This window comes from Dactylosporangium sp. NPDC000555, assembly GCF_040300025.1.
Taxonomy (GTDB): Bacteria; Actinomycetota; Actinomycetes; order Mycobacteriales; family Micromonosporaceae; genus Dactylosporangium.
This window is the reverse complement of sequence record NZ_JBEPDB010000005.1, coordinates 1-55,317: the sequence shown is the minus strand read 5'-3', so window position 1 is coordinate 55,317 and position 55,317 is coordinate 1. Positions and strand designations below refer to the sequence as shown.

General features: G+C 71.4%; 55 protein-coding genes, 2 tRNA genes, 2 pseudogenes and 2 riboswitches (1 of these 61 only partly in view). Of the genes and pseudogenes, 38 read left to right on the top strand and 21 right to left on the bottom strand.

Annotated elements, in window-relative coordinates; genetic code table 11:
• Positions 1-221: the beginning of an ECF transporter S component gene (locus tag ABT297_RS05690; RefSeq protein WP_350545070.1), read on the bottom strand. Its footprint begins 352 nt before the window's first position; 221 of the gene's 573 nt are visible here — the first part of the coding sequence; it begins with the start codon at positions 219-221; its stop codon lies beyond the left edge, outside the window.
• An 81-nt stretch (positions 222-302) separates the two neighbouring features.
• A riboswitch (TPP riboswitch) is annotated at positions 303-413 on the bottom strand.
• A gap of 52 nt (positions 414-465) precedes the next feature.
• Between ABT297_RS05690 and ABT297_RS05685 the strand changes: the two genes are divergently transcribed.
• Both ABT297_RS05685 and ABT297_RS05680 read left to right on the top strand, forming a co-directional pair.
• Positions 466-1,293, top strand: coding sequence for an alpha/beta fold hydrolase (locus tag ABT297_RS05685; RefSeq protein WP_350545069.1), 828 nt, complete (start codon positions 466-468; stop codon positions 1,291-1,293).
• Between the two features lie 84 nt (positions 1,294-1,377).
• The gene (locus tag ABT297_RS05680; RefSeq protein WP_350545068.1) at positions 1,378-3,282 is read left to right on the top strand and encodes an acyl-CoA dehydrogenase family protein; all 1,905 of its coding nucleotides are present in this window, start codon (positions 1,378-1,380) and stop codon (positions 3,280-3,282) included.
• 28 nt (positions 3,283-3,310) lie between these two features.
• On the opposite strand, the gene ABT297_RS05675 is transcribed toward ABT297_RS05680, so the two are convergent.
• The 4 genes from ABT297_RS05675 to ABT297_RS05660 are packed head-to-tail and all read right to left on the bottom strand — an operon-like array spanning position 3,311 to position 5,589.
• Positions 3,311-3,601: an ArsR/SmtB family transcription factor gene (locus ABT297_RS05675; RefSeq protein ID WP_350545066.1), complete on the bottom strand. Its 291-nt coding sequence runs from the start codon at positions 3,599-3,601 to the stop codon at positions 3,311-3,313.
• Positions 3,588-4,499 carry a metal ABC transporter permease gene (locus ABT297_RS05670; protein ID WP_350545065.1) on the bottom strand — a complete coding sequence of 304 codons (912 nt, stop codon included), beginning with the start codon at positions 4,497-4,499 and terminating at the stop codon, positions 3,588-3,590. The genes ABT297_RS05675 and ABT297_RS05670 overlap by 14 nt, the downstream gene beginning before the upstream one ends.
• A gap of 8 nt (positions 4,500-4,507) precedes the next feature.
• Positions 4,508-5,218 carry a metal ABC transporter ATP-binding protein gene (locus tag ABT297_RS05665; protein ID WP_350545063.1) on the bottom strand — a complete coding sequence of 237 codons (711 nt, stop codon included), beginning with the start codon at positions 5,216-5,218 and terminating at the stop codon, positions 4,508-4,510.
• A 32-nt stretch (positions 5,219-5,250) separates the two neighbouring features.
• Complete coding sequence (locus ABT297_RS05660; RefSeq protein ID WP_350545061.1) at positions 5,251-5,589, bottom strand: DUF6703 family protein; 339 nt, start codon at positions 5,587-5,589, stop codon at positions 5,251-5,253.
• Between ABT297_RS05660 and ABT297_RS05655 the strand changes: the two genes are divergently transcribed.
• The 3 genes from ABT297_RS05655 to ABT297_RS05645 all read left to right on the top strand — a co-directional run bounded on the left by ABT297_RS05655 (position 5,532) and on the right by ABT297_RS05645 (position 7,982).
• Complete coding sequence (locus ABT297_RS05655) at positions 5,532-5,852, top strand: antibiotic biosynthesis monooxygenase family protein (RefSeq protein ID WP_350545060.1); 321 nt, start codon at positions 5,532-5,534, stop codon at positions 5,850-5,852. The genes ABT297_RS05660 and ABT297_RS05655 overlap by 58 nt on opposite strands.
• 19 nt (positions 5,853-5,871) lie before the next feature.
• Positions 5,872-6,396 (top strand): hypothetical protein, encoded by a 525-nt coding sequence (locus ABT297_RS05650; RefSeq protein ID WP_350545058.1) that lies wholly within the window; start codon positions 5,872-5,874, stop codon positions 6,394-6,396.
• Between the two features lie 212 nt (positions 6,397-6,608).
• The gene (locus tag ABT297_RS05645) at positions 6,609-7,982 is read left to right on the top strand and encodes a glycine--tRNA ligase (protein WP_350545057.1); all 1,374 of its coding nucleotides are present in this window, start codon (positions 6,609-6,611) and stop codon (positions 7,980-7,982) included.
• Between the two features lie 839 nt (positions 7,983-8,821).
• Here ABT297_RS05645 and ABT297_RS05640 read toward each other — a convergent pair.
• On the bottom strand, positions 8,822-9,313 hold the full coding sequence (locus ABT297_RS05640) for an XdhC family protein (RefSeq protein ID WP_350545055.1): 492 nt from the start codon (positions 9,311-9,313) through the stop codon (positions 8,822-8,824).
• Between the two features lie 70 nt (positions 9,314-9,383).
• Here ABT297_RS05640 and ABT297_RS05635 point away from each other — a divergent pair, with 70 nt between their 5' ends.
• The 4 genes from ABT297_RS05635 to ABT297_RS05620 all read left to right on the top strand — a co-directional run bounded on the left by ABT297_RS05635 (position 9,384) and on the right by ABT297_RS05620 (position 12,445).
• The gene (locus tag ABT297_RS05635; protein ID WP_502885498.1) at positions 9,384-10,388 is read left to right on the top strand and encodes a permease; all 1,005 of its coding nucleotides are present in this window, start codon (positions 9,384-9,386) and stop codon (positions 10,386-10,388) included.
• Positions 10,385-11,110, top strand: a complete 726-nt coding sequence (locus ABT297_RS05630) for a TIGR03943 family putative permease subunit (protein WP_350545053.1) — start codon at positions 10,385-10,387, stop codon at positions 11,108-11,110. The genes ABT297_RS05635 and ABT297_RS05630 overlap by 4 nt, the downstream gene beginning before the upstream one ends.
• The gene (locus ABT297_RS05625; RefSeq protein WP_350545052.1) at positions 11,111-11,836 is read left to right on the top strand and encodes a histidine phosphatase family protein; all 726 of its coding nucleotides are present in this window, start codon (positions 11,111-11,113) and stop codon (positions 11,834-11,836) included.
• A gap of 132 nt (positions 11,837-11,968) precedes the next feature.
• Positions 11,969-12,445, top strand: coding sequence for a YcxB family protein (locus ABT297_RS05620; RefSeq protein WP_350545050.1), 477 nt, complete (start codon positions 11,969-11,971; stop codon positions 12,443-12,445).
• 15 nt (positions 12,446-12,460) lie between these two features.
• Here the strand turns inward: ABT297_RS05620 and ABT297_RS05615 are convergent, their stop codons facing one another.
• A complete protein-coding gene (locus ABT297_RS05615; RefSeq protein ID WP_350545049.1) occupies positions 12,461-13,432 on the bottom strand; it encodes a class I SAM-dependent methyltransferase in 972 nt (323 codons plus the stop codon).
• Positions 13,433-13,523: 91 nt separating this feature from the next.
• On the opposite strand from ABT297_RS05615, the gene ABT297_RS05610 reads away from it, so the two are divergent.
• The 8 genes from ABT297_RS05610 (at position 13,524) to ABT297_RS05575 (ending at position 20,808) form a co-directional block, all read left to right on the top strand.
• The gene (locus ABT297_RS05610) at positions 13,524-13,934 is read left to right on the top strand and encodes a TOBE domain-containing protein (RefSeq protein ID WP_350545047.1); all 411 of its coding nucleotides are present in this window, start codon (positions 13,524-13,526) and stop codon (positions 13,932-13,934) included.
• Positions 13,931-14,740 (top strand): molybdate ABC transporter substrate-binding protein, encoded by an 810-nt coding sequence (modA, locus tag ABT297_RS05605; RefSeq protein WP_350545046.1) that lies wholly within the window; start codon positions 13,931-13,933, stop codon positions 14,738-14,740. Before ABT297_RS05610 ends, modA begins: the two co-directional genes overlap by 4 nt.
• The gene (locus tag ABT297_RS05600; RefSeq protein ID WP_350545044.1) at positions 14,718-15,521 is read left to right on the top strand and encodes an ABC transporter permease; all 804 of its coding nucleotides are present in this window, start codon (positions 14,718-14,720) and stop codon (positions 15,519-15,521) included. The genes modA and ABT297_RS05600 overlap by 23 nt, the downstream gene beginning before the upstream one ends.
• A complete protein-coding gene (locus tag ABT297_RS05595) occupies positions 15,518-16,573 on the top strand; it encodes an ABC transporter ATP-binding protein (protein ID WP_350545043.1) in 1,056 nt (351 codons plus the stop codon). Before ABT297_RS05600 ends, ABT297_RS05595 begins: the two co-directional genes overlap by 4 nt.
• Before the next feature lie 21 nt (positions 16,574-16,594).
• Positions 16,595-17,350, top strand: a complete 756-nt coding sequence (cobF, locus tag ABT297_RS05590; RefSeq protein ID WP_350545041.1) for a precorrin-6A synthase (deacetylating) — start codon at positions 16,595-16,597, stop codon at positions 17,348-17,350.
• A 64-nt stretch (positions 17,351-17,414) separates the two neighbouring features.
• Positions 17,415-18,212 (top strand): zf-HC2 domain-containing protein, encoded by a 798-nt coding sequence (locus ABT297_RS05585; RefSeq protein ID WP_350545039.1) that lies wholly within the window; start codon positions 17,415-17,417, stop codon positions 18,210-18,212.
• 222 nt (positions 18,213-18,434) lie between these two features.
• The gene (locus ABT297_RS05580; RefSeq protein ID WP_350545038.1) at positions 18,435-19,910 is read left to right on the top strand and encodes a catalase; all 1,476 of its coding nucleotides are present in this window, start codon (positions 18,435-18,437) and stop codon (positions 19,908-19,910) included.
• Positions 19,911-20,070: 160 nt separating this feature from the next.
• The gene (locus ABT297_RS05575; RefSeq protein WP_350545036.1) at positions 20,071-20,808 is read left to right on the top strand and encodes a hypothetical protein; all 738 of its coding nucleotides are present in this window, start codon (positions 20,071-20,073) and stop codon (positions 20,806-20,808) included.
• Here ABT297_RS05575 and ABT297_RS05570 read toward each other — a convergent pair.
• The 3 genes from ABT297_RS05570 to ABT297_RS05560 all read right to left on the bottom strand — a co-directional run bounded on the left by ABT297_RS05570 (position 20,801) and on the right by ABT297_RS05560 (position 23,750).
• Positions 20,801-22,060 (bottom strand): NAD(P)/FAD-dependent oxidoreductase, encoded by a 1,260-nt coding sequence (locus ABT297_RS05570; protein WP_350545035.1) that lies wholly within the window; start codon positions 22,058-22,060, stop codon positions 20,801-20,803. The genes ABT297_RS05575 and ABT297_RS05570 overlap by 8 nt on opposite strands.
• A 45-nt stretch (positions 22,061-22,105) precedes the next feature.
• Positions 22,106-23,329, bottom strand: a complete 1,224-nt coding sequence (locus ABT297_RS05565; RefSeq protein ID WP_350545033.1) for a deoxyguanosinetriphosphate triphosphohydrolase — start codon at positions 23,327-23,329, stop codon at positions 22,106-22,108.
• A gap of 67 nt (positions 23,330-23,396) precedes the next feature.
• Complete coding sequence (locus ABT297_RS05560) at positions 23,397-23,750, bottom strand: VOC family protein (protein WP_350545032.1); 354 nt, start codon at positions 23,748-23,750, stop codon at positions 23,397-23,399.
• 308 nt (positions 23,751-24,058) lie between these two features.
• On the opposite strand from ABT297_RS05560, the gene ABT297_RS05555 reads away from it, so the two are divergent.
• From ABT297_RS05555 to ABT297_RS05540, 4 genes are all read left to right on the top strand, one after another.
• Complete coding sequence (locus tag ABT297_RS05555; protein ID WP_350545030.1) at positions 24,059-24,412, top strand: hypothetical protein; 354 nt, start codon at positions 24,059-24,061, stop codon at positions 24,410-24,412.
• Positions 24,409-25,353 (top strand): DUF4388 domain-containing protein, encoded by a 945-nt coding sequence (locus ABT297_RS05550; RefSeq protein WP_350545029.1) that lies wholly within the window; start codon positions 24,409-24,411, stop codon positions 25,351-25,353. The genes ABT297_RS05555 and ABT297_RS05550 overlap by 4 nt, the downstream gene beginning before the upstream one ends.
• A 49-nt stretch (positions 25,354-25,402) precedes the next feature.
• Positions 25,403-25,828, top strand: coding sequence for a roadblock/LC7 domain-containing protein (locus ABT297_RS05545; protein ID WP_350545027.1), 426 nt, complete (start codon positions 25,403-25,405; stop codon positions 25,826-25,828).
• Between the two features lie 86 nt (positions 25,829-25,914).
• Positions 25,915-26,286 carry a hypothetical protein gene (locus tag ABT297_RS05540; RefSeq protein WP_350545026.1) on the top strand — a complete coding sequence of 124 codons (372 nt, stop codon included), beginning with the start codon at positions 25,915-25,917 and terminating at the stop codon, positions 26,284-26,286.
• A 143-nt stretch (positions 26,287-26,429) separates the two neighbouring features.
• Here the strand turns inward: ABT297_RS05540 and ppdK are convergent, their stop codons facing one another.
• Positions 26,430-29,081 (bottom strand): pyruvate, phosphate dikinase, encoded by a 2,652-nt coding sequence (gene ppdK, locus ABT297_RS05535; RefSeq protein WP_350545024.1) that lies wholly within the window; start codon positions 29,079-29,081, stop codon positions 26,430-26,432.
• Between the two features lie 319 nt (positions 29,082-29,400).
• Between ppdK and dusB the strand changes: the two genes are divergently transcribed.
• The gene (gene dusB, locus ABT297_RS05530; RefSeq protein ID WP_350545252.1) at positions 29,401-30,555 is read left to right on the top strand and encodes a tRNA dihydrouridine synthase DusB; all 1,155 of its coding nucleotides are present in this window, start codon (positions 29,401-29,403) and stop codon (positions 30,553-30,555) included.
• Between the two features lie 269 nt (positions 30,556-30,824).
• Here dusB and ABT297_RS05520 read toward each other — a convergent pair whose 3' ends face one another.
• Positions 30,825-31,043 (bottom strand): type II toxin-antitoxin system VapB family antitoxin, encoded by a 219-nt coding sequence (locus ABT297_RS05520; RefSeq protein WP_350545023.1) that lies wholly within the window; start codon positions 31,041-31,043, stop codon positions 30,825-30,827.
• A 116-nt stretch (positions 31,044-31,159) separates the two neighbouring features.
• Here ABT297_RS05520 and ABT297_RS05515 point away from each other — a divergent pair.
• Positions 31,160-31,372: pseudogene (locus ABT297_RS05515) on the top strand (tRNA-dihydrouridine synthase); the annotation flags it as partial.
• Positions 31,373-31,447: 75 nt separating this feature from the next.
• Here the strand turns inward: ABT297_RS05515 and ABT297_RS05510 are convergent.
• Positions 31,448-32,278: an aldo/keto reductase gene (locus ABT297_RS05510; RefSeq protein ID WP_350545021.1), complete on the bottom strand. Its 831-nt coding sequence runs from the start codon at positions 32,276-32,278 to the stop codon at positions 31,448-31,450.
• A 194-nt stretch (positions 32,279-32,472) separates the two neighbouring features.
• A riboswitch (cyclic di-AMP (ydaO/yuaA leader) is annotated at positions 32,473-32,624 on the top strand.
• Between the two features lie 373 nt (positions 32,625-32,997).
• Between ABT297_RS05510 and ABT297_RS05505 the strand changes: the two genes are divergently transcribed.
• Complete coding sequence (locus tag ABT297_RS05505; protein ID WP_350545019.1) at positions 32,998-33,771, top strand: hypothetical protein; 774 nt, start codon at positions 32,998-33,000, stop codon at positions 33,769-33,771.
• A gap of 30 nt (positions 33,772-33,801) precedes the next feature.
• Here the strand turns inward: ABT297_RS05505 and ABT297_RS05500 are convergent, their stop codons facing one another.
• A complete protein-coding gene (locus ABT297_RS05500; protein ID WP_350545017.1) occupies positions 33,802-34,905 on the bottom strand; it encodes a polyprenyl synthetase family protein in 1,104 nt (367 codons plus the stop codon).
• A 211-nt stretch (positions 34,906-35,116) separates the two neighbouring features.
• Positions 35,117-35,893: a SanA/YdcF family protein gene (locus tag ABT297_RS05495; RefSeq protein WP_350545016.1), complete on the bottom strand. Its 777-nt coding sequence runs from the start codon at positions 35,891-35,893 to the stop codon at positions 35,117-35,119.
• 104 nt (positions 35,894-35,997) lie between these two features.
• On the opposite strand from ABT297_RS05495, the gene dnaG reads away from it, so the two are divergent.
• Entirely contained in the window at positions 35,998-37,848 is a 1,851-nt protein-coding gene (gene dnaG / locus ABT297_RS05490; RefSeq protein ID WP_350545014.1) for a DNA primase, read from the top strand.
• A 97-nt stretch (positions 37,849-37,945) separates the two neighbouring features.
• Positions 37,946-38,485 (top strand): hypothetical protein, encoded by a 540-nt coding sequence (locus tag ABT297_RS05485; protein ID WP_502885501.1) that lies wholly within the window; start codon positions 37,946-37,948, stop codon positions 38,483-38,485.
• Here the strand turns inward: ABT297_RS05485 and mptB are convergent.
• Positions 38,482-39,846 (bottom strand): polyprenol phosphomannose-dependent alpha 1,6 mannosyltransferase MptB, encoded by a 1,365-nt coding sequence (gene mptB, locus ABT297_RS05480; RefSeq protein WP_350545010.1) that lies wholly within the window; start codon positions 39,844-39,846, stop codon positions 38,482-38,484. The two genes, ABT297_RS05485 and mptB, sit on opposite strands and share 4 nt — an antisense overlap.
• Positions 39,847-39,901: 55 nt before the next feature.
• Here mptB and ABT297_RS05475 point away from each other — a divergent pair.
• Positions 39,902-40,197, top strand: a pseudogene (locus ABT297_RS05475) (ATP-binding cassette domain-containing protein); the annotation flags it as partial.
• A gap of 53 nt (positions 40,198-40,250) precedes the next feature.
• Here the strand turns inward: ABT297_RS05475 and ABT297_RS05470 are convergent.
• The 4 genes from ABT297_RS05470 to ABT297_RS05455 form a co-directional block, all read right to left on the bottom strand.
• A complete protein-coding gene (locus ABT297_RS05470) occupies positions 40,251-40,391 on the bottom strand; it encodes an AraC family transcriptional regulator (RefSeq protein WP_350545008.1) in 141 nt (46 codons plus the stop codon).
• Positions 40,392-40,784: 393 nt separating this feature from the next.
• Positions 40,785-41,606, bottom strand: coding sequence for an NAD-dependent epimerase/dehydratase family protein (locus ABT297_RS05465; protein WP_350545006.1), 822 nt, complete (start codon positions 41,604-41,606; stop codon positions 40,785-40,787).
• On the bottom strand, positions 41,603-42,067 hold the full coding sequence (locus ABT297_RS05460; RefSeq protein WP_350545003.1) for a MarR family winged helix-turn-helix transcriptional regulator: 465 nt from the start codon (positions 42,065-42,067) through the stop codon (positions 41,603-41,605). The genes ABT297_RS05465 and ABT297_RS05460 overlap by 4 nt, the downstream gene beginning before the upstream one ends.
• A gap of 51 nt (positions 42,068-42,118) precedes the next feature.
• Positions 42,119-42,601, bottom strand: coding sequence for a hypothetical protein (locus ABT297_RS05455; RefSeq protein ID WP_350545001.1), 483 nt, complete (start codon positions 42,599-42,601; stop codon positions 42,119-42,121).
• On the opposite strand from ABT297_RS05455, the gene ABT297_RS05450 reads away from it, so the two are divergent.
• The 9 genes from ABT297_RS05450 to ABT297_RS05410 all read left to right on the top strand — a co-directional run bounded on the left by ABT297_RS05450 (position 42,600) and on the right by ABT297_RS05410 (position 53,967).
• Positions 42,600-43,064 (top strand): ABC transporter permease, encoded by a 465-nt coding sequence (locus tag ABT297_RS05450; RefSeq protein WP_350544998.1) that lies wholly within the window; start codon positions 42,600-42,602, stop codon positions 43,062-43,064. The genes ABT297_RS05455 and ABT297_RS05450 overlap by 2 nt on opposite strands.
• Before the next feature lie 281 nt (positions 43,065-43,345).
• Positions 43,346-44,536, top strand: a complete 1,191-nt coding sequence (locus tag ABT297_RS05445; RefSeq protein ID WP_350544996.1) for an ROK family transcriptional regulator — start codon at positions 43,346-43,348, stop codon at positions 44,534-44,536.
• Positions 44,533-46,122 carry a sugar ABC transporter ATP-binding protein gene (locus ABT297_RS05440; RefSeq protein ID WP_350544994.1) on the top strand — a complete coding sequence of 530 codons (1,590 nt, stop codon included), beginning with the start codon at positions 44,533-44,535 and terminating at the stop codon, positions 46,120-46,122. Before ABT297_RS05445 ends, ABT297_RS05440 begins: the two co-directional genes overlap by 4 nt.
• Complete coding sequence (locus ABT297_RS05435) at positions 46,119-47,174, top strand: ABC transporter permease (RefSeq protein WP_350544992.1); 1,056 nt, start codon at positions 46,119-46,121, stop codon at positions 47,172-47,174. The genes ABT297_RS05440 and ABT297_RS05435 overlap by 4 nt, the downstream gene beginning before the upstream one ends.
• A 128-nt stretch (positions 47,175-47,302) precedes the next feature.
• Positions 47,303-48,358: a substrate-binding domain-containing protein gene (locus ABT297_RS05430; RefSeq protein ID WP_350544990.1), complete on the top strand. Its 1,056-nt coding sequence runs from the start codon at positions 47,303-47,305 to the stop codon at positions 48,356-48,358.
• Positions 48,359-48,444: 86 nt separating this feature from the next.
• Entirely contained in the window at positions 48,445-49,581 is a 1,137-nt protein-coding gene (locus tag ABT297_RS05425) for a Gfo/Idh/MocA family protein (protein ID WP_350545251.1), read from the top strand.
• 19 nt (positions 49,582-49,600) lie between these two features.
• Positions 49,601-50,779: a xylose isomerase gene (xylA, locus tag ABT297_RS05420; protein ID WP_502885497.1), complete on the top strand. Its 1,179-nt coding sequence runs from the start codon at positions 49,601-49,603 to the stop codon at positions 50,777-50,779.
• A 221-nt stretch (positions 50,780-51,000) separates the two neighbouring features.
• A complete protein-coding gene (locus ABT297_RS05415) occupies positions 51,001-52,539 on the top strand; it encodes a ThuA domain-containing protein (RefSeq protein WP_350544988.1) in 1,539 nt (512 codons plus the stop codon).
• A gap of 420 nt (positions 52,540-52,959) precedes the next feature.
• Entirely contained in the window at positions 52,960-53,967 is a 1,008-nt protein-coding gene (locus ABT297_RS05410) for a sugar phosphate isomerase/epimerase family protein (protein ID WP_350544986.1), read from the top strand.
• A 374-nt stretch (positions 53,968-54,341) separates the two neighbouring features.
• Here the strand turns inward: ABT297_RS05410 and ABT297_RS05405 are convergent, their stop codons facing one another.
• Positions 54,342-54,674, bottom strand: a complete 333-nt coding sequence (locus tag ABT297_RS05405) for a hypothetical protein (RefSeq protein WP_350545248.1) — start codon at positions 54,672-54,674, stop codon at positions 54,342-54,344.
• Between the two features lie 224 nt (positions 54,675-54,898).
• Here ABT297_RS05405 and ABT297_RS05400 point away from each other — a divergent pair.
• Together ABT297_RS05400 and ABT297_RS05395 are read left to right on the top strand one after the other, a co-directional pair.
• Positions 54,899-54,971 (top strand) — tRNA-Asn (locus tag ABT297_RS05400).
• A 93-nt stretch (positions 54,972-55,064) separates the two neighbouring features.
• Positions 55,065-55,138: transfer RNA gene (locus ABT297_RS05395), tRNA-Ile, on the top strand.
• Positions 55,139-55,317: the final 179 nt, after the last annotated feature.

Genomic DNA, 55,317 nt, shown 5'->3' with positions numbered 1-55,317 from the left:
GCGACGATCTCGGTGTAGAGCCCGGCGCCGGGCTTGCGGATGACCAGCGGGCCGAGCACCGCAGGGACCAGCCACACGCCGTAGATCACGGCGCGCCACGGCAGCGCGAAGCTGCTCTCCAGCGCGGTCCACACGTTGTTCCACGCGTAGAAGACCGCCGCGAAGGCCACGGCGATGATCGACGCGACGACGATGTCGACGGTGCGCCAACGGGTCTGCATGTAGTACCTCCTAGTTCGGGGGTGAACCAGAAGGAGACGCGACGCCACGACCACCCGATGAACGGACGGACGTGGCGGCTTGCGTGAGGTGACCGAGCTCCCTGCGCTGGCATTACCCAGATCAGGTTCGAGGGTCTGCGGCGCCGCGTGGCGGCCGCACTCTCAGCGCTGTGCGCTCCCCTGCCGGATGTGAAGTTGTTTCCCGACGGTAACAGTGAACGTTGTTGACCCCTAGTCTCTGGTCATGAAAATCACGGCGCGCTCGCTGACGTTCGACGTGGTGGACGGTGGGCCGGCGGACGGGGACCCGGTGCTGCTGCTGCATGGCTTCCCCCAGCACAGCGGCGAGTGGGCGGCCGTCACCCCGGCGCTGCACGCCGCCGGCCTGCGCACATATGCCCTCGACCAGCGGGGCGTGTCACCCGGCGCCCGTCCCGAGGGGGCCGAGGCCTACCGGATCGCCGAGTGTGCCCTGGACGCCGTGGCCGTCCTCGACGAGCTGGGCCTGCCCTCGGTACACCTCGTCGGCCACGACTGGGGCGCGATCTGCGCCTGGCATCTGGCGATCCGCCATGCGGAGCGGGTCCGCACGCTGACCGCGGTCTCGGTGCCGCACCCGCACGCCAGCGCCCACGCCTACGCCACCGACCCCGACCAGCGCGAGCGCTCCGCCTACATCAAGGTGTTTCGCGAGGTGGGCCGGGCGGAGGAACTGCTGCTGGAGGACGACGCGCGGCGGCTGCGGCGGATCTTCGACGGGTCCGGGCTGGACGCGGCCGGCGTCGACGCCTACGTGCGGCCCATGCTGGAGCCCGGCGCGCTGACCGGGGCGCTGAACTGGTACCGCGCGATGAGCCCGCTCGACCTCGTCGGGCTGGGCCCGGCGCGGGTGCCCACCACGTACGTGTGGAGCGACGGCGACCGGGCCATCGGCGCCACGGCCGCCCGCACCTGCGCCGAGTACGTGGACGCGGACTACCGGTTCGTCCCGCTTGCGGGGATCAGTCACTGGATCCCCGATCAGGCGCCATCTGAGGTCGCCGCGGCGATCCTCGCCCGCTGCCTCGCCTGAGGCATGGCGAACGCTACCCGTGGGTAATAACCTGGCCGTAGGTTGCTCAACACCTACACCTAGGACGTCTAGCTGGGGGTGGCCATGGTTTCCACGTCGGTGCGCGCGGAGCGGGAAGCGCGCAAGGTCATCGAGGAGACCCGCGAGACCGAGTGGAGGAAGCCCAGCTTCGGCAAGGAGCTCTTCCTCGGCCGGTTGCGCCTCGATCTCATCGACCCGCTGCCGGAGCTCGACCCGGCCGCCGAGGCCCGCGGCGCCGAGTTCCACGCGAAGCTCGCCGCGTACCTGTCCGCCGAGGTCGACGGCCAGCAGATCGAGCGCGACGCGCGCATCCCGGACGAGGTCCTGCGCTCGCTCGGCGAGCTGGGCGCCTTCGGGATGAAGATCGACGAGAAGTACGGCGGGCTCGGCCTGACCAATCTCGACTACTGCCGCGCGCTCATGCTCACCGGCTCGGTCAACCCGTCCGTCGGCGCGCTGCTGTCGGCGCACCAGTCCATCGGCGTGCCGCAGCCGCTCAAGCTGGTCGGCACCGACGAGCAGAAACAGCGCTTCCTGCCCCGGCTGGCCGGCGGCGAGGTGTCGGCGTTCCTGCTCACCGAGCCCGAGGTGGGCTCCTATCCGGCGGATCTGCGCACCTCGGCGGTGCCGACGCCGGAGGGTGACTATCTGCTCAACGGCGTCAAGCTGTGGGCGACCAACGGCACCCTGGCCACGCTGTTCGTGGTCATGGCGCTGGTGCCCAAGAGCGAGGGGCACCGCGGCGGCATCACCGCGCTCGTGGTCGAGGGCGACGCGCCCGGCGTGACGGTCGAGCGGCGCAACGCGTTCATGGGGCTGCGCGGCCTGGAGAACTCCGTCACCCGCTTCCACGACGTGCGGGTGCCGGCCGCGAACGTCATCGGCGGGGAGGGCCACGGCCTGCGCATCGCGCTGAGCACGCTCAACACGGGGCGGCTGTCGCTGCCCGCGATGTGCGTCGGGGCCGGCAAGTGGTGCCTCGGCGTGGCGCGCGAGTGGGCCGCCGAGCGGGTGCAGATGGGCCGGCCGATCGGCGCCTACGAGGCGATCGAGAAGAAGATCGCGTTCATGGCCGGGTCGACGTACGGCATGGAGGCGATGCTGGAGGTCTCCTGCCGCCTGGCCGACGACAACCGCAACGACATCCGCATCGAGGCGGCGCTGGCCAAGCTCTACGCCACCGAGCTGGCCTGGAGGATCGCCGACGACCTGGTGCAGATCCGGGGCGGGCGCGGCTACGAGACCGCCGACTCGCTCGCCGCCCGCGGCGAGCGCGCGATCCCGGCCGAGCAGATGCTGCGCGACCTGCGGATCAACCGCATCTTCGAGGGCTCGACCGAGATCATGCACCTGGCCATCGCCCGCGAGGCCGTCGACGCGCACCTGTCCGTCGCCGGGGACCTCATCGACCCCGAGGCCGGCCTCGGGCGCAAGGCGAAGGCGGCCGGGCGGGCCGGCGGCTTCTACGCGAAGTGGCTGCCGACGCTCGTGGCCGGCAAGGGGCAGCTGCCGGGCGGCTACGGAGAGTTCGGGCCGCTCGCCGGGCACCTGCGCTACGTCGAGCGCGCCTCGCGCCGGCTCGCCCGCGAGACCTTCTACGCGATGGCCCGCTGGCAGGGCAAGCTCGAGCACAAGCAGGGCTTCCTCGGCCGGGTCGTGGACATCGGGGCGGAGCTGTTCGCGATGTCCGCGGCGTGCGTGAAGGCCCGCGCCGAGCGAGCGGAGCGCCCGGAGGGCGTGGAGCTTGCCGACCTGTTCTGCCGGCAGGCGACGCTGCGGGCCGAGGCGTTCTTCCGCGAGCTGTGGGACAACGCCGACGCCGTCGAGGCGTCCGCGGCCAAGCGCGTCCTGCGGGGGCGCTACCGCTCCCTCGAGGACGGCATCGTGCCGCCGCCCCCCGCCGGTGCCTGGACCGCCGACTGGGTCCCGGGCCCGTCGACGGCACAGGACGTGCGCCGCCGGTTCTAAGTCCTGGACCGGCTCCGGACCGGCTCCGCTAACGGTCCTCGCCGACGTGGCTCACCGCGTCCGCGACGATGTGCGCGACGTGCTCATCGATCAAAGTGTATGCGATCTCCCGGCCCCGGCGTGCCCCGCGCACCACGCCGGCGCCGCGCAGGACGCGAAGGTGCTGCGAGACGAGGGGCTGCGGCGCGCCGAGCATCTCGACCAGCTCGTGCACGCAGCGGGGGCCGCCGGCGAGCTCGGTGACGATCCGGATTCGTAGCGGTGCCGACAGCGCCCGCAGCAGCTCGCCGGCCGCCTCGTAGCTGTCAGGCCCCGGCATGCGCGTCGCCGGCGAGGTCGAGAGGGCCCGAGGCGCCGGGTGCGCCCGGCGACCCGGCCGGGGGCCCGCCCGGGCGCCTGCGGGCACCGCGCGTGGCACGCACGGCCGCGGCGCAGACGGTGACGGCGAAGAAGCCGGCGATCGCCAGCAGCACGACGGTGGCCCCGGGCCCGGTGTCGATCGCGGTCGACAGCCACACGCCGAAGCCGGAGACGAGCAGGCCGAGGCCGACGGCGGCCAGCATCGTGGCCCGGAACCCGCGGGTGATCTGCTGTGCGGTCGCCACCGGGACCACCATGAGCGCGCTGACCAGCAGCAGACCGACGGCCCGCATGGCGACGGTGACGGTGACGGCCGTGGTGACGGCGAGGATCAGGTTGAGCGTGCGCACCGGCAGGCCGGACACGCGCGCGTACTCCTCGTCGTGGCACACGGCGAACAGCCACGGGCGCAGCAGGACCGCCACGGCCAGCACCGCGGCGCCGAGGACCAGCATCACGGTCAGGTCCTGCCGGCTGGTCGTCAGCGGCGAGCCGAACAGGTACGTCACCAGGCTTCGGCTGCTCTGCTCGTCGGAGAGGTTGACCAGCACCACGCCGCCGGAGATGCCGCCGTAGAACAGCATCGACAGGGCGATGTCGCCGGAGGTCCGGCCGCGCTCGCGGACCAGCTCGATGATGACGGCGCCGGCCGCCGCGGCGAGCACCGCCATCAGCACGGGGGAGGTGTGCAGCAGCAGCCCCAGCCCGACGCCGGTGAGCGCGACGTGGCCGAGACCGTCGCCGATCAGCGACAGCCGCCGCTGTACCAGGTAGACGCCGATGGCCGGGGCGGCGGCGCCGGTGACGAGCGCCCCGAGCAGGGCACGGATCATGAAGTCGTACGCGAAGATGTTCATGCGTCCGCTCAGGCCGCGGCGGCGTGCGGGTGCACGTGGTCGTTGTCGGTCTCCGGCGGCGCCCCGTCGTGCACGATCTCCCCGCGGTTCACCACGATCGCGCGGGTGATCAGCGGCCGCAGCGGGCCCAGCTCGTGCGCGACGAACACCACCGTGCCGCCCTGGCCGACGAAGCGCCGCAGGCACGCGGCGAACAGCTCCTGGCTGACCGCGTCGACCCCGGCGGTGGGCTCGTCGAGCACCAGCAGCTCCGGCCCGCCGGCCAGGGCGCGGGCGATGAGCACGCGCTGCTGCTGACCGCCGGAGAGCACGGAGACCGGCTCGCGGGAGCGGTCGGCGAGGCCGACCGCGGCCAGCGCCTCGTCGACGGCCTGCCGGTCGGCGGTGGAGGCGGGGCGCAGGAAGCCGCGCCGGGCCAGCCGGCCCTCGGCGACGACCTCGGCGACGGTGGCGGGCACGCCGCTGCCGGCGCCGACGCGCTGCGGCACGTAGCCGATGCGGTGCCAGCCGCGGAAGCGCCGCAGCGGGGTGTCGAAGAGCCGCACCTCGCCGCCGGCGAGCGGGACCAGCCCCATCGAGGCCTTCACGAGCGTGGACTTGCCCGAACCGTTGGCGCCGAGGACGGCGACCACCTCGCCGGCGCGCACCGAGAGCGAGACCCGGTCGAGCACCGGCCGGCCATCGTAGGCGACGACCGCCCGTTCGACCTGGATAACCACCCTCCGAGGGTGCCTGATAATGGGAATCGTTGTCAACTTGCCTTGTATGCGGCCGCGACCAACAGCAGCGTGAGGATGAGCACCCGGATGACGCGCATCGGCATCGGCGTCACCGCCCAGGTCCTGCTCAGCACCCAGATCAGGCCGGCGGCCAGGAGCAGCAGCACCGCCGCGCCGACGATGCCCGGCAGCAGCAGCCCGGCGAACACCGCCACGGCGGCCATCAGGAACACCAGGGTCCGGTTGAGCCGGGCCAGCCGGTTCAGCACCCGCTCGGTCATGTTCCAGCGCTTCCTTCCGTATGCTCGGCCACATGCTCGTGATGACCAGGTTCGTCGTCGAGGACGACGAGGATTTCGCCGGGCGCGCACACACCGCGCTCGCTGCCCTCGCGGCCTGCCCAGGGTACCTTCGCGGCCGCCTCGGACGCGCGTACGACGACCCGGCGCACTGGAGCGTCGTCACGGAGTGGGAGTCCGTCGGCGCGTACCGGCGGGCACTGTCCAACTTCGACGTGAAGGTGCACGCCACCCCGCTGCTGGCCCAGGCGCTCGACGAGCCCTCGGCGTTCGAGGTGCTGGCCGAGAGCGGGCCCGGCGGGGAGCTCAAGGTCACCGCCAGTGACCGTGCCTGAGGTTGGATAGGCTGGCTCCATGATGCCGCCTCAGGTCGGCCCTCACCCCGAGTGGAACGCGCCCGACGAGGTACCCCCGCCGCCGCGCGGACCGGGCGTGCTCGCCCCCTTCGCGGCGCCCCCGCGCGACCGCGACCTGCGGGGGCTGTGGATCACCCTGGGCGTCAGCGGCATCGTTCTGGTGCTGTGCTGCGTCGCCGGCGTCGTCGGCATCGGCTTCCTACTGCCCTACGCCGACTCGCTCGGCAGGACCCAGGTCGCCTCGGTCGTGAAGGACTACCTGACGGCCGTGCGTGACGAGGACTTCGCCACCGCCCGGCGGCACGTGTGCGACCGCGAGCTCAAGACCCGCCCCCTCGGCTGGTTCGAGGACCGCTACGGCCGGGCGCGGGTCACCGACTTCGAGGTCAACGCCGACGACGTCACGATCGCGAACGAGATCACCGTCCCGGCCCGGGTGCTGCAGGACGGCAGCTGGACGCAGCAGCGGTACATCATGGAACAGGCCGGCGCCCGATACCTGATCTGCGGCGGGCTGGACTAGGCCCCGCCCGGAGCGCCGGGCACTGCGGCGCGCCGGTTAATCTGATGCGGCTCGCCCCGGCGTAACCGTACCGTCGATGGTGACGTTGACGGTTTTGCCCGGGTTGGCGCCGGCCCATCCACCGGTGTTCTGCTACACACGACGTCCCTACAGTCTCTACATACGACAACAGCCTTGCCGACAGCCAGTCGCCGTGAGGCCGAGGAGGAACCATGGCCGCAGACCGCATCGATTCCGTCGTCAGCCTCGCGAAGCGCCGCGGCTTTGTCTTCCCGTCGAGCGAGATCTACGGGGGCACGCGTTCGGCCTGGGACTACGGCCCGCTGGGCGTCGAGCTCAAGGACAACGTCCGCCGTCAGTGGTGGCAGAACATGGTCCAGCAGCGCGACGACATCGTCGGCCTCGACTCCGCCGTCATCCTGGCCCGCGACGTCTGGACCGCCTCGGGTCACGTCGACGCGTTCGTCGACCCGCTGACCGAGTGTGCCTCGTGTCACAAGCGGTTCCGCGCCGACCACCTCGAGGAGGCGTGGGTCGAGAAGAACGGCACGGCCAAGCCCTTCGTGCTCGGCGAGATCAACTGCCCGAACTGCGGCAACAAGGGCACCTTCAGCGAGCCGCGCATGTTCAACGGCCTGATGAAGACCTACCTGGGCGCGGTCGAGAACGACGAGGGCCTGCACTACCTGCGGCCGGAGACCGCGCAGGGCATCTTCGTCAACTTCAACAACGTCGCCGGCGCCGCCCGCAAGAAGCCGCCGTTCGGCATCGCGCAGGTCGGCAAGAGCTTCCGCAACGAGATCACGCCCGGCAACTTCATCTTCCGCACCCGCGAGTTCGAGCAGATGGAGATGGAGTTCTTCGTCGAGCCCGGCAGCGACGAGCAGTGGCACGAGTACTGGCTGCAGGAGCGCTGGAACTGGTACATCGACCTCGGCCTCTCCGCGGACAACCTGCGCTATTACGAGCACCCGAAGGAGAAGCTCTCCCACTACTCGAAGCGCACGGTCGACATCGAGTACCGCTTCCGCTTCGGCGGCCAGGAGTTCTCCGAGCTCGAGGGCATCGCCAACCGGACCGACTTCGACCTCACCACCCACTCCAAGCACTCCGGCGTCGACCTGTCGTACTTCGACCAGGAGAAGAAGGAGCGCTGGGTGCCCTATGTCATCGAGCCGGCCGCCGGTCTGACCCGCGCGGTGCTCGCGTTCCTGCTCGAGGCGTACGACGAGGACGAGGCGCCGAACACCAGCGGCAGCGTCGACAAGCGCACGGTCATGCGGTTCGACAAGCGGCTCGCCCCGGTCAAGGCGGCGGTCCTGCCGCTGTCGCGCAACGCGGACCTGTCGCCGAAGGCCCGTGACCTGGCCGCCCAGCTGCGCAAGCGCTGGACGGTCGACTTCGACGACGCGCAGGGCATCGGCCGGCGGTACCGTCGCCAGGACGAGATCGGCACCCCGTTCTGCCTGACGGTCGACTTCGAGACGCTCAACGACGAGGCCGTGACCATCCGCGACCGCGACTCGATGGCCCAGGAGCGCGTGTCCCTGGACCAGGTCGAGCGCTACCTGCTCGAGCGGCTTTAAAGCTGTTTCCAGCCTGGCTCTTGCTTCGCTCGAGCATCGGTGGGGGGTTCCCACCCCACGCCCCCCATGCTCGCTTCGCTCGCACTTTTGCGGGCGCTTGCGCGCAGTGGCTGCGGTTCCGTTTGGGCGCTGTACGTGGTTAGCCACGGTTTTCTGTGGCGCGGCGCAGTGGTCGCGGTTCCGGTTGGGCGCTGTACGCGGTTAGCCACGGTTTTCTGTGGCGCCGCGCAGTGGTTGCGGTTCCGGTTGGGCGCTGTACGCGGTTAGCCACGGTTTTCTGTGGCGCCGCACAGTGGTTGCGGTTCCGGTTGGGTGCTGTGCGCGGTTAGTTGCGGTTCTCTGTGGGTGCTGCGTGCGATGGCTGGTTTGCGGGCGCCGTGCGCAGTGGTTGCGGTTCCGTGAGGGCGCTGCGTGCGGTAGCCGCGGTGCCCTCGTGGGCGCTGTGCGCAGTGGTTGGGGTCCTGTGTGGGCGCTGTGCGTGGTGGCCGCGTTCGCTGTGGGTGCTGTGCGCGGTGGTGGTTGTTGGGGCGTGCTGTGTGCGGTGGCTGGGGTCTTTTGTGGGCGTTGCGCGGTGGGGTGGTGCTTGGGCCGCTGCATGCGGTGGTTGTGGTCCCGTGTCGGCCCTGCGTGCGGTGGTTGTAGTCCGTGCGGGCGCGGCGTGCGGTGCAGGCGGGTCCGCGCCGGCGCTGGGCACGGTGGAGGCGGGTCCGCGCGGGCGCTGGCACGGTGGTTGCGGTATTTGCGACGCTGGACACGGGTGGTGGTTGCGGTTCTTGCCGGCGCTAGGCGCGGTGGGCGTTTGGGCGTGCCTGTGTGTTGGTGGTGACGCCGGTGGGCCGTCAGAAGGCGAAGCCGCCGGGGCGGTTGTTTCTGTCGGCGAGCAGGCCGGCGAGGGTTGCCAGGGCGATCTCGGCGGGCGTCCGCGAGCCGATGTTCAGCCCGATCGGCCGGTGCACCCGGGCGATGTCGTCCTCGGCGACGCCGAGCGCCCGCAGCGCCTCGACGTGCGGCGCGGCGTGCCGCGGGCTGCCCATCACCCCGACCCAGCGGGCCGGCGAGGCCAGCGCGTCGCGCAGTACCGCGCCCAGTTCGGGGCGGTCGTGGTCGGTCACCACCACGTCGGTGTTGGCATCGAAGGTTACGTCCGACAGGCCCGCACCGTCGAGCCGTGGATCGGCGAGCGCGACCCGGTAGCCCAGCGTCGCGGCGAAGTGCAGCAGGTGGGTGGCGACGGGCGAGTCGAACACCGCGACCACGGCGCGGCCGTCCGGCGCTGGCTCGACGGTGCCGTGGGCCTGCGCGCAGGCCTGAGAGTCGAAGTCAGCGACCATAGGTTCACCCTCCGAAGTGTTCGTCGGCGCTTCATGCCGACGGTACCAATCGAACGGGTAGCCTCCTCCCGTGACGCTGACCCAGGAGACGCCCGCGCCGCCCGAGCCGGTGCCCGCGCGGCGACGGTGGCGGGTTGGCTCGGTCGAGGTGCTGGCGGCCGTGCTCGTGCTCGTGGTGCTGCTGCGCGGCCCGATCACGCGATCGCTCGCCACGCCGGCGCTGCAGACCTGGCTGACCGTGTTCGTGTCCGTGCTGACCCAGGCGATGCCGTTCCTCGTCTTCGGCGTGGTGCTGTCCTCGATCATCGCCGTGTTCGTGCCGCCCTCGTTCTTCGCCCGGGCGCTGCCGTCGCATCCGGCGCTCGCGGTGCCGACGGCGAGCGCCGCCGGCGTGGTGCTGCCCGGCTGTGAGTGCGCGTCGGTGCCGGTGGCCGGGGCGCTGGTGCGCCGCGGGGTCACGCCGGCCGCCGCGTTCGCGTTCCTGCTCGCCTCGCCGGCCGTCAACCCGATCGTGCTGATCTCGACCGCGGTCGCGTTCCCGGGCCAGCCGAAGGTGGTGATCGCCCGGGCCGTGACCAGCCTCGTGGTCGCGTGCCTGATGGGCTGGTTGTGGCAGGCGTTCGGCAAGGGCAGCTGGCTGCGCATGCCGTCGCGGGCCCACCTGGAGGGCATGGCCAAGTGGCCGGCGTTCTGGGCTTCGGTACGGCACGATGTCCTGCACGCCGGCGGGTTTCTGGTCATCGGGGCGGCCTCGGCGGCGATCATCGCGGTCGTGGTGCCCCAGTCGTGGCTCGCGCACCTGGCAGCCAACCCGGTGCTGGCGATCGTGGCTCTAGGCCTGCTGTCCGTGCTGCTGTCGATCTGCTCGGAGGCGGACGCGTTCGTCGCCGCGTCGCTGACCCAGTTCTCGCTGACCGCGCGCCTGGCGTTCCTCGTCGTCGGGCCGATGGTCGACCTGAAGCTGTTCGCGATGCAGGCCGGCATCTTCGGCCGCCGTTTCGCGCTGCGCTTCGCCCCCACCACGTTCGTCGTGGCGATCCTCGCCTCCGCCGCGTTGGGACCGGTGCTGTTGTGAACAAGCAGGCCCAGGCCGTCATCCTGCTGCTGGTCGGGGGCGCGGTGCTGCGCGCCAGCCTGACCGGGCAGTACCTCAACTACGTCAAGCCGGGGCTGCAGCCCTACCTCGTGGCCGCCGGCGCCCTGCTGGTGCTCGCCGGGATCTTCACGCTGTGGTACGAGTTGCGGCCCGGACACCGGCACGAGCACGACACGCACGAGGACGACGGGCATGGGCACGCGCACGGCGGGCCGAAGGTGGCCTGGCTGCTGCTCGCGCCCGTGCTCGGGCTGCTGCTGTTCGCCCCGCCGGCACTGGGCTCCTACGCGGCCGGGCGCAGCGGGTCGGCGGTCACCGCGCGCTCCGAGTACGCGCCGCTGCCGGCGGGCGACCCGGTGCGGCTGACGATGCTCGACTACGCCTCCCGGGCGATCTTCGACCGGGGCGCCTCGCTGGGCGAGCGGCGCGTCGAGCTCACCGGCTTCGCGATGCGCGGCCCGGAGGACTCGTGGCTGCTGGCCCGGATGATGGTCAGCTGCTGCGCCGCCGACGCCCGGCCGGTGAAGGTCGCGCTCGGCGGCGAGCTGCCCGAGGGCCTGGCCGACCAGCAGTGGCTGCGGGTCACCGGCAAGTACAGCGGCCGTGAGCTGCGGGACCAGGTCAATGGCGAGGCGATCCCGTTCATCGACGTGTCCGAGGTCACCTTGATACCGGCGCCACAGGAGCAGTACGAGTCATAGGTGACCCACGCACACCCCGCCCTGCTCGTCCTCGTCCGGCACGCCGAGTCCGCTCGCAACATCGCCAAGAAGGGCAGCGTCTACTTCGCCGACGACGCGGCCCGCCAGCTCCTGAGGGGCGTGCCCGACCACCTGATCGAGCTGACCCCGGACGGGCACAAGCAGGCCGCGCAGACCGGTCAGGGCATCCGCGAGCGCTTCGGCGTCTTCGATCACGTGTTCACCAGCGGCTACGCGCGCACCGAGCAGACCGCGCAGGCGATCCTCGAGGCCTACCCGACCGCCGAGCGCAACCGGATGCGGGTCAAGTCCGAGCTGTTCATCCGCGAGCGCGACCCGGGCTTCGCCTACGACATGACGACGGCCGAGGCCGAGGCGGCGTTCCCATGGCTCAACGAGTACTGGCAGACCTTCGGCGGCTTCATGGCCCGCCCGCCCGGCGGGGAGAGCCTCGCCGACGTCACCGGGCGGGTGCACACGTTTCTCAATGTGCTCTCCCGCGACCACGCCGGCCAGAAGATCATGGTCGTCACGCACGGCGGCACGCTGCGCTGCTTCCGCTTCCTGCTGGAGGGCTGGAGCTACTCTCAGGCGCAGCGCCAGCCCGAGGGCGGGCCGCCGGAGAACTGCGGCGTCACCACCTACCGCGACGCCGGCGACGGGCTCGTGCTCGAGGACTACAACCGGGTTTACTGGACGGTCGGCTCCTCCACCGACGGCATCTGAGGCCCGCCGCTTCGGGCCGCCGGCGCGCTGATCGCCGTCGTGGTTCGCGGGGAGGGCATGTGCTCCCGGGCGCCGCGCAGGCAGTGATCGTGGTGGCGTACTGTCGCGGCAGCAGTCGATGAACGGGGAGCGATGCACATCACGCTGACGGTCCAACCGGACCGCGGCCGGACCCGCAGGTCGGTGCGGGCGCGGATGCGCGGCACGCTGCGTTCGTGGAGCCTCGTGGGCGGCGGGCTCTCGGCGGCCGGCCTCGGCGCGCTCCTCCTCGGTATCCCCGTCGGTGCCGGCGTCCTGATCACCCCGGGCATGGTCCTCCTCGTGGGCCCATGGCTGCTCACCCGCGCGGCCGCGAAGGCGCGCACGGGCGTGTTCGTGGAGACGGCGACATACGAGCTGACCGACGAGGCGGTCCGCGTGCACACGCAGAGTCTGCGGGCCGGCTACGAGTGGACGGCGGTCGAGCGTGTCGAGGACACCGGCGAGTTCTGGGTGGTGGTGATCGGCGGCGCGGGCGTCCTGGTGGTGCCGTGGACGCTGTTGCCGACGGGCGAGGCGCGGAAGGCTCGCGACTTCCTGACCGACCTGGGCCTGATGGTCGCCGTCTGACCAGGGGGCGGGCCGTCAGCGGTCCGCGCGACGGATCGCGAGGGCGAAGAAACGCTCGTCGCCGTCGTCGTAGTCCGTCAGGGTCCAGCCCGCCCGCGAGCACGACTCGGTCAGCGGGGAGCGCGACAGCGGTTCGTCCGGGCGCAGGACCCGGCCGTGGCGGGCGGCCAGGGCGGCGCGGCCCGACGGGTGGAAGAGCACCAGATGGCCGCCCGGCACCGTGACCCGGGCGAGCTCCCGCAGGCCTTCGGTGGCGTCCGGCAGGTGCATGACCAGGCCGGCGGCGAAGACGGCGTCCAGCGAGGCGGCGGCGAGGGGCAGGCGGCGGGCGTCGCCGAGGATCAGCCGCTCGCCGCGGGCCCGCGCCACGTGCAGCATCTGCGGGGTCAGGTCCAGGCCCAGGACCACGCCCTCCGGGCCGACCGCGGCGCGCAGGGCGGGCAGCGCCCGGCCGGTGCCGCAGCCGGCGTCGAGGACGGCACCGCCGCGGGGCAGGCCGGCGCGGTGCACGGCGGCGGCGTACGCGGGCAGGTCGTCGCCGAACTTCGCGTCCCACGTCGCGGCGCGCACGCCGAAGAAGGCGCGGGACTCGCGCAGATACCACCGGCCGTGATCGAGCAGCCGCGGATCGATGTGGCGCACGACCGGCCAGGCGGGGTCGTGCAGGTCGACGACGATGTCGGCGGCGTCGCCGCGGTTGGCCTCGTCCGCGTGGCGGCGCCGGGACGTGCGCAGCCACACGACCACACGGGGACCGCCACCGTCGATGGCGATGCTCCCGTCACCTCGGGCGATGTCACCTCGGGCGATGTCACCGCGGGCGATGTCACCGCGGGCCTCGCGCGCGGCGGACACCGTCGATGCCAGCCGTTGCGCGGTGGACGTCACGACCGCCGGGTCCGTGCCGTCGACCACGACGGTCGCCGGGCCGGCGGAGGCCACCGCGCCCGCCAGCAGGTCGAGCACCTCGAGCCATCGCTGCGTCATGTGCCTATCATGCCTGGCCACATATTTCTTGGGCAGATGCCAGCTCCAAGGCGGGTTTGTCCTCGCAACTGCGGTCGATAAGCTTCCGCCCATGACCAAGTTCCGCATCGGCGAGGCGGCCGAGCTGCTCGGCGTCAGCGCCGACACGCTGCGCCGCTGGGTCGACTCGGGGCGGCTCGCCGCGGGGCGCGACGACAACGGCCACCGCGTGATCGACGGGGTCGACCTGGCCGCGTTCGCCCGGACGCAGGCCGCCGAGGCGGAGGAGGGCTCGGACGGCTCCTCTGCGCGCAATCGCCTGCGCGGCATCGTCACCGCCGTGGTCAAGGACACGGTGATGGCGCAGGTCGACATCCAGGCCGGGCCGTTCCGGATCGTCTCGCTGATGAGCCGCGAGGCGGCGGACGAGCTCGACCTGCGGGTCGGGTCGCTGGCCGTCGCGGTGATCAAGTCGACCACCGTCGTGGTGGAGCGCGTTGACAAAGGGAGGAACCACTCATGAGACGTGCCGCGCTGGCAGGGTTCATGGTTGTTGCGGTCGGCCTGACCGGCTTGGCCGGCTGCAGTGACAAGACCGACACGTCGAACCAGCCTTCGACGCCGACGACGTCGGCCTCGAAGGCGGTTACCGGCACGGTCACGGTATTCGCCGCGGCATCGCTGACCGAGTCCTTCAACAAGATCGGCAAGGACTTCGAGGCGGCCAACCCGGGCGCCAAGGTCACGTTCAACTTCGCCGGCAGCTCCGCGCTCGCCACGCAGATCAACCAGGGCGCGCCCGCCGACGTGTTCGCCTCGGCGGCGCCGGCCAACATGAAGACCGTCACCGACGCGGGCAACGGCGTGGACACGGCGACCACGTTCGTCAAGAACCAGCTCGTGATCGCGGTGCCGAAGGGCAACCCGAAGGGCGTCAAGGGCCTGTCCGACCTGACCAAGCCCGGCGTGAAGGTCGCGCTGTGCGCGGAGCAGGTGCCGTGCGGCGCGGCGGCCAAGAAGGCGCTGGACGCCGCGGGCGTGAAGCTCACCCCGGTCACGCTCGAGCAGGACGTCAAGGGCGCGCTGTCGAAGGTGAAGCTGGGCGAGGTCGACGCCGCGCTCGTGTACCGCACCGACGCCAAGGCCGCCACCGCCGCCGCCGACGTCGAAGGCGTCGAGTTCCCGGAGTCGGCGGGCGCGATCAACGACTACCCGATCATCGTGCTCAAGAACGCGCCGAACGCGGCGGGCGCGCAGGCGTTCGTGGCGTGGGTGCTGTCGGACAAGGGCAAGAGCGTGCTCTCGGATGCCGGCTTCCAGGCGCCGTGACGGCTCCCGGCGGGTACCGGCCGCGCTGCTGGTGCCCGCCGGCCTCGGCCTCGCCTTTCTCGTCCTGCCGCTGGCCGGCCTGCTGATCCGGGCGCCCTGGACGACGCTGCCCGAGCGCCTCGCCCAGCCCGGTGTGCTGACCGCGCTGCGGCTGTCGCTGCAGAGCGCCACCATCGCCACGCTGGTGTGCCTCGCGCTCGGCGTGCCACTGGCGTGGCTGCTCGCCCGGGTCGAATTCCCCGGTCGCCGGCTGGTGCGCGCGCTGGTGACCGTGCCGCTGGTGCTGCCGCCGGTCGTCGGCGGCGTCGCGCTGCTGCTGGTCTTCGGCCGCCGCGGCCTGCTCGGCGCGTGGCTGGACCGCACGTTCGGCATCACGGTGCCGTTCACCACGACCGCGGTCGTGCTGGCCGAGGCGTTCGTCGCGATGCCGTTCCTCATCATCGCCGTCGAGGGCGCGCTGCGCGGCGCCGACAGCCGCTACGAGGAGGCCGCGGCGACGCTCGGCGCGGGGCGCTGGACGGCCTTCACGCACGTGACGCTGCCGCTGGTGGCCCCCGGCATCGCCGCCGGGGGAGTGCTGTGCTGGGCCCGGGCGCTGGGCGAGTTCGGCGCGACGATCACGTTCGCCGGCAGCTTCCCGGGCACGACGAGGACGATGCCGCTGGAGGTTTACCTCGCGCTCGAGACCGACCTGCAGGCCGCGATCGTGCTGAGCCTCATCCTGCTCGCCGTCTCGGTGGCGATCCTGGCCTCGCTGCGCGACCGCTGGATTACAGCGTGACGGCCTACCTGGACGCGCGGATCGTGGTCGACCGCGGCACCTTCCGCTTGGACGTGGCGCTCAGCATCGCCGCCGGAGAGGTCGTTGCCCTGCTCGGGCCCAACGGGGCGGGCAAGACCACCGCGCTGCGGGCGCTGGCCGGGCTGGCCGCGCTCACCGACGGGCACATCACGCTCGACGGCCGCGACCTCGACCGGCCCGGGCAGCGGGTCTGGACCCCGCCCGAGCGCCGGCAGATCGGCGTGGTGTTCCAGGACTACCTGCTCTTTCCGCACCTGAGCGCGCTGGACAACGTCGCCTTCGGGCCCCGCCGCCAGGGCGCCGACCGCCGGACCGCCCGGGCCGGGGCCATGGACTGGCTCGGCCGGGTGGGGCTGGCCGACTTCGCCCGGCGTAAGCCGCGCCAGCTCTCTGGTGGCCAGGCGCAGCGGGTGGCGCTGGCGCGGGCTCTCGCGGTACAACCGCGGCTGTTGCTTCTCGACGAGCCCCTCGCCGCGCTGGACGCCGGGACGCGGGCCGACACCCGCGCCGAGCTGCAGCGGCACCTCACCGATCATCCGGGCGCCACACTGCTGGTCACGCACGACCCGCTCGACGCGCTGGTGCTCGCCGACCGGCTGGTGATCATCGAGGGCGGCGCGGTCGTGCAGGAGGGCGGCGCGGCCGAGATCACCGCGCGGCCGCGGACCGAGTACGTGGCCCGGCTGGTGGGCCTCAACCTCTACCGCGGCCGGGCCGACGGCCACACGGTCGACGTGGGCGGCGTGCTGCTCACCGCCGCGGACGCGCTGCAGGGCGACGCGTTCGTGGCGTTTGCACCGGCCGCGGTCGCGCTGCACCCGGACCGCCCCGACGGCAGCCCGCGCAACGCCTGGCCGGCCACCATCGCCGGCATCCAGCGCCACGGCGACAACCTGCGCATCCAGCTGGCCGGCGCGCTGCCCGCCGCCGCCGACGTGACGCCCGCGGCCGCGGCCCACCTGGAGCTCACCCCCGGGCGGGAGGTGTGGGCCGCCGTCAAGGCCGCGGAGACCCGGGCCTACCCCGCCTGAGACCGCACATACGATGGCGACATGCGCAAAGTGTTGATCATCGGGGTCGGCGCCGGTGACCCGGACCAGGTCACCGTCCAGGCGATCAATGCGATGAACGCCGTGGACGCGTTCTTCGTCCTGGACAAAGGCGAGGCGGCCGCCGAGCTGACCGAGGCCCGCATGGCGCTGTGCGGGCGGTACGTCACCGGCGACTACCGCACGATCGTGATCCCGGACCCGCCGCGGGACCGCGTCGCCGCCGACTACACGGGCGCGGTCCGGGACTGGCGGGACGAGCGGGCCCGGCTGCTCGCCGAGGCGATCCAGCGCGAGCTGGGCGAGGACGGCGTCGGCGGGATCCTGGCGTGGGGCGACCCGGCGCTGTACGACGGGACGATCCGCGTCCTGGAGACGATCCGCGAGGCGGGGTACGAGGTCGAGTACGAGGTGATCCCGGGCATCAGCAGCGTGCAGATCCTCGCCGCGCGCCATCGGGTCCCGCTCAACCGGGTCGCCGGGCCGGTGCACATCACCACCGGGCGCCGCCTCGCCGCGGCCTGGCCCGAGGGCTGCGACGACGTGGTCGTCATGCTCGATGCCGGCCTGGCCTGCCGCCTGTACCGCGACGAGCCGATCGACATCTACTGGGGCGCCTACCTGGGCACCCCGGACGAGCTGCTGATGGCCGGACGCCTGGGCGAGGTCATCGACGAGATCGAGGCGGTGCGCACGCGGGCCCGGGCCCGCAAGGGCTGGATCATGGATACCTACCTGCTGCGCCGCACGGGGTCGTAGCAGGCATCAGGCTCGGCCACCTTAGGGGTGGAACTTCCGCAGCGTACGCGGCGACAATCCAACCGTGGAGTGTGAGCGGTACCAAGAGGCGCTGTCGGCCCGGCTGGACGGCGAGGACGAACCGATCGAGCCGGCGCTCGTCGACGCCCATCTGGCGGGATGCCCGGCGTGCCGGGAGTGGGAGCGCGAGGCCGTGGCCGTGACCCGGCTCGTGCGCCTGCAGCCGATGCCGGCCGCCCCGCCATCCGCGGAGAGCCTGCTCGCCGGCTTCCGATCGGCGCGTGACGCCGGCCCCCAGCCGGCGGAAACAACGCCGGCCCGGGCCGCCCGGGCGCTGCCGCGACGCCGCCTGGTTCTCGTCCTGCGGGTGCTGCTCGGCGCGTTCGGCGCCGCCCAGTTCGTGCTCGGCATCCACCAGGTCGCCACCGCCGCGGCCGCCGCCCACCCGCACACCTCCGGCCACGTCTTCCACGAGTCCGCCGCCTGGAACGTGGCGATCGGCGCCGGCTTCGCCTGGATCGCCACCCGCCGCTCCACCCCGGCCGGCGCACTGCCGATGCTCACCGCGTTCGTCGCGCTGCTGGCCCTGCTGAGCACGAGCGACCTGATGGCCGGCGCGGTGGAGACGACCCGGCTGGTCAGCCACGCCTTCGTGCTGGCCGGATATGCGATCGTCGTCGCGCTCTCCCGCCCGGCGCTCGACCCGGGCCGCCCGCCCGCGGGTCGCCAGGGCCCGCCGTGGCGGTGGCGCCGCCCGGCCGCGCTGGACGAGGAGCCGCCGGCCCCGGCTCCGGCTCCGGCGCGCCTGCGCCTCGTGCGGGGCGAGGCCCACACCGGCAACTCGCTGCGCAAGGCCGCCTGAGCCGCGCTGCCGTCCACATGGATGTTCGACTTGTGGCGAACGGCGCTCGCGGTCGCGCAAAAGTTGACTCCTTCCAGAAGCAGTGTCAGGTTGGAGTAGACGGCCCGGTTGTGCGGTGAAAATTCCGGTTTGGCCAGCGCGCGCGGGCCGCAGGGGGAAACGTCAGTTGCCGGAGGAAGTCGGTTTCCGCTCCGATTTCCGCTCTGAGGCAAGGAGTTCCGCGTGACGACACAAGAACGCCCACCGACCACGACCGACGCCGGAATTCCCGTCGCCAGTGACGAGCACTCGCTGTCGGTCGGCCCCGACGGGCCGCTGCTGCTGCAGGACCACTACCTGATCGAGCAGATGGCGGCCTTCAACCGGGAACGCATCCCGGAGCGCCAGCCGCACGCCAAGGGCGGCGGCGCGTTCGGGATCTTCAAGACGACTCAGGACGTCAGCGCCTTCACCCGGGCCGCGGTGTTCCAGCCCGGCGCCGAGACCGACGTGATCGTCCGGTTCTCCACTGTCGCGGGGGAGCGGGGCAGCCCCGACACCTGGCGCGACCCGCGCGGGTTCGCCGTGAAGCTCTACACGACCGAGGGCAACCTCGACATCGTCGGCAACAACACGCCCATCTTCTTCATCCGCGACCCGCTGAAGTTCCAGCACTTCATCCGGTCGCAGAAGCGGCGCGCGAACAACAACCTGCGCGACCACGACATGCAGTGGGACTTCTGGACCCTCTCGCCCGAGTCGGCGCACATGGTGACCTGGCTGATGGGGGACCGCGGCATTCCGCGCACGTGGCGGAACATGAACGGCTACGGCAGCCACGCCTACATGTGGATCAACGCCCAGGGTGCGCGGTTCTGGGTGAAGTACCACTTCAAGACCGACCAGGGCATCGAGTTCCTCACCCAGGAAGAGGGCGACCGGATGGCCTCGGTCGATGCCGACTGCCACCAGCGCGACCTGTACGAGCACATCGCGGCCGGGGAGTTCCCCAGCTGGACGCTCAAGGTGCAGGTCATGCCGTTCGAGGAGGCCAAGACCTACCGCTTCAACCCGTTCGACCTCACGAAGGTGTGGCCGCACAGCGACTACCCGCTGCGCGAGGTCGGCCGGATGACGCTCAACCGCAACGTCACCGACTACCACACCGAGATGGAGCAGCTCGCGTTCGAGCCCAACAACCTCGTGGCCGGCACGGGCCTGTCGCCGGACAAGATGCTGCTGGCCCGGGGGTTCAGCTACTCCGACGCGCACCGCGCGCGGCTCGGCGTCAACTACAAGCAGATCCCGGTGAACACGCCGCGGGTGGAGGTGCACAGCTACTCCAAGGACGGCGGCATGCGGGTGAAGAACGTCAGCGACCCGGTCTACGCCCCCAACTCCTACGGCGGCCCGGCGGCCCGGCCGGAACTGACCGACGACGGCGGCACGTGGTACGCCGACGGCGAGATGGTGCGCGCCGCGTACCGGCTGCACGCCGAGGACGACGACTGGGGCCAGGCCGGCACGATGGTGCGCGAGGTCCTCGACGACGCGGCCCGCGAGCGCCTGGTGAACAACATCGTGGGCCACCTCCTCGACGGCGTGAGCGAGCCGGTGCTGGTGCGCGCCTTCGAGTACTGGCACAACGTCGACAAGGAGCTCGGCGACCGCATCGAGCACGGCGTGCGCGCCAGGCGCCGCGAGAAGGTCGCGCGGTAGCACGCGACGGCGAGGCCCACCGGGTGAGGCCTCGCCGTCCTGCGCCTTCGATGTTCATGTCGGCGTTTCCAGCCGATCACCGGTCATCGCCCACACGTTTCCGCACCGCCCGGCAGACTTGGCGCCGTTCGCAGCATCGGTACCGCCGGGAGCGTGGTCCTTGGTCTCGCACGGGCATCGGCGGCGGCGCCGGACGGCCGCCGCCCGGCCACTGTCGGCACTGGCCGCCGCCGCGCTCGCGGCCGCTTCGGTCGCGATCATGCCGGCTCCGGCGGCGGCTCATCCGTTCGGCGATCCGCAGACCGCGGCCATCACGCTCGACGAGCAGCGGCCCGAGGTCGTGCGCGTGCGCTGGCGGGCCGGGGGCCCGGACGACCTCACCCTGCTCGGCGTGTCGCTCGGGGTACTGCCTCAGGACCGCGTCATGCTCGACGGCGCGGTGGACTACCGGCACACCGACCCCGCCACGATCGCGTCGTCCGAGCGGTTCACGGCGTACCTGCTCAGGCAGATCGCGGTCAGCGCCGGCGGACGGCCCTGCGCAGGCGCGGTCGAGCCGCCGATGGCCCTGGACCTGAAGGGCGCGGCCGTCGACTACACCTGCCCGGGACCGGTCGGCACGGTCACCGTCGCGGTGCGGATGCTCACCGACCTCAACCCCGCGTACCGGACCCTCGTCACCGGCCCCGGCGGACAGCGCGCGGTGTACGAATCGGGCAAGGACTCCCACGACTGGACCCTGGCCGGCGCGCCCGCGGTGGACGGCACCGGCCTGGGTCGCAGCGCGGCGATCCAGATCGCCGCCGTGCTCGGCGGCGTCCTGGTCGCCGCGGCCGGCGCCTTCGTGGTGGCGCGCCGGATGCGCGGAAGACGCCTTCGTCCGCGACGCGTCAGGTGAGCAGCTCACCGAGCGGGACCGCCGGGTCGGCCAGGCGGTCCAGGTCGACCGTGGTGCCGGCCCAGCCGGCGCGGACCAGCTGCTGGATGTCGTCGGTGACGTCCCAGACGTTGGCGTTCAGGCCGGCCAGGACGCGGCCGTCCCGCACCCAGAAGGCGATGAACTCGGGGGCCTTGTCGCCGGTCACCGAGGGGTCGCCGCGGAAGACCACCCGGTCGTAGCCGCCCGGCGCGGCGAAGCCGGAGTACTCCATGCCCAGGTCGTACTGGTCGGAGTAGAAGTACGGGACGCGGTCGAAGACGACCTCCTCGCCCAGCAGGGCGCGACCCGCGAACTTGCCGCCGTTCAGCGCGTTTGCCCAGTGCTCCACCCGGATGCGGTGGCCCAGGCCGGGGTGGTCGAGGTTGACGACGTCGCCGGCGGCGTAGATGTCGGGGTCCGACGTGTGCAGGCCGGCGTCGACCAGGATGCCGTCGTCCACGGCCAGGCCGCCGTCCACGGCCAGCTCCGTGTTGGGGCGGATGCCAACGCCCACGACGGCGACGTCGGCGGGCAGTTCGGTGCCGTCCGCCAGCACGACGGAGGTCAGGCGGCCGTCGGTACCGCGGAACTCGGCCACCGAGGCGCCGAAGCGGAACCGCACGCCGTGGGCGCGGTGCAGGTCGGCGTAGACCGCGGCGACCTCGTCGCCGAGCACGCGCTGGAGGGGCAGGGCGGCGACCTCGACGACGGTGACGTTCGCGCCGTGGTGGCGGGCCGCGGCGGCGGTCTCCAGGCCGATCCAGCCGGCGCCGATGACGACGACGTTCGCGGCGTCCCGCAGATGCGAGAGCAGGGCGTCGGACTCGTCGACCGTGCGCAGGTACCGCACGCCGGTGAGGTTCGCGCCCGGGATGTCCAGCGTGCGGACCCGCGAGCCGGTGGTGAGCAGCAGCTTGTCGTAGTGCAGCTCGTCGACGCCGTCGAGGGTGACGGTGTGCGCGGCCGGGTCCAGGTGCGTGACGCGGGTGGCCAGGCGCAGGTCGACGTCGTGCTCGGCATACCACTGCGGGGGATGCACGAACGCCTTCTCGCGCGCGCCCTCCTTGCCCAGCAGGTGCCCCTTCGACAGCGGTGGGCGCTCGTAGGGGCGGTCGGTCTCCTCGCCGATCAGGATCACCTTGCCGGTGAAGCCCTCGGCGCGCAGCGTCTCCGCCGCCTTCGCGCCGGCGAGACTCGCCCCGACGATCACAAACGTCCGCTCATCAGCCATGCCGTCAGCCTTCCATTCCACTGATTCAAGCTCCAACGAGGTAGTTCAGGATCCAACGAGGCGCGAGTGCCATGCCACCGCGGCCGGATCGGTCAGGCTCGCGACCTGGTCGATCACCACCCGCAGCCGCGCGGCGTCGTCGGGGGCGGCGCGCCACATCGGGGCGAAGACCGGGTCGAGGCCGTCGGGGGCGCGTTCGAGCAGGGCCGCGACGAGCGAGCGCAGGATGTGCGACTCGTCGGCGTACCGCTGCGAAGACCCCGGACGCCGCATGACATAGCGCAGCGCGATGCCCTTCAGCAGCGCGCAGTGCGCGCGGGTCAGGGGCGGCACGATGAGGTCGGCGTCGTAGCGGCGCAGCGCCCGCGGGCCGTAGCGCTCCCGGGTCGCGGTGACCGCCGCCGCGGCAAAGCGGCCGGTGAGCACGCTCGTCATCCGCTTGAGCGCGATCTGCGCGGCGTGGCTGCCGTCGTAGTGGTCCAGCGGCTCGAACACGGGGTCGGCGAGCAGCTCCAGCAGGATGGCGCCGAGGTCGGCGGCCGACTCCTGCGAATACGCGGCGGCGACGTCGGCGCACAGCGCCTCGCGCTCGGCGGCGTCGGAGCGCAGCGGGGCCAGGTGGACGTAGCCGCCGTGGATGCCGTCCTCGAGGTCGTGCACGGAGTAGGCCACGTCGTCGGACCAATCCATGACCTGTGCCTCCAGGCAGCGGCGGGGACCGGGCTCGATCCGCAGCCACGCGAAGACCTCGGCGTCGTCGGGGTACACCCCGAACTTGCGCCGGCCCGGCTCGCGTGGCCACGGGTACTTCGACACGGCGTCCAGCGAGGCCCGGGTCAGGTTGAGCCCGGCCCCGCCGACCTTGGCCTCCAGCCGGGTAAGCACCCGCAGCGTCTGCGCGTTGCCCTCGAAACCGCCGCACGCGCGGGCGATCTCGTCGAGCGCGTCCTCGCCATTGTGCCCGAACGGCGGGTGGCCGAGGTCGTGCGCGAGCCCGGCGGTGTCCACGACGTCGGGGTCGCAGCCCAGCCGGGCGCCCATCTCGCGGCCGATCTGCGCGACCTCCAGCGAGTGGGTGAGCCGGGTGCGCAGGAACGCGTCGGTGCCGGCGGTGTGCACCTGGGTCTTCGCGGCCAGCCGGCGGAACCCGGCCGAGTGCAGCACCCGGGCGCGGTCGCGCTGGAACGGGGTGCGCCCGTTGTCGGCGGACGTTGTGACCGAGTCCTTCTCGGGTTCAGGTGCGAAGCGGGCCTCGTCCGAAAGGGTCACGTGTCGAGCTTAGAAGAGTCCTCATCCTTCGGCGCCGGGATCTACCGGTGGCTCGTCGAGCGCCTCGTCATCGTCCTGGCCGGATGACGCAGAACTCGTTGCCCTCGGGGTCGGCGAGGACGACCCATGCGGCATCGTCGGGCTGGCCGATGTCCACGTGCCGGGCGCCCATGTTCACGAGCCGCTCCAGCTCGGCGTCGAGGTCGTCGGGGCGCAGGTCCAGGTGCAGGCGGTTCTTCGTCTGGAGCTCACGGTCGTGCTGGACGAACACGATGCGTGGATGGCCATCGATGGCCGGGCCGATCACGACCTCCTGCGGGGAAGCGCTCTCCACGCGATGGTCCAGCACCTCGGCCCACCATCGGGCCAGGCGCTCCGGATCGACCGCTTCCACGATCAGGGCGTACCAGCTACTCCCCACAAACACCTCCACGGTCGACGTGGGGACCCACCATACGCCGGGTCGCCGGTCATCGCAGCCACGTGTCGCGCCGTGGGGGGAGTGCACTTTAGTCCATTTCTGGGGATCGTGGAAGATAAACGTGTAAATTGCAGAATTCAAGGTACGATCGGTCAATCGTTACTACCCGAAAGTGGGGAGTGGCTGATCCATGAGCGCGGGGTAACTTGCCGAGAGCGCATCGTCATGGCCGACGCCTGGCGGATGCGTCCCCGGACCGCCCAACGGGAGAACTTGTGCCTGCGATTGATGACTGTCTCCGCCGTGCCATGACCATCAGGGGTGCGATCGGGGCCAGCCTCATCGATTACACCACCGGGCAGACCCTTGGCCTGGAGGGCGGCCAGGAGGACATCGCGCCCCACGCCGACCCGGCCGCCGCTGCTCTCGGCACGGCGAGCGTCATCCATGCCGCCATGCAGACCGCGGCCTATGCCCCGGCGGTGCCGGGCGACACCGTGGAGGACGTCATCATCAGCACAACGGCCGCCTACCACCTGATCCGGCCGGTACGGACCACCTTCGACTCGCGCCTGGTGCTCTACGTCTGGCTCGACCGGAACGAGGGCAACCTGGCCATCGCCCGGCGCCGCGTCCGCTCGCTCGCCGACGATCTCGCGTGAGTGGTGTCGCGGTGGGGGCGAAGGCGGACGCCTCCGGCAGACAGTCCCGGTTCGCCAAGGGCACCACACCCGCGAAGGCGCTCGCCCAGCTCGCCGCCGCGGGCGCTACCGGCGCGCTCACCGTGCACGGCGAGCCCGGCGGGGTCGTGTTCCTGCGCGAGGGCCGGGTCAACGGCGTCGAGTCGCCGGCCGCGCCCGGTGTCGACCGGCTGCTGACCGCCGCCGGGCTGGTGCCCGAGCAGGTATGGGAGAGCATCCCCTCGCGGCCGGTTCGCGCGCTGGTGGAGGGCGGCCACGTGACCGAGGCCCAGATCGAGCTGTGCGCGCTGCAGGCGCTCCACGACGCGGCCTTCTTCGTGCTCGGCACGCCCCGCACCGAGTTGCGCTTCGACGAGGGCGTCGAGCACTGGCTCGGCGCGGATGGCACGGTGATGTCGCACCAGGTGTGCGACATCGTCGCTCGGCAGCGGCGCATGCTGGACGAGGTGCACCCCTCCGACGCAACCGATCACGCACCGGTCGTGCCGGTCCTCCGGCCGGGACTCGACCGCGTGCTGCTGTCCGGCCTGCAGTGGGAGATCGTCCTGCACGCGGACGGCGTGCGCACCCCACAGGACCTGGCCGGCCTGCTGGGGTGCTCGGCCTACGCCGTGACGCTGGACGTGCGCCGGCTCGCGGCGGCCGGACTGGTCGTCCAGCCGGAGCCCCCGGTGGAGCGGGCGCCCAGCGCAAAAGCCAACGCGGCGGTGGTGCAGGAGGCCGCATCCCTGCCGCAACGGGTCCCCGGCACCTATACCTTCGACGACCCCCCACCGGCGCCGGGCCGCCGCCAGCTGCCGACCGGTGTCAGCGCGCTCGCCGTGCTGCCGGGGGCGATCGACAGGGCGCCGGACGACTCGCTGCTCAGACGGATCCGGACGGCGCTGCAGGCGCTGCGGTAGATCCGCCGGCCACGTCCAACGGGCGTGGTGGAAAGGAGGAAACGACTCGATGAGGACCGACGCGGAGCTACGCGCCGAGCTTCTCGCGGAGCTGGCCCGGCTGCGCCGGGCCGTCCCGGGGATCACCGGGTGCCTGGTGGCCAGCACCGACGGCCTGCTCATCGCCGACGACGCCCAGGCGATGGTGGCCGAGGGCATCGCGGCACTCGCGGCGGCCTGCCTCGGCGTCAGCCAGCGCATCGCCGACAGCGCCGGTCACAAGGACTTCCAGGAGGTGCTCATCGGCAGCTCCGGCGGGTACACGTCCATGTACATGACCGACCACGGGGCGGTGCTGGTGCTCCTGGCGCGGGCCGATGCCAACGTGGGCATGCTGCACCACGAGGCGCGGCGGGCGACCGCCGTGATTTCCCGCATCGTGGCCGACGCCGCGCTCAGCTTCGCACAGGCGTTGCCGGAGCCGGTGTCGTGGTGAGCCGCAACGGCGGTGCCCACCGCAGGCCAAGACGCGGCAACGACTCTTCCCCCACTTCCCCAAGCACGCGAATCACGGAGGTAGCCATGGCGGACATGGAGACTGCGCTCAAGGAACTCATGACCATCGACGGCGCGATCGGCGTCGCGCTCGTCGACTACAACAGCGGTATGGCGCTGGGCGTGCTCGGCGGGTCGAAGGAGCTCGACCTGACCGTGGCCGCGGCCGGCAACACCGACGTCGTGCGGGCCAAGATGCGCACCATCGAGATGCTCAACCTCAAGGAGGGCATCGAGGACATCCTGATCACGCTGGGCAGCCAGTATCACCTGATCCGCCCGGTCACCGGCCGCTCGGGCAAGGGGCTGTTCCTCTATCTCGCGCTCAGCCGGCAGCGGGCCAACCTGGCGCTGGCCCGCCACCAACTGCTGCGCATCGAGGACGACCTGGACATGTGACGGCTCGAGACGGGGGAATCGGGACCTGAAAAAGGCCGGGGCGCCGTTGCCCCGGCCTTTCTCGTGCTCACCGGGGACTCGAAACCCGGTGATCGCTCACCGGGGACTCGAAACCCGGTGACCCTTCGCCCTGTCCCGCCGCGTCACCGCGAGTCGGAACCGGTGGACTCGATGGCCGCACGACCGGCCTCCAGGCGCGCGACCGGCACCCGGAACGGCGAGCAGGACACGTAGTCCAGGCCCACCTCGTGGAAGAAGTGCACGGACTCGGGGTCGCCGCCGTGCTCGCCGCAGACGCCGAAGTGCAGCTCCGGACGGGCGGCGCGGCCCTCGTCGACCGCGATGCGCACCAGCCGGCCGACCCCGTCGCGGTCGATCGACTCGAAGGGCGAGACGCCGAAGATGCCCAGCTCGAGGTACCGCCAGAAGAAGGCCCCCTCGACGTCGTCGCGGGAGAACCCCCAGCCCATCTGGGTCAGGTCGTTGGTGCCGAACGAGAAGAAGTCGGCGGCCTGCGCGATGTCGCCGGCGGTCAGCGCCGCCCGCGGTACCTCGATCATCGTGCCGATCTTCACGTCGACGTCGAACTCACTGATGATCTTCTCGGCCTCCGTGCGGATCGTCTCCAGCTCCTGCACCGCGCCGACGAGCGGCACCATGATCTCCGGGCGCGCGCCCTCGACGGCCGCGGCCGCCTCGACGATCGCGCGCACCTGCATGGCGAACAGGCCCGGGATCACCAGGCCGAGGCGCACGCCGCGCAGGCCGAGCATCGGGTTCTCCTCGTGCATCCGGCGTACCGCATCCAGGAGATCCTTGTCGTGGCCCGGATCCTCGCCGCGCTCCTCGGCCACCGCGACCTTGACCGCGAGGTCCTCCAGGGGCGGCAGGAACTCGTGCAGCGGCGGGTCGATGAGCCGCACCGTCACCGGCAGCCCCGCCATCTCGCGGAACAGGTCGGTGAAGTCGTCGCGCTGCAGCGGCAGCAGCTCGGCCAGCGCGGCGTCGCGCTGTTCGGCCGTGCGGGCCAGGATCAGCCGCTCGACCAGCGCGCGGCGCTCGCCGAGGAACATGTGCTCGGTGCGGCACAGGCCGATCCCCTGGGCGCCGAAGCGCCGTGCGCGGGCCGCGTCCTCGCCGGTGTCGGCGTTGGTGCGGACCTTCAGCGCCCGCCGTTCGTCGGCGTGCGTCAGGATCCGGTGTACCGCGGCGACGAGCTGATCCGATCGCGGGTCGAGCGTGCCCTCGAAGTACTGCACCACGGGCGAGGGCTGGACCGGCACCTCGCCGATGTAGACGCGCCCGGTCGTACCGTCGATGGAGATGACGTCGCCCTCGGACACCACGTGACCGTCCACCGCGAACTGTCCCTTGTGGAGGTTCACGTCCAGCTCGTCGGCGCCGCACACGCAGGTCTTGCCCATGCCCCGGGCGACCACCGCGGCGTGCGAGGTCTTGCCGCCCCGGCTGGTCAGAATGCCCTGCGCGGCGATCATCCCGGGCAGGTCGTCCGGGTTGGTCTCGCGGCGCACGAGGATGACCTGCTCGCCCTCCTTCGCCATGGCCACCGCGTGCTGGGCGTCGAAGACCGCCTTGCCCACGGCCGCGCCCGGCGACGCGCCGACCCCGCGGGTCAGCTGCTCCGGCTCGCCGGACAGGTCGAACGTGGGGAACATCAGCTGCGCCAGCTGCGCGCCGGTGACCCGATGCATCGCCTCGTCGAGGTCGATCACGCCCTCGTCGACGAGGTGCGTGGCGATGACGAACGCCGCCGCGGCGGTGCGCTTGCCGATCCGCGTCTGCAGCATCCAGAGCTTGCCGCGCTCGATGGTGAACTCGATGTCGCACAGGTCCCTATAGTGCTCCTCGAGCTTGGCCATGATCGTCATCAGCTCGTCGTAGCTCACCCGGTCGAGCTGCTCGAGGTCCTGCAGCGGCATGGTGTTGCGGATGCCCGCGACCACGTCCTCGCCCTGCGCGTTGGCGAGGTAGTCGCCGTACACGCCGCGCTCGCCCGTCGCGGGGTCGCGGGTGAACGCCACGCCGGTGCCGGAGTCGGCGCCCAGGTTGCCGAACACCATCGCGACCACGTTCACCGCCGTGCCGAGGTTGGCCGGGATGCGCTCCTGCCGGCGGTACAGCACCGCCCGGTCGGCGTTCCACGAGCCGAACACCGCGCCGACGGCGAGGTCGAGCTGCTCGCGCGGGTCCTGCGGGAAGTCGCGCCCGGTGTGCTCGCGGAAGATGCGCTTGTAGTCGCCGACGAGCGCCTTGAGGTGCTCGGCCCGCAGCCCCAGGTCCTCGCGGGTGCCGGCCTGGATCTTGGCGTCGTCGAGCGCGTGCTCGAACTCCTCGCCGGGCACGCCGCAGACGGTCTTGCCGAACATCTGGATCAGCCGGCGGTAGGAGTCCCACGCGAAGCGCTCGTCGCCGCCGGCCTGTGCGGCCAGCCCGGCCACGCTGTCGTCGGTCAGCCCGACGTTGAGGACGGTCTCCATCATGCCGGGCATGGAGAACTTGGCGCCCGAGCGCACCGAGACGAGCAGGGGGTCGCCCGCGTCGCCGAGCCGGCGTCCCATCTTCCGCTCGAGGGCGGCCAGGTGCTCGCTGATCTCGTCGCGGCACGGGATCTCGCCCGTTTCGAGGTAGGCGCGGCAGGCGTCCGTGGTGATGGTGAAGCCCGGCGGGACCGGCAACCCGAGGTTGGTCATCTCCGCCAGGTTGGCGCCCTTGCCACCGAGCAGGTCCTTGAGGTCGCGATTGCCCTCTTCGAAGTCGTACACGAACTTCCGCACAACGCCTCCATACCCACCGCGGAACGACCTAAGTCTTCGTTAGGGCCGGGGTGTGCGGCACACCGTAAGGCGTATTTCCGGTCCGCCGCCATGGCGGGTGACTATTGGCACACGGATCGGCACGCCTTTCGATTTCCGCTGCACCTGGGAGCGGTTCCATGCGCAGAAATGAGCATGAGAGCGCTCTCCGTTTGTCGCGGCACTCCGCACGTTTCCACACTTCGGGATGCGTATTGCTGTATGGCTGAGGCGGATTTCGCGCACGTTCAATCATCGCTTTTGCGTCCTGCGTTTTTTGGGTCCCGACCGCCCTCGTGCGATGCTCGGAGGCGTGCCGCTGCAGCTTGGACCCCATGTCGTCGACCCGCCCGTGGTGCTGGCCCCGATGGCCGGCATCACCAACGTGGCGTTCCGCCGGCTGTGCCGCGAGCAGGGTGCCGGCCTGTATGTCTGCGAGATGATCACCACCCGCGCCCTGGTCGAGCGCAACCCGAAGACCATGTCGATGATCCGTTTCGGCGACGGCGAGCACCCACGCAGCCTGCAGCTCTACGGCGTCGACCCGGCCACGATCCGCAAGGCCGTCGAGATGGTCGTCGAGGAGGACCTGGCCGACCACATCGACATGAACTTCGGCTGCAGCGTCCCGAAGGTCACCCGCCGCGGCGGTGGTTCGGCCCTGCCGTGGAAGCGCCGCCTGTTCGCCTCGATCGTCTCGTCGGCGGTCGAGGCCGCCCAGGGCCTGCCGGTGACGGTGAAGATGCGCATCGGCATCGACGAGGATCACCATACGTTCCTGGATGCCGCCCTGACGGCCCAGGACGCCGGCGTGGCGTGGGTCGCCCTGCACGCCCGCACCGCGGCCCAGCGCTATTCGGGTTCGGCCGATTGGTCGGCGATCGCCGAGCTGAAGCAGGCCCTGTCCATCCCGGTGCTGGGCAACGGCGACATCTGGGAGGCCACGGACGCGCTACGGATGATGTCCTCGACCGGCTGCGACGGCGTGGTGATCGGCCGCGGCTGTCTGGGCCGCCCGTGGCTGTTCGCCGACCTGGCCGCCGCGTTCGCGGGCCGCACCGAGCGGGTGCTGCCGTCGCTGGGCGAGGTGCACCCCCGGATTGTTCAAGCGGGCATTACCACGGGTCGGTCAGACCGAACGCGTCCCGCGGCGCGGCCAAGCCGTTCTCGAAGTCGAAGCCGGAGATCGATTCACTGCTCGCGTACGAAAGCTCGTGTCGCCGGCGGCGAACGGCAGTGCGGTGGCTCCCTCTCGCAGTCTCGCGCGCTGGGCTTCGGAGATCGGCGCCGGGCGCCTGGCGAGCTGGCGTCACCGTTCAGCCGTTCCGGCCTGGTCGATGCGGATCATGGCGATGCCTGGTCGGACCTTGGCGATCGCGTCGAAATCGGCGTCGACGTGCAGCAGCGTCAGGCGCTGCTCTTGGGCCGTCAACGCAATGATGATGTCCATCGGTGAGGGGCCGCGGTGATGGCCGATCTTGATCAGGTCACGCTGGACGGCGAGGACATGACGCCAGGGGTCTTCGAGCGTGGGGCACCAACCGAATGTCCGACGCAACACGGCGAAGAACGGCTCGTAGTCCCGGTCGGTCCGTACCGAGACCATGAGTTCGGCCTCCACCGGCGGACAGAGTGCGACGACGCCTTGTGCGACATAGCGTGGCCACGGGTCTGGAATCTGCTTCCGCAGCAGCCGCCAAGCTGCTGAAGTGTCCGCCAGGTAGGTCACCGCCCAGCCCGCTCGTTTTCCTCCAGCACGTCGAAGTCAAGAATGAGTTCTGCGTTGTCCTGGAGCCATGCCAATCCCCGGGCGCGATCATCCGCGCTCGTGCCGGCCGCGATGGCGAGCGCCCTGTTGATCGTCTCGCGCTTGGTCTTGGTGCCAAGCTGACGTTGCGCGAATGCCAATGTCGCTTCGTCTAGATCAATGACGGTACGTGCCACGGCAGCCTCCTGATATACACAGATGTGTCGTGATACCAAGCTAAGCATACGCAAGGCGCGTGTCTCGAACCAGCGCCGACGTCAGCAGGGTCACTATCGGTAGTCGCCAGGCCGAAAATTTCGGCTGCAGCGTCTCGAGGGTCACCCGCTGCGGCGGCGGCTCGGCCCTGGTGGCGTGGGTGGCGCTGCACGCCCGCATGGCCGCGCAGCGCCACTCGGGCGAGGCCGACTGGTCCGCGATCGCCGCGCTCAAGCAGGCCCTGGACATCCCGGTCCTGGGTAACGTCGACGTCTGGGCTACCGGCTGTGACGGCGTGGCCATCGGCCGCGCTGCCGGGCCGCCCTCATGTACCGCCACGCCGAGGGGCGAGGCTCACGAACCGACCAGGGGCGGGCGGATCACGCTAGAACTCCTCCCAGGTGCGGGGGTCCTGCTTGACCGGGACGCCGGTGTCGAGGGCGTCGATCGCGGCCATGCCGCCGGCGGTCAGCTCGAAGCCGAACAGGTCGGCGTTGGTGCGCTGGCGGTCCGGGCTGCCGGAGTGCGGGACCACGGTGACATCGCGTTGCAGCAGCCAGCGCAGCACGATCTGGGCGCTGGTGACGCCGAGCCGGCCGGCGATCGCCGTCACCGACGGGTGGTCGAGGATGCCGGTGTTGCGCTCCAGCGGGCTCCACGCCTGGACCACGGTGCCGGTCCGCTGTACCGCGGCGACGAGCTCCGGCCGCGGATGCGAGGGAGAGACCTGCAGCTGGTCGACGGCCGGCTGGATGCCGGTCTCGGCCACGACGGCGTCGAGGTGCTCCGGCAGGAAGTTCGACACGCCCAGCGAGCGGATCAGGCCCTCGCGCCGCAGCTCGGCCATCTCGGCGTACGACTCCACATAGCGACCGACCGCGGGCAGCGGCCAGTGGATCAGGTAGAGGTCGACGTACTCCAGGCCGAGGCGCTCCAGCGAGCGCTCCAGCCCGGCCCGGGTGGAGCCGCGGCCCTGGTCGCTGCCGCGCAGCTTGGTCGTGACGAAGAGCTCGGCGCGGGGCAGGCCCGACTCGCGCACGGCGGCGCCGACGGCATCCTCGTTGTCGTACGACGCTGCGGTGTCGATCAGGCGGTAGCCGGACCCGATCGCGGCGAGGATCGCGTCCGTGGCGCGGCGGCCCTTGAGCGGGTAGGTGCCGTAGCCGACGACGGGCATGTCGAGGCCGGAGTTCAGCTTCACCGACGGGATGCTCATGCCCCAACACTAGGCCCGGCTCGTAGGAGGGCGACGGACAAGATGACAGGCCGGGTGACAGCGCTCGGTGAGCATACCGGTGCATCGGGTGGGATCCCGGTGCTGTGGTTGGCCGAGGCGGAAGCCGCCCAGTATGGTCGGGTCGTCTGCTCGGTCGACGTGCGCCGATCACGGTGCCGCCGGGTGGGCGCCGTCGAGCCGCACCGCCGAGTCGCACAGCGCACCTCGGCATCGCGGGCCGGGGACCCACGCAGTCCTTGGGGTGTATCCGTGACCGAGTCACGGTAGGGCGAATCCTCCCGTCCGAACCCGTCAGCTAACCCGGTAGGCGGCACCGGAAGGAGAACTGTTCGTGCCGCATCTCCATGCTCCGACAGCGGCCGCCCGCCGCCATGCTCAAAGACGGGTGAACGCCAGGACGTAGCGCCTGGCCGCGCTCCAACGCTGATCGACGCCCAATCGTCGCGCGACACCGGCCGAGCCGGGGGGTCGCGCCGATACCACGCGCCCTCTCCCGTGCGGAGTCCCTTGCACGCCCGCTCCGGCGTGCGCTTCGCCGTGCGCTGATTCGCGCCGTATTCCCGTGCCGTCTTCTCGTGCCGTCTTTCTCGCGCCTTCTTCCCGCGCAGCCGTTCCCGCGCCGTTCCGTTTCGCGCGCTGACGCCGCGGCGCCCTGCCGTGCGCCCAGATCGCGCCGTCTTCGATGAGGAATCGCTTACGTGAAGTCACTACCGCGCCAGTTCCAGTCCAGATACCGGCTGGTCAGCCTGCCCGTGCGAACCGGGGCCGTGTCCGCCGTCGTGCTGTCCGCGACGCTGTTCGCCACGGGTTCCGCCGGCCGGCCGCCGGCCGTGCACCCGCCGGTCGCGGCCGCCGCGTCCGCTTATGCGTACGACGCGGCGCTCGTGTCGCCGTTGCTCGACGGCACCGCCGCCGTCCCGGCGGCCGAGGCGCCGCCCGCCGCGTCCGCGACCACGCCGGCCATGCCGATCATGCCGGCCGCGCCAACCACGCCAACCACGCCGACCGGGCCGACCGGGCCGGCCATGCCACAGCCACCGCGCCCGGTCGCCGGGCTCGACCAGACCCAGATGAACAACGCCGTGACGATCGTGCGGCAGGGCCGCGCCCAGGGGCTGCCCACCAGGGCACTCGTCGTCGCCGTCGCCACCGCGATGCAGGAGAGCGACCTGTACAACGTCGCCAGCCGCGCCGTGCCCGCCTCGCTGAAGCTGCCGCACGAGGGCGTCTCGCAGGACCACGACTCGGTCGGGCTGTTCCAGCAGCGCGCGAGCCAGGGCTGGGGCACCGTGCCCGAGCTCATGAACCCGGTCCACTCGGCGATGCTGTTCTACAAAGCGCTGACCCGGGTCAAGGGCTGGCAGAACATGAGCGTGACGGCCGCCGCGCAGGCGGTGCAGCGCTCGGCGTTCCCGGGGGCGTACCAGAAGCACGCCGCCCGGGCCGAAAAGGTCGTGGCGGCCATCGACTGACCGCCCGCCCGTCGCGCGCCGCCGCGGCGCTCAGCGCGGCGCGGTGGTCGCGCGGCGGGCCAGCGCGACAAGCTCGGCGACCGAGGCGGGCGACGGGGAGGCCAGGTCCAGGGCGAGCAGCGCCTGGGAGAGCAGCTCCTCGGCCTGGCGGCGGCACCAGTCGCGGGCGCCGGACTGCTCGATCGTCTTCGCCGTGCGCTCGGCGTCGGCGTCGCTGAGCCGGCCCCGGCCGTCGAACAGCCCGGTCAGCTCGTCGGCGCCGGCCGCGATCGCCGCGGCGACGGGCAGCGAGCGCCGGCGGCGGCGCAGGTCCGGGTACGCCGGCCGGCCCGGGCCGTCGTCGGCCCAGATGCCCAGCAGGTCCTCGGTGAACTGCACGGCGAGGCCCAGCCGGACGCCGAACAGGCGCAACCGCTCGACCTGGGCCGCCTCGCCGCCGCCGGCCACGGCGCCGAGCGCGCAGGCGCAGCCGAACAGCGCGCCGGTGCGCTGCTCCACCATCGCCAGGCAGTCGCGCAGCAGGTCGGTGCGCTCCTCCGCGGCGGAGTCCGGGCGGGTCTCGCGCAGCGCGAGCGAGGCGTGCTGGCCGTGCAGGAGCTCCTGCACGGTATCGCCCAGGATGCGCATCATGACCCGGTCCGGCCCCGGCTGTCCGGAGCGCTGCCGCAGCCGGCCCGGCGCGATGTGCGTGGGGTCACCGGTGGCCACGACGTCGAACGCGAGCGCCAGCAGGGCCTCGCCGCCCAGCGCCGCCGGCTGGGTGCCGACCACGCTCCACGCGGCCCCGTCGGAGCGCCCGTCGACCAGGTCGCGGCGGATCGCCGCCCAGTGGTGCATGAGCTCGACGGCGACGGCGGAGGGCACCGCGTCGTGCGGGTCGCCGCCGACCGCTGCCGCGCACACCAGGGTGAGCGCGCTGCGCAGCGACGCGCCCGGCGCGTCACGGCCGGAGTGCCAGCCCAGCTGCAGCTCGGCGACCTCGCGGGACGGCTCGGGCAGCCGGTCGATCGCCGCGCGCAGCGGCGGGCCGACGAGGCCGCCGGACCAGCGCAGGACGTCGTCCGTGGTCCGTAGCACGATCACCATCAGCCGCGCCACCCAACCCGTCTCACCGGGCGCCCCATGCGCACGCACGCCGTCACCGGACTCGCACCACCCATCGCATCGCACCTGACAGATCTGGCCGCGTCGATGCGGCGCCAAGGACCTGGTCAAGTATGCCGAAGCGACCGGCCGCGCACGGCGAAAACGGCGATGGCGGGCGGATGTGGCGAGGACGGTTGCCGCCCGTCTGGTGCGTGTCGCGCGAAGTTCCGCGTGTCGTCCCGCATCGGCACGCCGTCCACTATGGAGCGTGTGCGGCCACCGCCTGCCGGAGTGCCGGATCCGGCGTGGACCCCACGGCCGGCGGCCGGTGCCGGAACACGTCCCAGGCGGCCTTCCAGCCGGCCCCGACCTCTCTGGTCCCGTTGTACCAGATCGTCACCTGCTGGCAGCCCCGGCAGCCGGCCGGCACGCCCCTCGCGTCGACGCCGACACCCCTGCAGAGGGTGACCGCACGGTACAGATGCGCGTCCTGACTGACCAGGAGCGCGCGGTCGACGCCGTACACGTCGTGAGCGCGCCGGCACGTGTCGTAGGTGTCCAGTCCGTACGGGTCGAGCACCAGCCGAGCCGGGTCCACACCCCGCGCCGCGAGGTAGTCGCGCATCACCTCGACCTCGTTGCCGGAGCCGCCGTGCGCGTCGCCGGAGATCAGCAGCACCTTCACCTTGCCGGAGGAGATCAGCGCCGCCGCCGCGTCGAGCCGGTTGCGCAGGAACGACATCGGGTCCTTGCCGCCGTTCTCGAGCTGGGCGCCGAACACGATCGCCACGTCCGCCGCCGGGGCGCGATCGGCCGGGACGACCCGGCCGGAGGCTCCGGCGCGGATCCAGGCCGTCGGCACGAGCACCAGGGCGGCCAGGAGGACGGCGGCGACCGTCAGGCGGAGCAGGGCGCGCCGGCGGCGGCGCCGGTCGTCGGGCAGGCGCCCGGAGAGCCCAAGCGTGGCGATCATCACCCAGCGCCGGCGGTACCACGGGGCGACAAGCGGCCGTTGCGGCCCGGACTCGATCGGCATGGGCGCAGCATGGCACGGCCCGGCGACTCGCCGCCGTCCCGCGAGTCGTAAATTGTCGGTGCCACGAGGCAGGATGTAGGCGTCGGACCGGTGGGAGGTGGGGGTTGGCCGGCAAGATCAAGGACGAGGACATCGCCCTGGTCCGGGAGCGCACGTCGATCGAGGACGTGATCTCCGAGCATGTCACGCTGCGCTCGGCGGGCGGTGGCAACCTCAAGGGCCTGTGCCCGTTCCACGACGAGAAGACCGCCTCGTTCAACGTCTCGCCCACCCGGAACGTGTATTTCTGCCACGGCTGCGGCGCCGGCGGCGACGCCATCAAGTTCCTGATGGACCACGACCACCTGAGCTTCGTCGAGTCGGTCGAGCGGCTCGCCGCGCGGGCCGGGCTGCAGCTGCGATTCGTCGAGGCCGGCAGCGCCCCGATCCGCCCCGCCGGGCAGAAGCAGCGGCTGATCGCCGCGCACGCCGAGGCCGCCCGGTTCTACGCCGAGCGGCTCGGCACGCCCGGTGCCCGCCCCGCCCGCGAGTTCCTGGCCCAGCGCGGGTTCAGCAAGGAGGCCGCCGAGCGCTACGGGTGCGGGTTCGCCCCCGACGGCTGGGACCACCTGAGCAAGCACCTGCGCCAGAAGGGTTACTCCGCGCAGGAGCTGACCACCGCCGGCCTGTCCCGCGAGGGGCGCTCCGGCGGGCTCATCGACCGGTTCCGCCGCCGGCTGGTGTGGCCGATCAAGGACATCTCCGGCGACGTGATCGGTTTCGGCGCGCGGCGGCTGTTCGACGACGACGACGGCCCGAAGTATCTCAACACGCCCGAGACGCCGCTGTACAAGAAGTCGCACGTGCTGTACGGCATCGACCAGGCCAAACGGGAGATCGCCAAGCAGAGCCGGGTCGTCATCGTCGAGGGCTACACCGACGTGATGGCGTGCCACCTCGCCGGGGTGCCGGTGGCGGTCGCGACCTGTGGCACCGCGTTCGGCGCCGACCACATCTCGGTGCTGCGCCGGCTGCTGCTGGACGCCGACGGCTACGGCGGCGAGATCATCTTCACGTTCGACGGCGACGCGGCCGGGCAGAAGGCGGCGCTGCGCGCGTTCGAGGACGATCAGCGCTTCGTCGCCCAGACGTTCATCGCGGTCGGCCCCGACGGCATGGACCCCTGCGACCTGCGCCTGGCCAAGGGCGATGTGGCCGTACGCGACCTGGTCGCCGATCGCCAGCCGCTGCTCGACTTCGCGCTGCGCTCGGTGATCCAGCGCTTCGACCTCGACACCGCCGAGGGCCGCGTCGGCGCGCTGCGGGCGACCGCGCCCCTGGTCGCCAAGATCAAGGACCGCACGCTGCGGCCGGAGTATGCTCGCAAGCTCGCCGGCGACCTCGGCATGGAGCTCGAGACCGTGCAGCGCGCGGTCAACGCGGCCGCCAAGGGCGTCGCCGACCCCGTGCCCGCCCAGCAGCAGCGGCGCATCCTGGCCCCCGACAGCGCTGAGGCGCTGGTCGAGCGGGAGGCGCTCAAGCTGGCGCTGCAGCAGCCGGCGCTGGCCGGCCCGATGTTCGACGCGGTCGGCGCCGACATGTACACGCATCCGATGTATTCGGTCCTGCGCGCCGCGGTCGCCGAGGCGGGCGGCGCGTCCAGCGGCAGCGCCGGCGCGGTGTGGATCGAACAGGTCCGCGAGGCGTGTCTCGACCTGGCCGCCGGCGCGCTGGTCGCGGAGCTGGCGGTGGAGCCGCTGCGCCTGGATGGCGAGCCGGACCCGCGCTACGTCGAGGCGACGATCAACCGCCTCCAGCTGATGGCGCTCAACCGGACCATCGCCGAGCTCAAGTCCAAGCTGCAGCGCATCAACCCGGTGAGCAACGCCGAGGACCACCTGCGGCTGTTCAGCGAGCTGGTGTCGCTGGAGCAGCACGCCCGGGCGCTGCGGGATCGCGGCGCGAGCCGCTGGTGACGCCGGGCCGGCGCCCTCCGGGGACCGCCGCGGCGCTTCCGGTGCCGCCGCGAGCCGCCGTTGGGTCCGAAATGTCCGATCGAAAGGTTAAGACGTGTTGGGCTTTCTGAAGCGGCGGCGGCTGCCCGCCGACAAGCGCCCCAAGCTCGGCCCCGACGAGCGCGTGGTCGCCTGGGCCGGCGCCACCGGCGACAACGTCGTGGTGGCGACGAACCACGGCCTGTGGCTGCCCGGCGTCGAGCAGCGCCTGAGCTGGCACGAGATCCACAGGGCCACCTGGTCGGGCCGCCAGCTCGCCGTGGTCGCGGCGCGCGAGCTGCCGGTCGGCGACGAGGAGTACGCCGTGATGGCCGACCTGCCGCCGCTGGTCCTCACCCTGCTCGACCCCGACAGGGTGCCCGACCAGGTCCGGGTGCGGGTCAACAAGTCGATCGCGCACACCTCGCACCACCCGCTCGACGAGATCACCGGCGTGCGGGGCGGCGTGCGGGTCGTGGGGCGGCGCGTCCCCGGCGTCAACGGGCTGTGCTGGACGGTCCGCTACGACGAGGGCGTCGACCCGGCGGCGACGGGTGTGGCCGAGCAGACGCACGAGCTGGTCGCCTGGGCGAGATCCAGCATCGGTACCGCCCCTTAGGGCTTGCTCGCCGCCGGCACTCGGCGACGGGATCGGAACAGGCGCACGAGCACCGCGACGACCAGGGCCACGTCGAGGAACGCGCCCGGCAGCTTGGTCTTCGTGGCCAGGCCCAGGCTGTCCGGCAGGGTCAGGAACGGCAGCGCCACGACCGCGACGTGCACGCCGGTGCGCAGCCTGCCGGTCAGGTGCGTGCCGGCGAGCACCGCGATGCCGGCGAGCGCGTACCAGGCGTAGAACACCGGCCCGAGCACGGCCGTGACCAGCAGCGCCACGCCCGCGGCGGTGAGCACCGGGTCGGCGGCCTCCGCCGGCGTGCGGCGCGCCGTGCGCAGCGCCCGCCACCAGAGGTACAGCAGGATCGCGGCGAGGGCGGCGAACCCGAGCGCGCGGGCCACGGCCACCGCGGTGTCGAACGCCGCCGGCCGGCCCGCCGCGCGCAGTACGTAGCCGGTGGCCATGCCCACCCCGGTCGGGATCGACAGCCACTGCTTGAGCTCGGCGGTCGAGCCAAGCGCCCGGACGAAGCCGAGGCCGTGGCCGGTCGCGGCGGCGAGCACGGCGTACGTCAGCAGCATCACCCCCGTGAAGCTCACCGGTGCGCGGCGGCACGGCCCGTTGCCGCGGAACAGCACGAGCAGCACCGCGAAGGGCGCGGCGACCACGGCGGTGACCTTCACGGCAGCGGCGAGCCCGAAGGCGGCGCCGGACAGCCCCGACCGGCCGCGGGTGGCGAACGCGAAGCCGGCCAGCACGAAGCCGGCGAGCAGGATGTCGTTGTGCACGCCGGAGACGACGTGGATCAGCACGAGCGGGCTGGCGGCCAGCGCGGCGTTACCGTCGGTGAGGCGGTGCGCCGCCGCCACGCACAGCACCAGCCCGAGCACCGCGACCAGGCGGAACAGGCCGACGGCGACGACGAGGTGGCCGTGCGCGAGCCAGGCGGCGCCGCCGGAGATCGCGAACCACAGCGGGCCGTAGGGGGTCGGGGTGTCGCGCCACAGCGGCGGTACGTCGGACAGCCAGGTGCAGGGCAGCGCCGACGGACCGTGCTCGTACAGGTTGAACCCGGCATTGAAGAGCTGGCCCTGGCAGGCGTACGCGTACACGTCAAGCGCGCCCATGGGCGGCGCGACCAGCAGCGGAACGCTCCAGATCGCCGCGGTGACGAGCAGCTCGCGGGCGCCGGTGGCGTCGCGCAGGGCCCACCAGGCCCGGGCCAACAGGGCCAGGCCGACGAACCAGACGCAGACGCCGGTCACCCACGCGGCGTCGTGGGGTAACGGCTTGCCGGCCAGGAAACCGCTGGCGGCCAGCAGGGTTGTCGCGGCCAGCCCGAGCCAGCGCGGGTTGAGGCGCACGGAGGCATCGTAATGAGCGTTCAGAATTGTCGTACCCCGGGGCTATGGTCGGGCCGTGGTGAACAACGGGGCATTGATCGCGGCGACCGCGCTGGTCAAGCGGTTCGATGATTTCACGGCGGTCGATGGGATCGACGTGCGGGTGGCGGCCGGCGAGGCATTCGGGTTCCTGGGCCCCAACGGCGCGGGCAAGTCCTCCACGATGCGGATGATCGGGTGCGTGTCGCGCCCGACGAGCGGATCGCTGCGCATCCTCGGCCTCGGCGCGGCGCGGCGCGGGACGGCCCCGCGATCCGGGCGCGGCTGGGAGTCGACCTCGTCGTCGATGAACCGCAGCAGCGAGTTCACGAACCTCGCCTTGCGTTCGGGGGGTGCCGCTGTCCCAGCCGGATGGCTGGAAGTGCTCAGCCCGATATCGGGGTACGGCCATCGTGACCACCTCCGTCGACCTGCATGTACTGGCGGTAGTCGCCGGGAGTGAGACCCACGTACTGGCGGAACAGACGGGTGGCGTGGGAGCGGGAGTGCCAGCCCACTCTCTGCATCGCGGCCGTCACGGTCAGGTCGCTCTCTCGCAAAATGCTTCGCCAGGGCCTCCGCACGGATCATGGTCAAGAACGCCAGCGGGGTCTTGCCATAAGCCTCCACGAACACGCTCCCCAGCCGAGACGGGGACAGGTGCACCTCGGCCGCGAGATACTCCAACGTCCAATGCCGGGACGGATGCTCCCGCAACAGAGCCGCCGCACGGCGGGCTTCAACCCGCTGAACAGGAACGCCGATCCGTCGCGGACGACGATGATCTTCACGCAGTCATACGCCACCGGCCTCACAGCACGATGAACCGTCGAGGTACGGGCAACGAGCGGAGACCATTGCGGAGGCTCGTTGTGCACAGGACGGGAGATGTTCCACGAACCGAGATGGGTGAGCAGTTCTCACAGAAGGTTCTCGCGCAGAGCGTGATGCACAGTGGGGACGGTGGCGCGGAATCCGAGGGCTCGGGCGGTGGCACCGTCGAGTCGTCCGCCCCACGGATTCGCCAGGGGTGCTGCCGAGGGTTCGATGGGCTGATCGACGAGGGCGGCGATTTCGTAGGCGGTCAGCGGGGCGTCGTCCACGATGTTGACGACGTGTCCATCGGTTGCGCCGGTGAGGGCGAGTAGGACGGCGGTGGCGATGTCGCGTTGGTGAACCAGGTGCAGCGCGTGCGCAGGATGCCAGTTCCAGAGCCCGAACAGGCGTGGCGCGTTCTGGAGGTGCTGGTCGCCGTCGCCGTAGACGAACCCGAGCCGCAGCACGCTCCACGTCAACCCGCTCGCCTGTACCTCCCGTTCGGCGAGGATCTTGCTCGCCGGGTACGGCGCGACGGGCGCAAGGTCGTCGTCTTCCCGTCCGGGACGGGGCAGATCATCGGGGTAGACCAGGCTCGTGCTCGCCAGCACGAAGCGCGCGTCGGGCGCGTGAGTGCGGGTGGCGGCGAGCAGGTTGCGGGTGCCTTCGACATTGATCCGCTGGATCGCCTCGGCGTCGGGGCTGCGCAGCAGCGCGGCCAGGTGCACGACGGTCGACACGCCCTCGACGGCGGCGGGAAGGGTGTCGGGTTCGAGGATGTCGCCCTCGACGGGCGTGACGCCGGCCGGGAGCGCATCGGCCTTGCCGGGTCGGATCAGGGCGCGACAATCGTGTCCCGCCGCGACCAGGCGAGGCAGGAGGCGCGCGCCGACGTTGCCTGTGGCTCCGGTGATGAGGATGGTCATGGCTGGGTTCCTTCCCAGGACTGTTCGGTCAGGTGGCGGGTGGCGGCTTCCAGGACGCGGATCGCCCGTTCGAGGTCGGCTGGGTCGATGCCGTCGAACGCGACCGCGCCCACGGTGGCGATGGGATCGGGCAGTGCCTCCCACAGGTCTTGTCCGGCTGGCGTGAGCCGCAGCACCCGCCGCCGCTGGTCGGCCGCGTCGGGGCTCTGCTCGACGAGCCCCTTGCGCACCAGGGAGGCGACGATGCCGCTGAGCGTCGCGCGCTCCACCTGCAGCGTCTCAGCGAGGTCGCGCTGCGTCGTCGGGCCGTCGTTGGCGAGGTGGTACAGCACGTACCACTGCGTGGGGCCGAGCCCATACGGACGCAGCACGCGGTCGATAGCGGCCTGGCTGACCCGGTGGAACTGCTTCACCCAGGCCCCGACCGAGTCCGGGTGGCGAGGCGTTGGTTCGTTAGGCACCTAACCATTCTGATAGGTGCCTAACGATCCGTCAAGTCGATGGTTCACCCCTCACTCGTGCGGGCAGCCGCGAGACTCAAGACGGCGTGGATGATCTGCTTGGAGATCCCTCTGCCGCAGGGATCGTTCGTCGGTCGGTGTGCTGAGTCGTCGGAGCCTGGCGAGCGCGGCCTGTGCGGCGCGGTATTCGGCGGCTTGCTGGGCGGTCTTGATCGACTTCGGGTCGCCCAGGGGTGTGGGGCCGGTGATGTCGTAGCGGTGGCGGTACAGGGCGATGGTGGCCGCGTGGGCCTGCCATTGCTTCCGTACTCGCGCGCGCCCGCTGGGTTTCCCGAGGCGCGCGACCCACGCGGCCCGGGCTTCCTGCGCGTCGTCTACGAGCCGCCCGGCGGCGGTCTCGATGAGCGTCTGCCGCTGGGTGAGCGCGGTGTGCAGGTCGTCGGTGACGGGCTCGGCGGGCACGGGGATGAGCCCGGCGACTCGTGCCCTGCGGTTCTTGCCGGGTCGGAGTTCGCCGGTGGCCTGGTCGAGCATGGTTGCGAGTTGCGCGTCGGGTGGCGAGCTGCTGTGGGCGATGATCCGCGGCGGGTTCTACTCCGCGGCGTTCCTGGCGGCGATGGTGGCGCTCGGGCTGACCACCCCGCTGTGGGCGCTGGCGGCGTTCCCGGCGGTGCTGCTGGTCGGGTTCGCGTTCGGCGGGCTGGGCATGGCGTTGTCGACGCTGCTGCGCTCGTGGCAGGACTTCGACTACGTCAACGTGGCGCAGTTCGGGCTGTTCCTGTTCAGCGGGACGTTCGCGCCGCCGTCGGGCTATCCGCTCGCGGCCCGGGTGCTGGTGGAGGCGACTCCGCTGTACCACGGCGTCGCGCTCGTGTGCGGGCTGTGCACCGGCTCGCCGCAGTGGGGGCTGGTCTGGCACGCGGTCTATCTGGGAGCGCTCGCGGCGGGCGGGCTGTGGCTCGCGAGCCGCCGGCTGGGAAAACTTCTGCTGGCCTAGTTTGCCCTGGTTTCGGAAAGGTCGGATGATCTCTAGGGATGGCCTCCGACCTGCGGAAACGTGCATATTTTCGATTACATCCGAACTTCCGTCATAACCAGCAAAAGTTTGGTAACGGGCGCCAGAAGCTCTAGACGCGAGGGGTGGGACGGCCTAAAGTCTCGACGCAACACGGGTGTAACGCACCGCACACGGCCCGGCAAACCAGGGGCGGCGTGCAGGTGTGGTGGTGTAGCCGCATGTCGCGGACACCTGCCTGCGACCTGACGAGGAGGTGCCCCATGAACACGGTCAGTGCCATTGACAACCCGGTTCAGTCGCGCCTGCTCCGCCTGTTGCGGGACACCGGTGCGTTGTCGCGTGCGGAGCTGGCCGATCGCCTCGAGGTGCCGCGGCCCCGGCTGCTGGCGGACCTGGACGCGCTGGTCGCGACCGGGCTGATCCGCGAGGCGGGGCCGGCCGCGAGCCGCGGCGGGCGGCGTTCGACGCTGGTCGAGCTCGACCCGGGGCTGCGCTTCGCCGCGGTCGACCTGGGCGCCAGCTCGATCGACGTGGAGATCACCGACGGCCGGCTGGAGCCGATCACCGCGTACGGGGAGCCGGCAGACATCCGCTCGGGGCCGAAGGTGATCCTGCAGCGGGTCAACGAGATCCTGCACAAGTTCAGGGCGGAGGGCGCCTACGAGCGCCTCAATGCCATCGGCATCGGCGTGCCCGGCCCGGTCAGCTTCCGCGACGGAGTTCCGGTCTCGCCGCCGATCATGCCCGGCTGGGACCGGTTCCCGGTGCGGGAGGCGCTCGGGCGCGAGCACAACTGCCCGGTCGTCGTCGACAACGACGTCAACATCATGAGCATCGGCGAGCGCTACGGCGGCGTCGCGCACTCGGTCGACAACCTGCTGTTCCTCAAGGTCGGCACGGGCATCGGCTGCGGCATCTACCTCAACGGCGAGGTCTATCGGGGCACCGACGGATGCGCCGGCGACATCGGCCACATCCAGGTCGACAGCCACGGGCCGATCTGCGCGTGCGGCAACGTCGGCTGCCTGGAGGCGCTCTTCGGCGGCGGCGCGCTCGCCCGCGACGCGACCGCCGCGGCCCGCAGCGGCGCCTCCCCGGCGCTCGCGGACCGCCTCGCCGCCAACGGCGCGGTGACCGCGAAGGACGTCGCCGACGGCGCGGCCGAGGGCGACGTCACCTGCATCCGGATCATCCGCGACGGTGGGCGGCGCATCGGCGGGGTCCTCGCCGGCTTGGTCAGCTTCATCAACCCGTCGATGATCGTGATCGGCGGCGGCCTGGCCGGCCTCGGGCACATCCTGCTCGCCGAGATCCGCAGCGTGGTGTACAGGCGCTCGCTGCCCCTTGCGACCGGCAACCTGCCGGTCGTCCTGTCCGAGCTCGGCCCTCGCGCCGGCGTCGTGGGCGCCGCGGTGCTGGCGAGCGAACTCGCATATGGACGGCCATCATGACAGAACCACCGGCACAGACCGCCGGACAATCCCCGGAGGACGTGGTCCTCCGGCTTACCGATGTGGTCAAGACGTTCCCCGGCGTCCGCGCGCTCGACGGCGTCCAGCTCGAGGTGCGCGCGGGCGAGGTGCACTGCCTGCTCGGGCAGAACGGCGCGGGCAAGTCGACACTGATCAAGATTCTCTCCGGCGCGCACACCCCGGACTCGGGGGAGATCTGGTGGCAGGGCGAGCCGGCCGCCTTCGGCAGCCCGCAGGCCGCCATGAAGGCCGGCATCGCCACCATCTACCAGGAGCTCGACCTGGTCGACGGGCTCAGCGTGGCCGAGAACATGTACCTCGGCCACGAGCCCAACACCGGCGGCTTCGTGGCCCGGCGGGCGATGCGCCGCGGCGCGGCCGCGATCCTGCAGCGCCTCGGCCACCCGGAGATCCCCGTCGGCCGCGAGGTCGGCAAGCTGCCCGCCGCGGCGAAGCAGATCGTCAGCATGGGCCGGGCGCTGTCGCGCGAGGCGCGGCTGCTCATCATGGACGAGCCGAGCGCCGTGCTGGCCCACGACGAGGTGCAGAACCTGTTCCGCATCGTGCGCGGCCTCACCGAGCAGGGCATCGCGGTCATCTACATCTCCCACCGCCTCGACGAGATCCGCGAGATCGGCGATCGGGTCACGGTGCTCAAGGACGGCCGCACCACCGCCGCGAACCTCGGCGCGAAGAGCACCCCCAACCGCGAGCTGGTGAGCCGGATGACCGGCCGCACCATTGAGTACGTCTTCCCCGAGCGGCCCGCCGCGCGCACCTTCGAGAGCGCGCCGCTGCTGCGGGTCGAGGGGCTGACGCTGCCGGGCCGCTTCACCGACGTGTCGCTGGCCGTCCACGGCGGGGAGATCGTGGGCATCACCGGCCTGGTCGGCTCCGGCCGGTCCGAGGTGCTCGAGAGCATCTACGGCGCGCGCCGGCCCGCCGCCGGGACGGTGGAGCTCAACGGCGCGAAGCTGCGCCGTGGCAGCGTCAACGCCGCCGTCCGGGCCGGCATCGGCATGGCGCCGGAGGAGCGCAAGAGCCAGGCGCTGCTGCTCGGCGAGCCGATCTACCGCAACGTCACCCTGGCCGGCTTCGCCCGCTACGCGCGGGCCGGCTTCACCGACGCCGGGCGCGAGCGCGAGGCGGCCGAGGGCGTCACCCGCGACCTCGACCTGCGCCCCGCCGACGTCCGCCGCCCGGTGCGCACACTGTCCGGCGGCAACCAGCAGAAGGTCGTCGTCGGCCGGTGGCTGCTCGGCGGAACCCGGCTGCTGCTGCTCGACGAGCCCACCCGCGGTGTTGACGTGGGTGCGCGGGCCGAGCTGTATCAGGTGATCCGCAGGCTCGCCGACGAGGGTGTCGGCGTGCTGCTCGTGTCCAGCGAGGTGCCCGAGGTGCTCGGCCTCTCCGACCGCGTGCTGGTCATGCGGGAGGGCCGGGTCGTGCGCGAGGCCCCCGCCGGTGAACTCGACGAAGACACCGTGCTCGACCTGGTGATGGCCGGCTCGCTGCTCGACGGGGCCGACCTGGCGAGCACCGCCCCCGAAGGGACCGCAGCATGAGCACCGCCAGTAGCATCAGCCCGACGGAACCGCTGGGCGTCCACGAGCCACCCCGCGTGACCGCGCAGAGCTGGTGGCAGCGCGACGGCGCGGACAACGCCAAGCGCAACCTCGCCCTGATCGGCGTGCTCCTGCTCCTGCTGATCATCGGCGCGATCACCCGCCCGGACATCTTCCTCGACATCGAGCGCCTGTGGAGCAACGAGCTCACGGTGCTCTCGCTGGCCTCCAGCATCGGCGTGATCACCGTCGGCATGACGTTCGTCATCATCAGCGGCGGCATCGACCTGTCGGTCGGCGCGCTGCTGGCCCTGGCGAGCGTATGGTGCACGACGGTGGCGACGCAGAGCTACGGCGCCGGCGCGATGGTCTTCGCCGCGCTGGCCGTCGGCGCCGCCGCCGGGCTCGTCAACGGCGTGCTCATCGCCTACGGCCGGCTGGTACCGTTCATCGCCACGCTGGCGATGATGGTGTCCGCCCGCGGCCTGGCCCAGAACATCTCCGGGTCGCACACGCAGATCACCAACAACAAGTTCATCATCAGCCTCGCCGGCGACAAGTTCCTCGGCGTGCCGTACACGGTCATCATCTTCCTGGTCGTCGTCGTGCTCGGCTGGGTCCTGCTCAACCGCACCACCTTCGGTCGGCGCACGATCGCCATCGGCGGCAACACCGAGGCGGCCCGCCTGGCCGGCATCAACGTCCGCCTGCAGACGGTGCTGCTGTACGTGCTGGGCGGCCTCTGCTGCGGCATCGCGGCGCTGATGGTCGTCTCGCAGACCACCTCCGGCAGCAACACCAACGGCGACGGTTACGAGCTCAGCGCGATCGCCGCCGCGATCATCGGCGGCACCGCGCTGACGGGCGGCCGCGGCACCATCATCGGTTCCCTGCTCGGCGTGCTGATCTTCAGCCAGATCACCAACCTGTTCGTGGTCAACAACCTGCCGCTGGACATCCAGCGGGTCATCAACGGCGGCATCATCGTCGTCGCCGTGCTCGTCCAGCAGTTCCGGGTCACATCGCTCTGGCGCAGACCCGCCTCCTCATAGCGCCTTTCCACGATCGCTCGCGACGTCCACGCCGGGACGGTAGCGCGGGTCAGCGCACCCGAAAAACAGCTCATGAAGTACACCCCCGAAAAAACCCAACATCCCACAGACGACCAGGAGGTCGTGAGATGAGCGCAATCTCGCCCGACATGTCCCGCCGTCGGCTTCTGCTCGGCGGGGCGGCCCTCGGCGCCGGCGCGCTGCTGGCCGGCTGCACGTCGAACGAGACCAAGGACAGCGCACCTCAGACCAACGTCAAGGACGGCAACGCCGCGAGCGCGGCGCCCGGCAAGCCGGTGACCATCGGCTTCTCCGCGCCGGCCGCCGACCACGGCTGGATCGGCGCGATCACCGCCAACGCCAAGGCGCAGGCGGCGAAGTTCTCCGACGTGACGCTCAAGGTGGTCGACGCCGGTAAGGACGCGCCCGCCCAGATCGCCGCGCTGGAGACCCTCATCGCGAGCAAGCCGGATGCCATCGTGCTGCTGCCGCAGGACGGCGCGCAGCTCACCGCCATCGGCAAGAAGGCGACGGACGCCGGCATCATCGTCATCAACCTCGACCGCGAGTTCTCCGACTCCGCCGCCTCGTTCAGCCTCATCAAGGGCGACAACTACGGCATGGGCGTCGCCGCCGGGCACTACATCGGCGAGAAGCTCAAGGGCAAGACGGACGCGGTCGTCGGCGAGATCCCCGGCATCGACGAGCTGCAGCTGACCAAGGACCGCTCGAAGGGCTTCGCCGACACGCTGAAGAACTACGGGCTGAGCGTCAAGCACCGCGTCGCCGCCGGCTTCACCGTGCAGTCGGGCCAGGCCGCCGCGGCCAACCTGCTGCAGGCGGCGCCGAAGCTCGACGCCGTGTGGAACCACGACGACGACCAGGGCATCGGCGTGCTCGCCGCGATCCAGCAGGCGGGGCGCAAGGAGTTCTTCATGGTCGGCGGCGCCGGCTCCCGCGACGCGATGGACCACATCAAGGCCGGCGACACGGTGCTCACCGCGACGGTGACCTACCCGCCGTCGATGGCCTCGTCGGCGATCATCCTGGCCCGCCTCGCGGCGCAGGGCAACGGCATGACCGACCTGGTCGAACTGCAGGTGCCGAAGCTGATCGTGCTGCAGTCCGAGACGATCACCAAGGAGAACGTCGACAAGTACCTGCCGCTGGGCTTCAAGTCCTGACCCCATCCGGAACTACTTGAACCAACGGAATCAGAGAGGAACCGCCAGTGTCCAGTCAAGGCAGCAGCGGGGAGCTGCGAGTCGGCATGGTCGGCTACGCCTTCATGGGCGCCGCGCACTCGCAGGCGTGGCGCACCGTGAACCGAGTCTTCGACCTACCGGCGCGGGCGAGCATGGTCGCCGTCTGCGGTCGTGATGGGGCGAAGGTGGCGGAAGCCGCGAGCCGGCTCGGCTGGGCCGAGGCGGTGACCGACTGGCGCGAGCTGATCGCCCGGGACGACATCGACGTCATCGACGTGTGTACCCCGGGCGACAGCCACGCCGAGATCGCCATCGCCGCGCTCGAGGCAGGCAAGCATGTCCTGTGCGAGAAGCCGCTGGCCAACACGGTCGACGAGGCACGTGCCATGGTCACGGCCGCGGCCAAGGCCCGGACGCTGGGCGTGCGCTCGGCCTGCGGGTTCAACTACCGCCGGGTCCCGGCCGTCACCCTCATGCACAACCTGATCGCCGCCGGCCGGCTCGGCGCGATCCGCCACGTCCGCGCCGTCTACCTGCAGGACTGGATCGTCGATCCGAGCTTCCCGCTCGTCTGGCGGCTGCAGCGGGAGCTGGCCGGCTCGGGCGCGCTCGGCGACATCGGCGCGCACATCATCGACCTGACCCAGTACGTCACCGGCCAGCGCATCACCGGCGTCTCCGGGCTGACCGAGACGTTCATCAAGGAGCGACCGCTGCCGGAGTCCTCCAGCGGCCTGTCGGCGAACGCCGGCATCGCGACCGGCGAGGTCACCGTCGACGACGCGGCGCTGTTCATCGCCCGGCTCGACGGCGGCGCGGTGGCCACGTACGAGGCGACCCGGTTCGCGACCGGCCGCAAGAACGGGCTGCGGGTCGAGATCAACGGCGAGTACGGGTCGCTGGCCTTCGACCTCGAGCGCCTCAACGAGCTTGAGTTCTACGACGCCACGCGGCCCGCGGCCGAGCAGGGCTGGAACCGCATCCTCGTGACCGAGGGCGAGCACCCGTACTTCGGGGCCTGGTGGCCGCCGGGGCACATCATCGGGTACGAGCACTCCTTCACCCACGAGATGCGCGACTTCATCGAGGCGGTGGCGACCGGCGCCGACCCGACGCCCTCCTTCGAGGACGCCCTGCAGGTGCAGCTCGTGCTCGACGCGGTCCAGAAGTCCGACTCCTCCTGGGTGAGCGTGGCGGCGTGAGCGGCACGGAGGTCTCGGCATGATTGATCCGTACGTCCCCACGCCGGCCGACCGGTTCTCGTTCGGCCTGTGGACGGTGGGCTGGCAGGCCCAGGACGTCTTCGGGTCGGCTTCGCGCCCGGCGCTCGACCCGGTCGAGGCCGTGCACCGGCTGGCCGAGCTGGGGGCGTACGGCGTCAGCTTCCACGACGACGACCTGATCCCGTTCGGCAGCGACGAGACCGTGCGCGACAAGGTCGTGACCCGCTTCCGGGAAGCACTGGACGGCACCGGCCTGGTCGTGTCGATGGCCACCACGAACCTGTTCGGGCACCCCATCTTCAAGGACGGCGCGTTCACCGCCAACGACCGTGCCGTGCGGCGGTTCGCGCTGCAGAAGGTGCTGCGCAACATCGACCTCGCGGCCGAGCTCGGCGCGCCCACGTACGTGCTGTGGGGCGGCCGGGAGGGTGCGGAGTCCGGCGCGGGCAAGCAGATGCGCGCGGCGCTGGACCGCTACCGCGAGGCGATCAACGCGATCTGCGCGTACATCCGGGAGCGCGGCTACGACATCCGCCTGGCGATCGAGCCCAAGCCGAACGAGCCGCGCGGCGACATCCTGCTGCCGACGATCGGCCACGCGCTCGCGCTGATCTCGACGCTGGACGAGCCGTCCCGGGTCGGGCTCAACCCCGAGGTCGGGCACGAGGAGATGGCCGGGCTGAACTTCGCGCACGGCATCGCGCAGGCGCTGTGGCACGGCAAGTTGTTCCACATCGACCTCAACGGCCAGCACGGGCCGCGCTTCGACCAGGACCTGCGCTTCGGCGCCGGCAACCTGCGGGGCGCGTTCTGGACCGTCGACGTGCTGGAGAACAGCTCCGGCTACCCCACGGCGTACGCCGGGCCGCGCCACTTCGACTACAAGCCGCCTCGCACCGAGGACGCCGACGGCGTCTGGGTCACCGCGGCGGCCTGTATGCGCAACTACCTGATCCTCAAGGAGAAGGTCCGCACGTTCCGCGACGACCCCGAGGTGTCCGCCGCCCTGGCGACCGCGCGGGTCGACGAGCTGTCGGTGCCGACGCTGCTGCCGGGGGAGTCCCTGGAGGCGCTGCGCGCCGAGGAGATCGACATCGAGACGGTCGCCGCCCGGGGGATGGCGTTCGAGCGGCTCGACCAGCTGGCCATGGAGCACCTGCTGGGAATTCGTGGCTGAACCCCTCCGACTTCTCCGCCGGCACCGGTAGCGAGGGACCATCCGCGGTTGCGCCCCGCGGGTGGGGATACCGGTTCCGGGGGAGAGCACACCGGAGCCCCGGCGCGGCGCCAGCCAGGTGCCGGGCCGTGGCCCCGGGCAAACGACAACTGAAGAGCTGTACCGACATGACAGCGCGGCGGCGCGCGCAGACCCGACGAGTCGATCGTGAAGGAACTGTCATGACCATCCGCTCGTGGTTCGCCGCCGCTACGGTGGGCCTCCTAGCCACCGGTGTCCTGAGCGCCGCGCCCGCCAGCGCGGCCGACGCACCGTACAAGGTGCTGGTCTTCTCGAAGACGGCCGGCTTCCGCCACTCATCCATCCCGAACGGCATCGCCGCCATCCAATCGCTCGCCACCGCCAACAACTTCACCGTCACCGCCACCGAGGACGCCGGCGCGTTCACCACCGCCAACCTCGCGCAGTACCAGACCGTGGTCTTCATGTCGACGACCGGGGACGTGCTCAACGACGCGCAGCAAACCGCGTTCGAGTCGTACATTCGCGGCGGCGGCGGGTACGTCGGCGTGCACGCCGCGGCCGACACCGAGTATGGCTGGCCCTTCTACGGCACGCTGGCCGGCGCCTGGTTCGCCTCGCACCCGGCGATCCAGCAGGCCACGGTCAACGTCGAGGACCGCACCAATCCGGCGACGGCGCATCTCGGCGCCACCTGGGTGCGCACCGACGAGTGGTACAACTACCAGTCCAACCCGCGCGGCACCGCGCACGTGCTGACGTCGCTCAACGAGTCGTCGTACTCCGGCGGCACCATGAACGGCGACCACCCGATCACCTGGTGCAAGACCATCGACAGCGGACGCTCCTTCTACACCGGCCTCGGCCACACGGAGGAGAGCTACGTCGACCCGAACTTCACCAAGCTGCTGCTCGGCGCCATCCGCTACACCGCCAAGCGCGTCGAAGCCGACTGCTCGGTGCCCGCGCCGTCCGGCGCCTCGGTCTACCAGGGCGAGGCGTTCTCCTCGACCGGCGGAGTCCAGGTCGCGGCCCACGCCCCGGCCGTCGGCGGCCAGACCGCCGGATACATCGACAATAATGACTGGATTGGGTTCAACAACGTCAACCTTTCCGCGGTCAAGGGCGTCACCGTGCGCGCCTCCTCGGCCGGCGCCGGCGGCACCATCGAGTTCCGCGCCGGCTCGACCACGGGTGCGCTGCTCGGCTCGGTCGCGGTGCCCAACACCGGCGGCTGGGAGACGTTCCGCGACGTGTTCACGCCGCTCGCCTCGAACGCCGCCACCTCGCTGTACCTCGTGTTCCGCGGCAACGGCAACTCGCTGTTCGACGTCGACCAGTTCACCCTCCTGCGCAACGCCACCACCCGGCAGGGTGAGGCGTGGTCGTCGATGAGCGGCCTGCAGGTCGCGGCGCACGGCCCCGCGGTGGGCGGCCAGACGGCGGGCTTCATCGACAACAACGACTGGGCCGGGTACACCGGCGTCAACCTCGCCACGGTCGCCGGGGTGCGCGTCAGGTGGTCCTCGGCGGGCCCGGGCGGCACCGTGGAGTTCCGTGCGGGCTCTTCGACCGGCGCGTTGCTCGGCACGATCGCGCTGGCGAACACGGGCAGCTGGGACACGTTCCAGGAGGCCTCGACTCCGCTCGCCACGAATGCTTCCACCGGTCTGTACCTCGTGTTCCGCGGCGGTGCCGGATCGCTTTTCGACATCGACGAGTTCACGCTGATCGGCTGACGCCGCGGCCGGCCGGATCGACCCTCGGCCGGCGTTGCGTCGGCCGGATCGAACATCGGTCAGCGTCGCGTTGGCCGGATTGACCCTCGGTCGGAGTCGCGCCGGCCGGATCGAACGTCGGTCGGCCTCGCGCCGGCCGGATTGACGGAGGTGGGGCCGAGACGCCGACCGGCCCTTCCTTCGGGCCCCGCCCGCTCGGACACATGACGCGCCGTTGCGGATTCCGGGTCGGCGACGCCGATGCCGCCCGGACTCCTTTCTCCTGCGCGGTCCGAGCGGGCGGGGATCCTCTTTTGCTTTGCTAGCAGGTCTTTTAGGATTACAGCGTGGGGGCGCAACCCACTTTCGTTTCCGTTCCACCCGTTGTGAATCAACAGGTCTCCCTCGCGCCTGGAACCCCCTTCATCGGAGGACAGCAGCATGGCGCGTCCAATCACGCTCTTCACCGGCCAGTGGGCCGATCTTCCCTTCGAGGAGGTCTGCCGTCTCGCGTCCGAGTGGGGCTACGACGGCCTCGAGATCGCCTGCTGGGGCGACCACTTCGAGGTCGACAAGGCCATCTCCGACGAGTCCTACGTGGACCGCAAGCTGGAGACGCTGGCGAAGTACAACCTGAAGGTCTGGACCATCTCCAACCACCTGGTCGGCCAGGCCGTCTGCGACCACCCGATCGACCAGCGGCACCAGGGCATCCTGCCGGCCCGCATCTGGGGAGACGGCGAGCCCGAGGGCGTGCGGCGGCGCGCCGCCGAGGAGATCAAGGACACCGCGCGGGCCGCGCGCAAGCTCGGCGTCGACGTGGTCGTGGGCTTCACCGGATCGTCGATCTGGCACACGCTGGCCATGTTCCCGCCGGTACCACCGGAGATGATCGAGGCCGGCTACCAGGACTTCGCCGACCGGTGGAACCCGATCCTCGACGTCTTCGACGAGGTGGGCGTCAAGTTCGCGCACGAGGTGCACCCGAGCGAGATCGCGTACGACTACTGGACGACGCGGCGCACCCTCGAAGCCATCGGCAACCGCCCGGCGTTCGGCCTCAACTGGGACCCGTCACACTTCGTGTGGCAGGAGCTCGACCCGGTAAACTTCATCTTCGACTTCGCCGACCGCATCTACCACGTGGACTGCAAGGACGCGAAGGTTCGCACCGGCGACGGCCGCCGCGGTCGCCTCGCGTCGCACCTGCCGTGGGCCGACATGCGCCGCGGCTGGGACTTCGTCTCCACCGGCCACGGCGACGTGCCGTGGGAGGACTCGTTCCGGGCCCTCAACGCGATCGGGTACACCGGCCCGATCTCGATCGAGTGGGAGGACGCCGGCATGGACCGGCTGGTCGGCGCCCCGGAGGCCCTGCAGTTCGTGCGCAGGCTGGCCTTCGACGCCCCGGCGGCCGCCTTCGACGCGGCCTTCTCGTCCTCGTCCTGACGCTCCTCTTCCGGCGCGGCCTTCGCTTTCGTCGAGGGCCGCGCCGTACGTCCCGTTTGAGCGGATGTGTCAGGCACCGTCGTGACCGACGTATCCGACATTTCGGTTATGCGGCTTGCCGCGCGCTGCTTTGCTGCCTGATCCGGCGTCCTGGCCGCCCTTGCTTCGCTGGCCGCCCTGCCTTGTTGCTCGCCCTGCTTTGTTGCGGTAGTCCTTTTGTTGCGGTTGCCCGCCGCCGGTCCGCGTTGATCTTGACTCGCTGGCCTACGCTGACCTTTTGTCCGATCCTGTTTGGTTTCGGACTTTGATCCTTGGTCGAAAATGCGAAGGCCGACCCGGTTTGTCGGGTCGGCCTGCACGTGCTCGGTCGTGATCTAGAAGCTGGTGCCCGTCGACGGCGTCGTGCGCGCGCCGCTCGTCGCCATGTCCCGCTCGATCGCGGGCGACTGTGACGTGTGCAGCAGACGCTGCCCGAGATCCGTCTCGGCGAAGCGGCTGTTCGCCAGCCTGTCGGTGACCTTGGTCTTGCCCTCGCTGTAGAGCCGCGTCGCCTGCTCCTGGACGACCCCGGCGGCCTCCTGCATCGTCGGGCTCTCCTTGATCTTCAGAGCAGTGGCCTTGATCTCCTCATACTTCTCCCGGCCGGCCCGGGCACCGAGCACAAAGCCCGCGGCCAGACCGCCGAGGAACAGTAGCTTGCCGCGCATGGCGACGACCTCCTTCTGACGGCGCCGGATCATCGTTTCCTGCTGCGCCGTCTGCGTTGACATACCCGTTCATCGTCGTCCCGACACATCGATCTTGCCTCGGTTTGCCAGGATCTGGCACCCGATGCGGTGGTCTGCGCCCGCGCATGGGATACCCACTGGCGCGGACCCCCCGAGTCGTGCTGTACTCTTTCCCGGTCGCCCTCGAACAGGGGGAGATGCGGTCCCGCGTAGCTCAATTGGCAGAGCAGCCGGCTGTTAACCGGCAGGTTATAGGTTCGAGTCCTATCGCGGGAGCTTTACCGGCCCCTTGGGGGCCATTTTTTTTCTCGCTCATACCCGTTTCGGGGCGGCATTCGACTTGCATAGCTCGGTAAGCTTGCGACGCTCGGGGCGGTAGCTCAGCAGGTTAGAGCTGGGGACTCATAATCCCTTGGTCGCGGGTTCGAGTCCCGCCCGCCCCACAGGCTTGGGTTCACCCTGCTCGCGCGCCCGTTGGGCGGCTCGCTGGGAGCCTGTGGATTCCTCGCGCTCGCTTCGCTCGCTCCAGGCGGGGGGCTTCGCCACCCCGCGCCCCCCATGCCGCGCTTCGCGCGGCACCGCTTCGCTTCGCTCGCTTCGCCGGGGGCTTCGCCGCCCCGCG

Bases quoted from the DNA above. Each gene is read 5' to 3' on its own strand.
- ABT297_RS05510 (WP_350545021.1), bottom strand. From the start codon at position 32,278: ATGAGCATCCCGTCGGTGAAGCTGAACTCCGGCCTCGACATGCCCGTC.
- ABT297_RS05620 (WP_350545050.1), top strand. From the start codon at position 11,969: ATGCACATCACGCTGACGGTCCAACCGGACCGCGGCCGGACCCGCAGG.
- ABT297_RS05440 (WP_350544994.1), top strand. From the start codon at position 44,533: ATGACAGAACCACCGGCACAGACCGCCGGACAATCCCCGGAGGACGTG.
- ABT297_RS05540 (WP_350545026.1), top strand. From the start codon at position 25,915: ATGGCGGACATGGAGACTGCGCTCAAGGAACTCATGACCATCGACGGC.
- ABT297_RS05410 (WP_350544986.1), top strand. From the start codon at position 52,960: ATGGCGCGTCCAATCACGCTCTTCACCGGCCAGTGGGCCGATCTTCCC.
- cobF (WP_350545041.1), top strand. From the start codon at position 16,595: ATGCGCAAAGTGTTGATCATCGGGGTCGGCGCCGGTGACCCGGACCAG.
- dusB (WP_350545252.1), top strand. From the start codon at position 29,401: ATGCTCGGAGGCGTGCCGCTGCAGCTTGGACCCCATGTCGTCGACCCG.
- ABT297_RS05570 (WP_350545035.1), bottom strand. From the start codon at position 22,060: ATGGCTGATGAGCGGACGTTTGTGATCGTCGGGGCGAGTCTCGCCGGC.
- ABT297_RS05465 (WP_350545006.1), bottom strand. From the start codon at position 41,606: ATGACCATCCTCATCACCGGAGCCACAGGCAACGTCGGCGCGCGCCTC.
- ABT297_RS05670 (WP_350545065.1), bottom strand. From the start codon at position 4,499: ATGAACATCTTCGCGTACGACTTCATGATCCGTGCCCTGCTCGGGGCG.
- ABT297_RS05640 (WP_350545055.1), bottom strand. From the start codon at position 9,313: ATGGTCGCTGACTTCGACTCTCAGGCCTGCGCGCAGGCCCACGGCACC.
- ABT297_RS05445 (WP_350544996.1), top strand. From the start codon at position 43,346: ATGAACACGGTCAGTGCCATTGACAACCCGGTTCAGTCGCGCCTGCTC.
- ABT297_RS05655 (WP_350545060.1), top strand. From the start codon at position 5,532: ATGCTCGTGATGACCAGGTTCGTCGTCGAGGACGACGAGGATTTCGCC.
- ABT297_RS05415 (WP_350544988.1), top strand. From the start codon at position 51,001: ATGACCATCCGCTCGTGGTTCGCCGCCGCTACGGTGGGCCTCCTAGCC.
- ABT297_RS05495 (WP_350545016.1), bottom strand. From the start codon at position 35,893: ATGCCGATCGAGTCCGGGCCGCAACGGCCGCTTGTCGCCCCGTGGTAC.
- ABT297_RS05435 (WP_350544992.1), top strand. From the start codon at position 46,119: ATGAGCACCGCCAGTAGCATCAGCCCGACGGAACCGCTGGGCGTCCAC.
- ABT297_RS05450 (WP_350544998.1), top strand. From the start codon at position 42,600: ATGGTTGCGAGTTGCGCGTCGGGTGGCGAGCTGCTGTGGGCGATGATC.
- ABT297_RS05675 (WP_350545066.1), bottom strand. From the start codon at position 3,601: ATGCCGGGGCCTGACAGCTACGAGGCGGCCGGCGAGCTGCTGCGGGCG.
- ABT297_RS05645 (WP_350545057.1), top strand. From the start codon at position 6,609: ATGGCCGCAGACCGCATCGATTCCGTCGTCAGCCTCGCGAAGCGCCGC.
- xylA (WP_502885497.1), top strand. From the start codon at position 49,601: ATGATTGATCCGTACGTCCCCACGCCGGCCGACCGGTTCTCGTTCGGC.
- ABT297_RS05555 (WP_350545030.1), top strand. From the start codon at position 24,059: ATGACCATCAGGGGTGCGATCGGGGCCAGCCTCATCGATTACACCACC.
- ABT297_RS05545 (WP_350545027.1), top strand. From the start codon at position 25,403: ATGAGGACCGACGCGGAGCTACGCGCCGAGCTTCTCGCGGAGCTGGCC.
- ABT297_RS05405 (WP_350545248.1), bottom strand. From the start codon at position 54,674: ATGCGCGGCAAGCTACTGTTCCTCGGCGGTCTGGCCGCGGGCTTTGTG.
- ABT297_RS05430 (WP_350544990.1), top strand. From the start codon at position 47,303: ATGAGCGCAATCTCGCCCGACATGTCCCGCCGTCGGCTTCTGCTCGGC.
- ABT297_RS05470 (WP_350545008.1), bottom strand. From the start codon at position 40,391: ATGCAGAGAGTGGGCTGGCACTCCCGCTCCCACGCCACCCGTCTGTTC.
- ABT297_RS05615 (WP_350545049.1), bottom strand. From the start codon at position 13,432: ATGACGCAGCGATGGCTCGAGGTGCTCGACCTGCTGGCGGGCGCGGTG.
- ABT297_RS05650 (WP_350545058.1), top strand. From the start codon at position 5,872: ATGATGCCGCCTCAGGTCGGCCCTCACCCCGAGTGGAACGCGCCCGAC.
- ABT297_RS05685 (WP_350545069.1), top strand. From the start codon at position 466: ATGAAAATCACGGCGCGCTCGCTGACGTTCGACGTGGTGGACGGTGGG.
- ABT297_RS05600 (WP_350545044.1), top strand. From the start codon at position 14,718: ATGCCGGCTTCCAGGCGCCGTGACGGCTCCCGGCGGGTACCGGCCGCG.
- ABT297_RS05455 (WP_350545001.1), bottom strand. From the start codon at position 42,601: ATGCTCGACCAGGCCACCGGCGAACTCCGACCCGGCAAGAACCGCAGG.
- ABT297_RS05610 (WP_350545047.1), top strand. From the start codon at position 13,524: ATGACCAAGTTCCGCATCGGCGAGGCGGCCGAGCTGCTCGGCGTCAGC.
- ABT297_RS05680 (WP_350545068.1), top strand. From the start codon at position 1,378: ATGGTTTCCACGTCGGTGCGCGCGGAGCGGGAAGCGCGCAAGGTCATC.
- modA (WP_350545046.1), top strand. From the start codon at position 13,931: ATGAGACGTGCCGCGCTGGCAGGGTTCATGGTTGTTGCGGTCGGCCTG.
- ABT297_RS05425 (WP_350545251.1), top strand. From the start codon at position 48,445: ATGGTCGGCTACGCCTTCATGGGCGCCGCGCACTCGCAGGCGTGGCGC.